The 57,401-nt window shown below is 67.0% G+C and carries 51 protein-coding genes and 3 tRNA genes (2 of these 54 only partly in view); 37 read left to right on the forward strand and 17 right to left on the reverse strand.

From position 1 onward, the window contains the following. The 3 genes in view from ACFVTH_RS09770 to ACFVTH_RS09780 are tightly spaced (each overlapping or abutting the next) and all read left to right on the forward strand, a layout consistent with a single transcriptional unit that may run on beyond the window. A protein-coding gene (locus ACFVTH_RS09770) for an ATPase, T2SS/T4P/T4SS family (RefSeq protein WP_387089824.1) crosses the window boundary here: on the forward strand, positions 1-1,064 show its 3' portion. The gene continues 457 nt to the left of window position 1, outside the view; 1,064 of the gene's 1,521 nt are visible here — the last part of the coding sequence; the start codon falls outside the window, past its left edge; it ends in the stop codon at positions 1,062-1,064. Then, positions 1,061-2,017: a type II secretion system F family protein gene (locus ACFVTH_RS09775; protein WP_387089826.1), complete on the forward strand. Its 957-nt coding sequence runs from the start codon at positions 1,061-1,063 to the stop codon at positions 2,015-2,017. The genes ACFVTH_RS09770 and ACFVTH_RS09775 overlap by 4 nt, the downstream gene beginning before the upstream one ends. After that, positions 2,017-2,889, forward strand: a complete 873-nt coding sequence (locus ACFVTH_RS09780; RefSeq protein WP_387089829.1) for a type II secretion system F family protein — start codon at positions 2,017-2,019, stop codon at positions 2,887-2,889. Before ACFVTH_RS09775 ends, ACFVTH_RS09780 begins: the two co-directional genes overlap by 1 nt. On the opposite strand, the gene ACFVTH_RS09785 is transcribed toward ACFVTH_RS09780, so the two are convergent. Both ACFVTH_RS09785 and ACFVTH_RS09790 read right to left on the reverse strand, forming a co-directional pair. Then, entirely contained in the window at positions 2,870-3,679 is an 810-nt protein-coding gene (locus ACFVTH_RS09785) for an HTTM domain-containing protein (RefSeq protein WP_387089830.1), read from the reverse strand. The two genes, ACFVTH_RS09780 and ACFVTH_RS09785, sit on opposite strands and share 20 nt — an antisense overlap. Continuing rightward, positions 3,670-4,062 carry a hypothetical protein gene (locus ACFVTH_RS09790; RefSeq protein ID WP_387089833.1) on the reverse strand — a complete coding sequence of 131 codons (393 nt, stop codon included), beginning with the start codon at positions 4,060-4,062 and terminating at the stop codon, positions 3,670-3,672. Before ACFVTH_RS09790 ends, ACFVTH_RS09785 begins: the two co-directional genes overlap by 10 nt. An 89-nt stretch (positions 4,063-4,151) precedes the next feature. On the opposite strand from ACFVTH_RS09790, the gene ACFVTH_RS09795 reads away from it, so the two are divergent. Then, a complete protein-coding gene (locus ACFVTH_RS09795; protein WP_387089836.1) occupies positions 4,152-5,186 on the forward strand; it encodes an alpha/beta hydrolase in 1,035 nt (344 codons plus the stop codon). Beyond that, positions 5,183-5,605: a hypothetical protein gene (locus tag ACFVTH_RS09800; RefSeq protein ID WP_387089839.1), complete on the forward strand. Its 423-nt coding sequence runs from the start codon at positions 5,183-5,185 to the stop codon at positions 5,603-5,605. Before ACFVTH_RS09795 ends, ACFVTH_RS09800 begins: the two co-directional genes overlap by 4 nt. Before the next feature lie 51 nt (positions 5,606-5,656). Here the strand turns inward: ACFVTH_RS09800 and ACFVTH_RS09805 are convergent, their stop codons facing one another. Continuing rightward, positions 5,657-6,145: a YajQ family cyclic di-GMP-binding protein gene (locus ACFVTH_RS09805; protein WP_386938770.1), complete on the reverse strand. Its 489-nt coding sequence runs from the start codon at positions 6,143-6,145 to the stop codon at positions 5,657-5,659. Between the two features lie 73 nt (positions 6,146-6,218). Continuing rightward, positions 6,219-7,238, reverse strand: coding sequence for a LacI family DNA-binding transcriptional regulator (locus ACFVTH_RS09810; protein WP_387089841.1), 1,020 nt, complete (start codon positions 7,236-7,238; stop codon positions 6,219-6,221). A gap of 163 nt (positions 7,239-7,401) precedes the next feature. Between ACFVTH_RS09810 and ACFVTH_RS09815 the strand changes: the two genes are divergently transcribed. From ACFVTH_RS09815 to ACFVTH_RS09845, 7 genes are all read left to right on the forward strand, one after another. Beyond that, on the forward strand, positions 7,402-7,566 hold the full coding sequence (locus ACFVTH_RS09815; protein ID WP_387089844.1) for a hypothetical protein: 165 nt from the start codon (positions 7,402-7,404) through the stop codon (positions 7,564-7,566). Positions 7,567-7,579: 13 nt separating this feature from the next. Further along, positions 7,580-8,440, forward strand: coding sequence for a PH domain-containing protein (locus ACFVTH_RS09820; protein WP_387089847.1), 861 nt, complete (start codon positions 7,580-7,582; stop codon positions 8,438-8,440). A gap of 50 nt (positions 8,441-8,490) precedes the next feature. Then, positions 8,491-9,843: a hypothetical protein gene (locus ACFVTH_RS09825; RefSeq protein ID WP_387089850.1), complete on the forward strand. Its 1,353-nt coding sequence runs from the start codon at positions 8,491-8,493 to the stop codon at positions 9,841-9,843. A gap of 78 nt (positions 9,844-9,921) precedes the next feature. Next, positions 9,922-10,006, forward strand: a tRNA-Tyr gene (locus ACFVTH_RS09830). A 99-nt stretch (positions 10,007-10,105) separates the two neighbouring features. Then, complete coding sequence (locus ACFVTH_RS09835) at positions 10,106-11,020, forward strand: inositol monophosphatase family protein (RefSeq protein ID WP_387089852.1); 915 nt, start codon at positions 10,106-10,108, stop codon at positions 11,018-11,020. Positions 11,021-11,209: 189 nt separating this feature from the next. Beyond that, the gene (locus ACFVTH_RS09840) at positions 11,210-13,375 is read left to right on the forward strand and encodes a M23 family metallopeptidase (protein ID WP_387089855.1); all 2,166 of its coding nucleotides are present in this window, start codon (positions 11,210-11,212) and stop codon (positions 13,373-13,375) included. Between the two features lie 11 nt (positions 13,376-13,386). Further along, a complete protein-coding gene (locus ACFVTH_RS09845; RefSeq protein ID WP_387089858.1) occupies positions 13,387-14,502 on the forward strand; it encodes a type IV toxin-antitoxin system AbiEi family antitoxin domain-containing protein in 1,116 nt (371 codons plus the stop codon). A 147-nt stretch (positions 14,503-14,649) separates the two neighbouring features. On the opposite strand, the gene ACFVTH_RS09850 is transcribed toward ACFVTH_RS09845, so the two are convergent. Then, complete coding sequence (locus ACFVTH_RS09850; protein WP_387089860.1) at positions 14,650-16,428, reverse strand: glycoside hydrolase family 13 protein; 1,779 nt, start codon at positions 16,426-16,428, stop codon at positions 14,650-14,652. A 242-nt stretch (positions 16,429-16,670) separates the two neighbouring features. Here ACFVTH_RS09850 and ACFVTH_RS09855 point away from each other — a divergent pair, with 242 nt between their 5' ends. From ACFVTH_RS09855 to ACFVTH_RS09865, 3 genes are all read left to right on the forward strand, one after another. Next, positions 16,671-17,906: an extracellular solute-binding protein gene (locus ACFVTH_RS09855; RefSeq protein ID WP_387089862.1), complete on the forward strand. Its 1,236-nt coding sequence runs from the start codon at positions 16,671-16,673 to the stop codon at positions 17,904-17,906. Positions 17,907-17,983: 77 nt separating this feature from the next. Then, positions 17,984-19,606, forward strand: a complete 1,623-nt coding sequence (locus tag ACFVTH_RS09860) for an ABC transporter permease subunit (RefSeq protein ID WP_387089865.1) — start codon at positions 17,984-17,986, stop codon at positions 19,604-19,606. A gap of 62 nt (positions 19,607-19,668) precedes the next feature. Continuing rightward, entirely contained in the window at positions 19,669-20,592 is a 924-nt protein-coding gene (locus ACFVTH_RS09865; RefSeq protein ID WP_386939316.1) for a sugar ABC transporter permease, read from the forward strand. Positions 20,593-20,845: 253 nt separating this feature from the next. On the opposite strand, the gene ACFVTH_RS09870 is transcribed toward ACFVTH_RS09865, so the two are convergent. After that, positions 20,846-21,784 (reverse strand): hypothetical protein, encoded by a 939-nt coding sequence (locus ACFVTH_RS09870; RefSeq protein WP_387089867.1) that lies wholly within the window; start codon positions 21,782-21,784, stop codon positions 20,846-20,848. A 104-nt stretch (positions 21,785-21,888) separates the two neighbouring features. Here ACFVTH_RS09870 and ACFVTH_RS09875 point away from each other — a divergent pair, with 104 nt between their 5' ends. The 4 genes from ACFVTH_RS09875 (at position 21,889) to ACFVTH_RS09890 (ending at position 24,464) form a co-directional block, all read left to right on the forward strand. Further along, positions 21,889-23,754 (forward strand): glycoside hydrolase family 13 protein, encoded by a 1,866-nt coding sequence (locus tag ACFVTH_RS09875; RefSeq protein WP_387089870.1) that lies wholly within the window; start codon positions 21,889-21,891, stop codon positions 23,752-23,754. Between the two features lie 80 nt (positions 23,755-23,834). After that, entirely contained in the window at positions 23,835-24,197 is a 363-nt protein-coding gene (locus ACFVTH_RS09880) for a DUF4190 domain-containing protein (RefSeq protein ID WP_387089873.1), read from the forward strand. Positions 24,198-24,282: 85 nt separating this feature from the next. Continuing rightward, a tRNA-Thr gene (locus ACFVTH_RS09885) sits at positions 24,283-24,354 on the forward strand. 36 nt (positions 24,355-24,390) lie between these two features. Then, positions 24,391-24,464, forward strand: a tRNA-Met gene (locus ACFVTH_RS09890). 138 nt (positions 24,465-24,602) lie between these two features. On the opposite strand, the gene ACFVTH_RS09895 is transcribed toward ACFVTH_RS09890, so the two are convergent. From ACFVTH_RS09895 to ACFVTH_RS09910, 4 genes are all read right to left on the reverse strand, one after another. Then, a complete protein-coding gene (locus ACFVTH_RS09895) occupies positions 24,603-25,715 on the reverse strand; it encodes a tyrosine-type recombinase/integrase (RefSeq protein WP_387089876.1) in 1,113 nt (370 codons plus the stop codon). Between the two features lie 97 nt (positions 25,716-25,812). After that, positions 25,813-27,057: a Fic family protein gene (locus tag ACFVTH_RS09900; protein ID WP_387089879.1), complete on the reverse strand. Its 1,245-nt coding sequence runs from the start codon at positions 27,055-27,057 to the stop codon at positions 25,813-25,815. Between the two features lie 322 nt (positions 27,058-27,379). Further along, positions 27,380-29,179, reverse strand: coding sequence for a hypothetical protein (locus ACFVTH_RS09905; protein WP_387089881.1), 1,800 nt, complete (start codon positions 29,177-29,179; stop codon positions 27,380-27,382). A gap of 48 nt (positions 29,180-29,227) precedes the next feature. Further along, positions 29,228-30,469 carry a hypothetical protein gene (locus tag ACFVTH_RS09910; RefSeq protein WP_387089884.1) on the reverse strand — a complete coding sequence of 414 codons (1,242 nt, stop codon included), beginning with the start codon at positions 30,467-30,469 and terminating at the stop codon, positions 29,228-29,230. Positions 30,470-30,562: 93 nt separating this feature from the next. Here ACFVTH_RS09910 and ACFVTH_RS09915 point away from each other — a divergent pair, with 93 nt between their 5' ends. The 8 genes from ACFVTH_RS09915 (at position 30,563) to ACFVTH_RS09950 (ending at position 37,440) form a co-directional block, all read left to right on the forward strand. Then, positions 30,563-30,763 (forward strand): helix-turn-helix transcriptional regulator, encoded by a 201-nt coding sequence (locus ACFVTH_RS09915; RefSeq protein WP_387089887.1) that lies wholly within the window; start codon positions 30,563-30,565, stop codon positions 30,761-30,763. Beyond that, positions 30,763-31,110, forward strand: coding sequence for a hypothetical protein (locus ACFVTH_RS09920; protein WP_387089890.1), 348 nt, complete (start codon positions 30,763-30,765; stop codon positions 31,108-31,110). The genes ACFVTH_RS09915 and ACFVTH_RS09920 overlap by 1 nt, the downstream gene beginning before the upstream one ends. After that, a complete protein-coding gene (locus ACFVTH_RS09925; RefSeq protein WP_387089893.1) occupies positions 31,110-32,255 on the forward strand; it encodes a DUF3631 domain-containing protein in 1,146 nt (381 codons plus the stop codon). The genes ACFVTH_RS09920 and ACFVTH_RS09925 overlap by 1 nt, the downstream gene beginning before the upstream one ends. Before the next feature lie 195 nt (positions 32,256-32,450). Further along, entirely contained in the window at positions 32,451-32,957 is a 507-nt protein-coding gene (locus ACFVTH_RS09930; RefSeq protein WP_387089896.1) for a hypothetical protein, read from the forward strand. Next, positions 32,954-33,655, forward strand: a complete 702-nt coding sequence (locus tag ACFVTH_RS09935; RefSeq protein ID WP_387089898.1) for a hypothetical protein — start codon at positions 32,954-32,956, stop codon at positions 33,653-33,655. Before ACFVTH_RS09930 ends, ACFVTH_RS09935 begins: the two co-directional genes overlap by 4 nt. After that, on the forward strand, positions 33,637-35,133 hold the full coding sequence (locus ACFVTH_RS09940) for a hypothetical protein (protein ID WP_387089901.1): 1,497 nt from the start codon (positions 33,637-33,639) through the stop codon (positions 35,131-35,133). The genes ACFVTH_RS09935 and ACFVTH_RS09940 overlap by 19 nt, the downstream gene beginning before the upstream one ends. Before the next feature lie 121 nt (positions 35,134-35,254). Beyond that, positions 35,255-35,848 carry a DUF2637 domain-containing protein gene (locus ACFVTH_RS09945; RefSeq protein WP_387089904.1) on the forward strand — a complete coding sequence of 198 codons (594 nt, stop codon included), beginning with the start codon at positions 35,255-35,257 and terminating at the stop codon, positions 35,846-35,848. A gap of 476 nt (positions 35,849-36,324) precedes the next feature. Further along, on the forward strand, positions 36,325-37,440 hold the full coding sequence (locus ACFVTH_RS09950) for a hypothetical protein (RefSeq protein ID WP_387089906.1): 1,116 nt from the start codon (positions 36,325-36,327) through the stop codon (positions 37,438-37,440). Positions 37,441-37,944: 504 nt separating this feature from the next. On the opposite strand, the gene ACFVTH_RS09955 is transcribed toward ACFVTH_RS09950, so the two are convergent. After that, a complete protein-coding gene (locus tag ACFVTH_RS09955; RefSeq protein WP_387089909.1) occupies positions 37,945-38,682 on the reverse strand; it encodes a nucleotide-binding protein in 738 nt (245 codons plus the stop codon). 420 nt (positions 38,683-39,102) lie between these two features. Between ACFVTH_RS09955 and ACFVTH_RS09960 the strand changes: the two genes are divergently transcribed. After that, complete coding sequence (locus tag ACFVTH_RS09960) at positions 39,103-40,299, forward strand: hypothetical protein (RefSeq protein ID WP_387089912.1); 1,197 nt, start codon at positions 39,103-39,105, stop codon at positions 40,297-40,299. Between the two features lie 491 nt (positions 40,300-40,790). On the opposite strand, the gene ACFVTH_RS09965 is transcribed toward ACFVTH_RS09960, so the two are convergent. After that, positions 40,791-41,132, reverse strand: a complete 342-nt coding sequence (locus ACFVTH_RS09965; RefSeq protein ID WP_387089915.1) for a hypothetical protein — start codon at positions 41,130-41,132, stop codon at positions 40,791-40,793. 626 nt (positions 41,133-41,758) lie between these two features. Here ACFVTH_RS09965 and ACFVTH_RS09970 point away from each other — a divergent pair. Next, positions 41,759-42,373 carry a hypothetical protein gene (locus ACFVTH_RS09970; protein ID WP_387089918.1) on the forward strand — a complete coding sequence of 205 codons (615 nt, stop codon included), beginning with the start codon at positions 41,759-41,761 and terminating at the stop codon, positions 42,371-42,373. Between the two features lie 157 nt (positions 42,374-42,530). Here ACFVTH_RS09970 and ACFVTH_RS09975 read toward each other — a convergent pair whose 3' ends face one another. Continuing rightward, positions 42,531-42,914 (reverse strand): hypothetical protein, encoded by a 384-nt coding sequence (locus ACFVTH_RS09975; RefSeq protein WP_387089921.1) that lies wholly within the window; start codon positions 42,912-42,914, stop codon positions 42,531-42,533. 205 nt (positions 42,915-43,119) lie between these two features. Here ACFVTH_RS09975 and ACFVTH_RS09980 point away from each other — a divergent pair, with 205 nt between their 5' ends. Both ACFVTH_RS09980 and ACFVTH_RS09985 read left to right on the forward strand, forming a co-directional pair. Next, on the forward strand, positions 43,120-43,563 hold the full coding sequence (locus ACFVTH_RS09980; RefSeq protein WP_387089924.1) for a hypothetical protein: 444 nt from the start codon (positions 43,120-43,122) through the stop codon (positions 43,561-43,563). Positions 43,564-43,670: 107 nt separating this feature from the next. Further along, positions 43,671-44,240 (forward strand): hypothetical protein, encoded by a 570-nt coding sequence (locus ACFVTH_RS09985; protein WP_387089927.1) that lies wholly within the window; start codon positions 43,671-43,673, stop codon positions 44,238-44,240. A gap of 411 nt (positions 44,241-44,651) precedes the next feature. On the opposite strand, the gene ACFVTH_RS09990 is transcribed toward ACFVTH_RS09985, so the two are convergent. The 3 genes from ACFVTH_RS09990 to ACFVTH_RS10000 form a co-directional block, all read right to left on the reverse strand. Further along, positions 44,652-44,918 (reverse strand): hypothetical protein, encoded by a 267-nt coding sequence (locus ACFVTH_RS09990; RefSeq protein WP_387089929.1) that lies wholly within the window; start codon positions 44,916-44,918, stop codon positions 44,652-44,654. A 362-nt stretch (positions 44,919-45,280) separates the two neighbouring features. Then, positions 45,281-46,069, reverse strand: a complete 789-nt coding sequence (locus tag ACFVTH_RS09995; protein ID WP_387089932.1) for a hypothetical protein — start codon at positions 46,067-46,069, stop codon at positions 45,281-45,283. Between the two features lie 192 nt (positions 46,070-46,261). Then, positions 46,262-46,474 (reverse strand): antitoxin VbhA family protein, encoded by a 213-nt coding sequence (locus ACFVTH_RS10000; protein WP_387089935.1) that lies wholly within the window; start codon positions 46,472-46,474, stop codon positions 46,262-46,264. Positions 46,475-46,893: 419 nt separating this feature from the next. On the opposite strand from ACFVTH_RS10000, the gene ACFVTH_RS10005 reads away from it, so the two are divergent. Further along, positions 46,894-47,481: a hypothetical protein gene (locus ACFVTH_RS10005; RefSeq protein ID WP_387089938.1), complete on the forward strand. Its 588-nt coding sequence runs from the start codon at positions 46,894-46,896 to the stop codon at positions 47,479-47,481. A gap of 54 nt (positions 47,482-47,535) precedes the next feature. Here the strand turns inward: ACFVTH_RS10005 and ACFVTH_RS10010 are convergent, their stop codons facing one another. Next, entirely contained in the window at positions 47,536-50,376 is a 2,841-nt protein-coding gene (locus ACFVTH_RS10010) for a glycoside hydrolase N-terminal domain-containing protein (protein WP_387089941.1), read from the reverse strand. Between the two features lie 348 nt (positions 50,377-50,724). On the opposite strand from ACFVTH_RS10010, the gene ACFVTH_RS10015 reads away from it, so the two are divergent. The 5 genes from ACFVTH_RS10015 to ACFVTH_RS10035 all read left to right on the forward strand — a co-directional run. Beyond that, complete coding sequence (locus ACFVTH_RS10015; RefSeq protein WP_387089944.1) at positions 50,725-51,771, forward strand: LacI family DNA-binding transcriptional regulator; 1,047 nt, start codon at positions 50,725-50,727, stop codon at positions 51,769-51,771. Between the two features lie 430 nt (positions 51,772-52,201). Then, positions 52,202-53,494 carry an ABC transporter substrate-binding protein gene (locus tag ACFVTH_RS10020; protein WP_387089947.1) on the forward strand — a complete coding sequence of 431 codons (1,293 nt, stop codon included), beginning with the start codon at positions 52,202-52,204 and terminating at the stop codon, positions 53,492-53,494. Positions 53,495-53,576: 82 nt separating this feature from the next. Further along, the gene (locus ACFVTH_RS10025) at positions 53,577-54,548 is read left to right on the forward strand and encodes a carbohydrate ABC transporter permease (RefSeq protein ID WP_387089950.1); all 972 of its coding nucleotides are present in this window, start codon (positions 53,577-53,579) and stop codon (positions 54,546-54,548) included. Beyond that, positions 54,541-55,350: a carbohydrate ABC transporter permease gene (locus ACFVTH_RS10030; RefSeq protein WP_387089953.1), complete on the forward strand. Its 810-nt coding sequence runs from the start codon at positions 54,541-54,543 to the stop codon at positions 55,348-55,350. Before ACFVTH_RS10025 ends, ACFVTH_RS10030 begins: the two co-directional genes overlap by 8 nt. Next, positions 55,347-57,401, forward strand: the 5' portion of a protein-coding gene (locus ACFVTH_RS10035) for a glycoside hydrolase family 2 TIM barrel-domain containing protein (RefSeq protein WP_387089956.1). The gene runs 1,065 nt beyond the window's last position; 2,055 of the gene's 3,120 nt are visible here — the first part of the coding sequence; the start codon lies at positions 55,347-55,349; its stop codon lies beyond the right edge, outside the window. The genes ACFVTH_RS10030 and ACFVTH_RS10035 overlap by 4 nt, the downstream gene beginning before the upstream one ends.

Raw genomic sequence — 57,401 nt, forward strand, 5'->3', positions numbered from 1 at the left:
TGGCCGACCCGAGCGTGAGCGAGATCATGGTCAACCGCTTCGACCGGCTGTACGTGGAGCGGAACGGCCGCCTGCAGGAGACCCCGCACCGATTCACCGGAGAGCCGCAGCTGCGTCGCGTCATCGAGCGCATCGTCGCACGGGTCGGCCGCCGCATCGACGAGTCGTCGCCGCTCGTCGATGCGCGCCTCGACGACGGATCCCGCGTGAACGCGATCATCCCGCCGCTCGCGGTCGACGGGGCGTCGCTGACAATCCGAAAGTTCGCAGGCACGCCGTACACCGTCAACGACCTGATCGGGTTCGGCAGCCTCACGCGAGAGGTCGCCACCGTGCTCGATGCCGCGGTGCGCGCGAAGCTCAACATCCTGGTGTCGGGCGGTACCGGCACCGGAAAGACGACGCTGCTCAACGTACTCTCCGCCTTCATCCCCGGTGACGAGCGCATCATCACCATCGAGGACGCGGTCGAGCTGCAGCTCCAGCAGGAGCACGTCGTGCGCCTCGAGTCCCGCCCGCCGAACATCGAGGGGCGCGGCGAGATCACGATCCGCGACCTCGTGCGCAACTCGCTGCGCATGCGCCCCGACCGCATCGTCGTCGGCGAGGTCCGCGGTGCCGAATCGCTCGACATGCTGCAGGCGATGAACACCGGTCACGAGGGGTCGATCTCGACGCTGCACGCCAACTCGCCGCGCGATGCGATCTCGCGCATGGAGACGCTCGTGCTGATGGCGGGCATGGAACTGCCGCTCCGCGCGATCCGCGAGCAGATCTCGTCGGCCATCGACATCATCGTGCAGATCTCGCGCCACAAGGACGGCGTGCGGCGCATCACGAGCGTCACCGAGGTGCACGGCATGGAGGGCGAGGTGATCACCCTGCAGGACGCGTTCAGCTTCGACTACTCGGCTGGCTTCGACGAGGACGGCCGACTGAAGGGGCGTATCGAGGCGACCGGTGTGCGGCCGCGCTTCGCCGAACGCATCGCCGATCATGGAATTTCGCTCCCGATGTCGCTCTTCCAGGTCGTGCCCCGCGAGATGCTCGGAGAGATCCGATGAGCCCGGTGCTCTTCGTGGTCGGGGTGGCGATCTGCCTCCTCGCGTTGGTCGTGCTGGTGCTCTTCGTCATCGCCCCGCAGGCACCGCGGGTGTCGCGCGACCGTCGACTCGCACCCGGCGAGCAACACGTGTCCACGCTGACGAAGCTCACCGACCGCACGACTGCGGCGATCGAGTCCGCGACGGCGAATCGATCGGGTGGCATGTTCAGCCCCGAGGCGCTCGAACTGGCCGGGGTGAAGACCGATCGTTCGGGATTCCTCGTCCTCGTCGTCTCGGCGACCAGCGTGATGACGCTCGTCGGGGTACTGCTCGGCATCGCCAACGGCACCTGGTTCATCCTCGCGATCCTGTTCGGGGCGGCGACGCCGTTCCTCGCGAAGCTCGTGCTTGTCATCAGGACCTCGCAGCGGCAGTCGAAGTTCGCCGACCAGGTCGACGACACCGTGCAGATGATGGCCGGTGGGCTTCGAGCCGGGCATGGGCTCAACCGGACGATCGGCGCCGTCGCGGCCGAGGCCGAGGAGCCGACGAGCGAGGAGCTCGCGCGGGTCGTCAACGAGACCCGCCTTGGTCGGAACTTGGCCGAAGCCCTCACCAACACCGCGCACCGCATGAAGAGTGCCGACTTCGAGTGGGTGGCGCAGGCGATTGCGATCAACCAGGAGACGGGCGGCAACCTCGCCGAGGTGCTCGACCAGGTGGGCCGCACCATCCGAGAGCGCAACCAGATCAGGCGCCATGTGAAGGCGCTCAGCGCTGAGGGCCGGCTCTCGGCCATCGTCCTCGTGGGCCTCCCCATCGGCGTGTTCCTGTTCCTGCTGATCACGCAGCCGAACTATCTGTCGGTGTTCTTCACGAGCGTCTACGGGATCATCGCGTTGATCATCGCCGGGATCCTCCTGATCGTCGGCACCATCTGGATCTCGTTCACGGTGAAGGTGAAGTTCTGATGCTGAGCTGGGTGATGCTGGGCGTCGCACTCCTCACCGCGATCGCGTTCGGGGTCTTCGTGTTCCTGCTCTTCCCGGCGCGCAAGCCCAAGGCGGAGGCGGCCGCCGACGGACCGGTCGAAGAGCCGGTGCAGCGCGGCACCATCGGAGCCTCGCTCGTCGCCGCGGCACCGCGCGGGTACATCGGTTGGATCGAGAAGCAGATCCTCTTCGCCGGCCGACCGACCGGCTGGACCCTCAGCGGCATCATCACGTGGAAGCTCGTGCTCGGCACCGTCGGAGCGGTGTTCGGCATCCTGTTCACGATCTCGGGCGGCGTCCAGCCGATCAAGATCCTGCTCGCGGTGTTCGCGACGATCCTGCTCTTCTTCCTCCCCGACGTGCTGATCAACAGCCGTGCGCACGATCGCCAGGAAGCGATCAGGAACACCCTGCCCGACACGCTCGACCAGATGACGATCGCGGTGGAGGCGGGCCTCGGGTTCGATGCCGCGATGGCGAAGGCGGCGCGGAATGGCCACGGCCCGCTCGCCGAGGAGCTGATCCGCGTGCTGCAGGACATGTCGATCGGCCGAACCCGTCGTGACGCGTTCCTCGAGCTCGAAGCCCGCACGAACTCGCCCGACCTCCGGAGATTCGTGCGCGCCGTCGTCCAGGCCGACGCGTACGGCATCGCGCTCGGCGACGTGCTGCGCGTGCAAGCCGGTGAGATGCGATTGAAGCGCCGTCAGCGCGCCGAGGAACAGGCCCAGAAGGTGACGGTCAAGATCCTGTTCCCGCTGGTGTTCTGCCTGCTCCCGGTGCTCATGATCGTCGTGATGACGCCCGGTGTGATCGGCATCATCAACGCGTTCACCGTGCAGTCGCCCTGACTCCGGAAACGCTGGGCCGACCTGACGCCGCGCTTCGGAAGCTCGGCCTGAAGAGGAACAGCGGATAGAGCGCGACGCACGTGATCGTGAAGGCGATGAGGGCGGCGGTCTCGCCGACCATCAGCACGACGATCGAGAAGTGCAGACCCAGCCCGAGGATCACGGCCAGCCGACGACTCGACCGGAACCACAGCCCGATCGCGAGGATGAGCTCGACGGCGATCGTGAGCACCGCGGCGATGAAGTAGGCCTGCCAAGGGAGGTCGATCCACACCCAGAGCGACAGCGGCGCACCCGAGATGAATGTGAAATTCATCTTGCTGATCGCCGAGAACAAGTAGAGCACCGACAGCTGACTCATCATCAGCAGTTGCGGCCACCAGGGGATCGATCCACGATCGGGCCGCGGGCGAACCGACCATGCCGTCTCCGACCGGGCGAACACGAGGTAAACCATGAGCAGCGTGGCGAACCAGCGATGACTGCTGTAGGCCTGCTGATCGGCGAGCAGGGTGGCGGCGCCGAGCAGTGCGGTGACCGTCGCAGCGGGTGCCGTCATCCAGCCGGCCGTTACGGCGAGCCCAGCGGCGATCCCGATGATCAGCCCGGCGATGAGCCAGGGCAACGGTACGACGGGGGCATCGGCGAAGACGGGCACAGCCAGGCGTCCGCTCGCGATGCGCTCGAGGATCCAGAAGGCCTCGATCGCATTCAGCACCGCAACGATGCCCAGCCCGATGCGTGTCACCGCGACGGGTCTCGGATCGCTGCGAATCTCGGTCAGTCGCATTCGACACCCCGTTCCCGCCCGGACTGCGCGACACGCACCTCGACCGCGGTCGGTTCATGCGCGCAGACCGCCTCGGGCAGCCCCCTCGTCCAATCGATGTCGGGGCGATGCTTCGCGACCACGTCGTCGAAATCGGTGAATGCGTGTTCGTCTCCCTGGGCGTCGAACCACGTCACCGTGGCGGCACCGAGACCCGAATACATCTGGAACCCGTACTGCCGGGGTGGCGGCTGCAAGGCGAGCACGAGCGGGACGGCAACCTGAAGCGCGATGACGATGACGACGGCGACCGCCCCGGCAAGGCTCGATCGCGCGTGCGCGGCGCTCGGCGCACCGGCCGTCGGCGTGGGCCGCGGATCGACCGACTCGGGCAGGGCATTCACGGAACCACGCTATTGGCCGATGGCGCACGAACCAATGCCCGCGTTGGAGGGTGCCTCGATAGGCTGGCCTCGCGACGAGGGGAGGCGGCGTGGGGGAGACCGAGGCGAGCGTGCGCCCCGCTGATCCCGCCCAGCCGCAGACCTGGCGCCCCGACCTCCTCGGCGATCGCTTCGAGCAGCTCACGCTCCCGCTCGGCGACGACGACGAGGGCGACGTCGTCGCGACCCTCGTGCGGTACCGCCCGGGGTGGCGGCCGCGGCTCACGCGCGGCGCGGCATCCGGAGCCGACGTGCTCTACGTGCACGGCTGGAGCGACTACTTCTTCAACCGCGAGCTCGCCGAGTACTGGGCGGGGCTCGGCGCCCGCTTCTACGCGCTCGACCTGCGCAAGTACGGCCGCAGCCTGCGCCCCGGCCAGACACCCGGCTTCGTTGCCGACCTCGCCACCTACGACGCCGACATCGCGGCCGCGCTCGCCGCGATGGGCCAGCCGGATGCCTCGGGCCCGCCCTCCGGCCGCCCGCTGATCCTGCTCGGGCACTCGACCGGAGGGCTCACGCTCTCGCTCTGGGCCGCGCGCCACAAGGGCCGGGCGGCGGCGTTGGTGCTGAACAGCCCGTGGCTCGAGTTCCAGCTGAGCAAGGTCGGCCGGCAGGCGCTCGCCCCGATGATGGAGCTCGGGGCGCGCGTGCACCCGCTCGCGCCGCTGCCGAACGTCGACCTCGGGTTCTACACGCGCGCCGTCTCGCGCGAGCAGGGCGGCGAATGGGAGTACGAGCACGCCTGGCGTCCCGACCGCGGCTTCGCGACCTCGCCGGCCTGGCTCATGGCGATCCTCGCGGGGCACGCGACCATCGAGTCGCGCGTCGACGTCGGTGCGCCCGTGCTGACCTTGCTCTCTGCGCGATCGACGATCCTCCCGCGATGGGACGACGCGATGCGTTCGAGCGACAGCGTGCTCGTCGTCGACGAGATCGCCGAACGCTCGCTGCGGATCGGGCCGTCGGTCACGGTGGCGCGCATCGACGGCGCCCTGCACGACGTGTTCCTGTCGCACCAGCCGGCGCGCTCGCAGGCCTACGCCGACATCACGCGCTGGCTGCGCGGGTACGGTCCGAGATGACGACCCGCCCGCGTCGTCGCCTCGTCTGGCCGACCGCCGTCGGACTCTTCGTCTGGGTGCCGGCCGCGCTGACGTCGATGGTCTTCCTCGGCATCTGGCTGTACGAGACGTTTTTCCGCTTCGTGTACTCCGACGCCGTCGCCGCCCGGGAGCGCGCGATGCCCTGGCTCGTCGCCGGGCTGGTGCTCTCGCTGGCGGTCTTCGTCGCCGGCTGGATCTTGAGCCGCCGCTGGTGGGGCGCCCTGCTCGCGGTGACGCCCGGAGTGCTCATCGCCGTCAGCGAACTCGCGCCCGACTACCGCGCGATACCGCAGCTGCTCTTCCCGATCGGCGTGATCGCCGCGGTCGTCGGAATCGTCTTCGTCGTGCGCCAGGCCGACGCCGTCATGCCGCCGCTCGACGTCGAGACCGACGGCTGAGCGCGGTCGGGCTGAGGCCCCGACCGCACTCGTCGACGCACGTCGCTCAGCTCAGCGGAAGTTCGTGAACTGCAGCGCGACGTCGAGGTCTTTGCCCTTGAGCAGCGCCATCGTCGCCTGCAGGTCGTCGCGGCTCTTCGACGAGACGCGCAGCTCGTCGCCCTGGATCTGGCTCTTGACGCTCTTCGGCGCCTCGTCGCGGATGATCTTCGAGATCTTCTTCGCGTTCTCGCTGTCGATGCCGTTCTTCATGGCGATCTCGATGCGGAACTCCTTGCCCGACGCGTAGGGCTCACCCGTGTCGAGCGCGCGCAGCGTGATGCCGCGCTTGATGAACTTCGACTCGACGACCTCGAGCACGGCCTTGACCCGCTCCTCGGTCTGCGCCTTGAGGAGCACCTTCTCGCCGCTCCACTCGACCGAGGCGCCCACGTTCTTGAAGTCGTAGCGCTGCTCGACCTCCTTGCGCGCCTGGTTGACGGCGTTCTCGGCCTCCATGTGGTCGACCTTGCTCACGATGTCGAACGTTGAATCTGCCATGCGAACCAGTCTACCGAGGCGCGAAATCAGACGACCGGATGCCACGGCGCGCGCGCCGGGGCATCCGTCGCCCCTACTCGGGCGGGCGGGCCGTGGAGGAGCGGACGCGGAGCTCGTAGGGGAGCTGGGTCGCGGCCGGCCTGGGCGTCTCGCCGACGGCGGGCTCGAGCGCGTCCATGAGGATGTCGACGGCCTGCTCGCCCTGGAGGCGGGGGAACTGGGCGACGGTCGTGAGGCCGAAGAAGTCGGAGAGGTCGTGGTCGTCGATGCCGACGATGGAGACGTCGCGCGGCACGACGAGACCGAGCTCACGGGCGGCGAGGATCGAGCCGATCGCCATCTCGTCGGAGGCGGCGAAGATCGCCGTCGGACGGTCGTGCGGGGCGCCGAGCAGTTGCTTCGTGGCGTGGAATCCGCCGCGGATGGTGAAGTCGGCCGGGGCGAACAGCCGCGAGTCGGGCTCGATGCCGGCGTCGCGCAGCGCCCCCTCGTAGCCGAGGCGGCGGTTCGTCGGCAGGTGGAAGTCGACGTCGAACTCGAGATCGCCGCCGATGTGGGCGATGCGCCGGTGGCCGAGGCCGATGAGGTGCTCGGTGGCGAGGCGCGCGACGGCCGCGTCGTCGATCGTGAGGGTGCGCACGCCGGGGATCGGGCCGCCGACGCCGACCAGCGGCTTGCCGAGCTCGTGCAGGCGGGCGACCTCGGGCTCGGTGAGCTCGAGCGAGACGGCGATGACCGCGTCGACGCGCTGGCGCAGCAGGAAGTGCTCGAACACGCTCGAGCGCTCCTGCCCGTCGCCCGAGAGGTTGTAGAGGGTGAGGTCGTACCCGCGGCGAAGCAGCGCCTGCTGGGCGCCCTCGAGCACCGAGGAGAAGAACCAGCGGTTGAGGAACGGCACGACGACGCCGATGTTGCGGGTGCGCCCGGACGCCAGGGAAGACGCATTCGAGGAGACGACGTAGCCGAGGCGAGCCGCGGCATCCTGCACCTTGGCCTTCGAACCCGGCGAGACGTGGCCGCGGCCGCTGAGCGCGCGCGAGACCGTCGCGGTCGAGACACCCGCGAGCTTCGCGACCTCTTCGATGCCGGCCATGGCCCTCATTCCCCGTAATCGGTTGGAATCCTATCGTTCGCACCCGCCCGAGTGCGGCGCGGCGCGTTGTCCCGAACGCCGGGTTCAGGCAAGAATGCCTTGGTCAGGGTCTGCCCAAGGGGTGGTTGGCATGCCCATCCGTCACTCGAAGGGAACCTCTACCGTGAAGTGGGTCAAGCGCATCGTCCTGGGCCTCGTCGTGGTCTTCGCCGCCTTCTACCTGATCACCCGGCCCGAAGACGCCGCCAACGCCGTGCAGGGCGCGGTCGACGCCGTCTTCAACGCCGCGGGATCGGTCGTCACGTTCTTCACCTCGCTCTCGTCATAGCCCGGAGCGCGTCGTGAGCCTGTTCGATCCGCACGTCGAGCGGCACCTCATCGCCGACGACGGCGAGGTGATCATCGACGAGGTGCGCAAGCACTGGGCGTCGAACGTGTTCGCCGCGCTCGAGATGGCGGCGGCCGTGCCCGTGCTGTTCCTGCTGGCGTGGCTGCCGTCGCCGCTGTACTGGCTGCCGTTCTTCCTCGCGCTCTTCCTCGTGATCCACGGCGGATGGCGCATCCTCGGCCGGCGCATGGACCGATTCGTCATCACCAACATGCGCGTGTTCCGCGTGCACGGCATCCTCTCGCAGCGCATCGCGACGATGCCGATCGCGCGAATCCTCGACATCTCGGTGCACGTGCCGATCCTCGGGCGCATCTTCAACTACGGCCACTTCATCTTCGAGTCGGCCGCGCAGGACCAGGGCCTGCGCGAGATCCGCTTCGTGGCGGCACCGAACCAGCGCGGGCTCACGATCCAGCGGGTCATCCAGCGCGCCGGCCTGCGCGGGGGCGGCGGGCGCCCGACGACCGAGGAGCGCCGCTCGGAGCCCGCCCGCATCTCGCGTGAGCGCGCCGAGCGGGCGCGCGCCGAGCAGGCGGCCCTCGACGAACGCGCCCGTGCCCGCGAGGAGTGGGACCGCGCACAGGTCGCCCGCGGCGGTGGCGACGCGGGCGGGGGTGGCAGGGGCGACACCCGCGAGCCGATCACCGAGCCCGTGCCGGTGCAGGTGACCGCGCCGCAGGGGCACCGCGGTTGGATCTCGACCCACGACGAGCGGCAGCAGGCCGCGCGCTCCGCGGCCCCGACCGACGGCGACGGCGGGAGCGACCGCAACGACACGGCCGAGATGCCGTGGTGGCGCTCGTCCAACTGAGTGCGGCGTCCGGGGTGTCGTTCGCCTGATCGGTGTGCGAGCATGACGGGATGTCGAATCGACGGAAGTCGCTCGCAGGGGGAATCGGGATCATCGGGCTCGTGCTCGTCGGCGCTGCCGCGCCCGCGAGCGCCGTGGATCCGGCGACCGAGATCGGCGCGTACGCCGACTGGACGGTGGCCGGTTCGGCGGGTGCGTTCACCGCGAGCGGGATGCTTCCGCCCTCGACCGGGTTCGCAGGGCCGATCAGCGTCACGAGCGACTCCATCACCCTGACCGAGGCGTCGGGCGCGAGCGCGTTCCTCAACGCGTCGACCGACTTCGGCGCCGAGTACGGATCGAGCAGACTTCAGCCGTACCTCACGATCAGGCCCAAGACCGGCGCCCTCGCGCCGACCCCGCCCGCCGTCGACGACCCGCCGCCGTCGCGCACCGTCGTCGACCTCGGGGCGACCCGCGGCGACGACTGGGGCTTCGCCCTCGGCGACGTCGACGCCGACTGGGTGTTCGTGACCGCGTTCGACGACGCCGGCGTGCAGCTGCCCGTCGAGGCGCTCGGCGCGATGACGCCCGCGAACTCCTGCGCCGCCGGCTCGCCGAAGCCGAGCAGCTGCGCCGGCCCTGGGCCGTTCACCGACATCCCGCGCTGGGTCGCGGTGGGCACGCTGCCCGACTACGGCATCACCTTCGCGCCCGGTACGGTCGTCGGCAACTTCGACGACACCTCGGGCGCCTACCTCGGGTTCCGGCCCGACCCCGCGGTGCGCCGCATCGAGCTGCTCTACGGGGCCGTCAACGGCTCGCCGTTGTACCAGCTGTGGCTCGCCGCCGCCGCGGCGAAGACCACGATCACGGGCACCGTCGTGCTCGACGGCGGCACGCCCCCGCCGCCCGGAACGGTCGTCGAGGTCGACGACGCCGCAGGCGAGCCCGTGCGTGACGTCAACGGTGAAGAGCTGCAGGTGCCGGTCGACGAGAACGGCGAATTCACCGTCGAGCTCCCGCAGGCCGAGGAGTACACGCTCGTCGTCGTGCCGCCGCCCGGGTACACGCCGCCCGAGCCCGTGACCGTCGACGGCTCGCAGGCCGGCGTCGAGGTGCCGCCGATCGCGGTCGCGCCCGTGGTGGTGCCGTCGTCCCCGCCGGCCTCGCCGCCCGCATCGCCGCCGGCTTCGTCGCCCGCACCGGCCTCGACCGGCGAGCTCGCCGAGTCGGGCGCGAACATCGCGCCGTTCATCGCGCTCGCCGCGGGCGTGCTGCTCGTGGGGGCCGCCGCCGTGGTGTTCGCGGCGGTACGGCGGCGCCGTGCCGCGCCCGGCACGCCGCCCGTCGACGGGCCCCCGGCGGGCCCGCAGGGCGAGCCTCGGAGCCGTCCGCCGAGCGACCCGACGAGCGGCTCCTGAGCTCGATTTCCGCCACGCGGCATCGGCGGGTATCCTTGACAGGCCCCCGGTTGTGTGCAGAACGTGGTCGGGTGCGACGGCGAGTTACCCAAGCGGCCAAAGGGATCTGACTGTAAATCAGACTGCTCAGCATTCGGGGGTTCGAATCCCTCACTCGCCACCAGAGAAAGCCCCGGTTCGCCGGGGTTTTCGTGTTTCTCCGGGGTGGTGGTCGGCCTGCGGCACGGGTGCGCCCGGCCACGCGCCGCGCTAGCTTGAGGGCATGACCGGGCACGTGGCATCCGTCGATCTCGATCAGCTGCTCGCGCTCGCTCGCGACATCGCCGTGGAGGCCGCGGAGTTCGCGGCCGCAGCCCGCCGCGCGGGCGTCGAGGTCGCGGCGACGAAGTCCACGCCGACCGATGTCGTCACCGCGACCGATCGCGACACCGAGGCGCTCATCCGCGAGCGCATCCTCGCCGCGCGGCCCGACGACGGCATCCTCGGCGAGGAGGACACCGCGCGGATCGGCGCGAGCGGGCTCACCTGGGTCGTCGATCCGATCGACGGCACCGTGAACTTCCTCTACGGGCTGCCCAGCTGGGCGGTCAGCATCGCCGTCGTCGAGGGCCCGGCCGAGCCGACCAGCTGGCACGCGCTCGTCGGGGTCGTCGTGAACGCGTCGACGGGCGAGGTCTTCGAGGCGAGCGCCGGCGGGGGAGCGCGAGTGAGCGGTCGCGGCGTCGCGGGTGCCGGTGCCGGTGCCGGTGCGGGTGCCGGTGCGGGTGCCGGTGCGGGTGCCGGCGCCGGGATCGACGCGCCGCAGGCGCTGCGGGTCAATACCGGGGTGCCGCTCGGGCGCGCGCTCGTCGGCACCGGCTTCGGCTACGCCGCCGAGCGTCGTCGCGAGCAGGCCGAGGTGCTGCTCGCGGTGCTGCCGCGGGTGCGCGACGTGAGGCGCAACGGCTCGGCGGCGCTCGAGATGTGCGCGCTCGCGGCCGGCCGGCTCGACGCCTTCTACGAGCGCGGGCTCGCCCCGTGGGATCACGCGGCGGGTGCGCTCATCCTCAGCGAGGCCGGTGCGCGGGTCGGGGGCCCCCGCGGCGGACGCGCCGACGAGGAACTCGTGGTCGCCGCCGCGCCGGGCCTCTACGAGGAGCTCGTCGCCGCCCTCGCCGACGCCGGTGAGGGAGTCTGACGGCGCGTCGCCCGGGATCACGCGGCACACCGGCATCCATCGACCGTTCACCCGACTGATCCCGTCGTTTCGCGTGGCGTTCATCGCTGATTCCGGGTACTCTTTATCAACCTGTTATCTCGGCGCGAGCGTCGTGATGAGTACCTCCCTGACAGAACTCTCGCCCCCGACGCCGAAAGCCCCCTACACGTGCTCGAGTCCCCCCTCGTGCCCGACGGATCAACGCCTGGCACCCGCCCTGAAGCGCGGCCCGAGCGACCCCTGACCCGTCGCGAGCTGCGCGAGCTCGAGACCGAGGCGGCACGGCGGGCCGAGCTCGCGAACGGCGGACCTCAGGCGCACGCGCAGTTCTCCACGGCGGATGCCTCGGCGCCCGCCTCGTGGGTGCAGCAGGCGCAGGCGCCGGGCTACTCGGCTCCGATGCCGCAGCCGCAGTCGCAGGCGCAGGGGCAGGCGCAGGGGCAGTGGCAGTCGCAGGCGTCCGCCCAGACCGCGTGGCCGAGCTCTCCGGTCGCCGCTCATCATCCGGTCGCGCAGCAGGCGGCGGCACAGCCCGTGGCTTCGGCCCAGCCCGTTGCTTCGGCTCAGCCTGCGGCTTCGGCTCAGCCGTTCGCCGCGGCCCAGCCGGTTGCCACAGCCCAGCCGTTCGCCGCAGCCCAGCCGGTCCCGACGCCTCGGCCGTCGCATCCCAGCTTCGACGAGTTGTTCTCGGGCTCGAATGCCCCGACCTCGTCCGTCGCCGAAGCCCAGCAGACGCGCCGCCGCTCCACCCCCGCAACGCCCCTCGAGGCCGAGCCGATCGACCACCCGGTCGACCGCCGCTCGGCCTCCGCCATGTCTGCGCGGGGTCAGGCGGCCGAGCGTCCCGGCGTCGCGCCGGCTGCTCCCGCCGCTCGTGCTGCTGCTCCCGTCGCGAACGAGACCAGTGGGTTCGACGACCTGTTCGCCGGACTCGGCGACGACGACGAGATCGATGCCGCCGACTCCGGCCGCCGGTCGGGGCGTTCCGACCGCTCGGCCCGCAACGACCGCAAGGCCGAGAAGCAGGCGGCGAAGGCCGCCAAGGGCCGTTTCGGTGCGAAGGCGCAGCCCGAGGCCAGCGGGGTGCGGCGAGGTGCGTCCGCCGCGGGTGGCGCTGCCGCCGTCGCGGGCACCGCTGCCGCGGGCTTTGCAGCTGCCGGCACCGCTGCCGCCGCTTCGGGGTCGGCTGTCCCTTCGGGGTCGGCCGCCGCCGCACCGCTGACCGGCGGAGCCGCCACCGCGTCCGCCGCAGCCTCGGCATCGGCCGACTTCGCGTCGCTCATCGCCGGAGCCGCCACGGGGCCGCGCACCGAGCCGATCGTCGTCCCGATGCCCGGGCCCGAGCTGCTCGCCGGCTCGAGCGAGATCCCCCTGGCCCCGCGCGGCGCCGCCGCACAGAGCGACGACCTCGCCGCGATGATCGCCGCCGCAGGCGCCGAGGCCGAGGAGTTCGCCGCAGCGCCCTCGGGTCGTCGCCAGCGCGGAACCGAGGGCCACGAGGCGCACCCCGCGGCATCCGCCCGTCGTGCCGCAGGCGCGTCGCGCGCCACAGGTCGCCAGGTCGCGGTCGACGCCCGCCCCGCGGCATCCGCCCCGCAGCCGGCGCGGCCGGCCCAGCGTCGCACCCGCAAGAGCACGCGCAGCATCGCCAGCGTCATCGCGATGGGCTTCGCGGCGATGCTCGCCGTCGCCACCTCGGTGCCGTCGCTGTCGCTGCTCACGCCCGCCGAGGTGCAGGCGATGGCGCTCGAGGAGATGTCGACGACCACGATCGACGGCCAGCGCGTGCAGATCAACGACGGCGTCCTCGCCCAGGGCGTGCAGAGCGAGGGCTACAAGACGCAGACCATCGAGGAGTACGCCGAGGCGGCCGGCATCCGCCCTGAGGCGACCTTCACGAACAACCCCTCCGGCACCGTGCAGTGGCCCTTCGCCGTCGGCGTGCACATCGGCGACCGCTTCGGCTACCGCGACTGCGCGGGCTGCTCGAGCGACCACCACGGCCAGGACTTCAACCCGGGTTACGGCGCCGACATCCAGTCGATCGCCGACGGCGTCGTCGTCGAGTCGACCGACTCGGGCGGCTCGCTCGGCGTGGTCATGATGATCCAGCACGAGATCGACGGGCAGACCATCACGAGCGTCTACGCCCACATGGTCGAGGGATCGCGACTCTTCGAGATCGGCGACACCGTCGAGGTCGGCGACGTCATCGGCGAGACCGGCAACACCGGCATGTCGACCGGCCCGCACCTGCACTTCGAGATCCGCATCGGCGGCATGGACGGCGAGTGGGTCGACCCGCTCGAGTGGCTCTACGCCAACACGAACTGACGCGTTGGGCCTTGCGGCCTCTGCAGGAGAATTGCACTGACTCGGGCTGTGGGCAGGGGATAGCGCCCAATTTCCTGCACCAGCAGCACGGCGCGCGGCGCGCGGCGCGGCGAATCCGTCCTCCACAGGCGCGCGGGCTCTTCGGCCGGCACATCCTGAGTTCACCGTCGGCGCACCGCGGCGCGCTCCGGAATGGTGTTCGCATGATGATGCCTGCCGCCACGATGCCACCGTCGGTCGCGCGTATTCTGCGTGGGGGCGGCGTGATCCGCTCGTCGGGCCTCGTCTCCGCTGGGCTCGATCACCGTCGGATCGCGGAGGGCGTACGTCGGGGCGAGCTCACGATGATCCGCCGGGGCTGGTACGCCGTACCTCCGGTCGACCACGACGTCGTGCGCGCCGTCAGGGTCGGCGGGGCGCTCACCGCGGGGTCGGTGGCGAAGCTGCACGGCCTGTGGACGCTCGACGACGAGCGCCTTCACGTGCGCGTGCCCTCGACCGCGAGCAGGCTCCGCTCGCCCGACGACAGCCGGAGCGGGCTCGATGCCGACGTGCACGGCGTCTGCGTGCACTATCGTCCCGCGGGCGGGCCCAAGTCCTCCAGCGATCGACTTGGGCGTGACGGGCTCGCCCGCAGTCTCGCCGAGATGTTCCGGTGCGCAGGAACGGTACCTGCGATGGTCGCGCTCGAATCAGCGCTCAACCGCGGGGTGCTGCACTCGCAGGCGCTCGCGGCGATCCGCACGCTCGCGCCCGCCTGGGCCGACCGGCCGATTGGTCTGGCATCGCCGTTGAGCGACTCTGGTCTGGAGACGATCGCGCGACTGCTGTTCCACCGGGTGCGCGTGCCGGTCAGAACGCAGGTGCGCATCGAGGGCGTTCGCCGCGTCGACGTGCTCGTCGGCGATCGGCTGGTGATCGAGCTCGATGGTCGTGGCTTCCACTCGGGGGACGATTTCGACCGCGATCGGCGGCAGGATCTCGAGTTGAGTCTGCGGGGGTATCTCGTGGTCCGGCTGTCGTACCGAATGGTCATCGAGGAGTGGGACGAGACGCACCGACGTGTGCTCGAACTCGTGGGCCGCGGGCTGCACCGGTGGGGGCGGGCAGCGCGAGAGCAGCACTGACGCGCTGCTTCTGCAGGAAAATGGGCCCTATCCCTGCCTGTCAGGCCAGCTCAGGGCAATTTTCCTGCAGAAGCAGCAGGCGCTGCAGCAGCAGGCGCTGCAGCAGCAGGCGCTGCAGCAGCAGGCGCTGCAGCAGCAGCGCAGCGGCTACGCGGCGCGCAGCCAGACGGTGGTGTCGCCGGGCAGGGTGGATGCCTCGTCGAGCGGCCCGCTCGCGAGGAGCACCTCGCCCGCGGGCAGCGCCACGGGCGCCGAGCCGGTGTTCGCCACGACGAGCACGTCGCCGTTGCGGAACGTCAGCACGTCGGCGCCCGCATCGGAGGCGAGCCACTCGAGCGAGCCCGAGGCGAGCCCGTGCGTGCGGCGCCCGGCGAGCAGCGCCTGGTAGAGCGAGAGCGTCGAACCCTCGACCCCGCGCTGCGCGTCGCGCGCGAACGACGCCCACGATGCGGGCTGGGGGAGCCACGCGGCATCCGTGGGGCCGAAGCCGTACGACGGCCCGGCGGCCGTCCAGGGCAGCGGCACGCGGCATCCGTCGCGGCCGTAGCGCTCGCCGTTCGTACGGAACCACGTCGGGTCCTGGCGGGCGTCGTCGGGCAGGTCGATGACCTCGGGCAGGCCGAGCTCCTCGCCCTGGTAGAGGTAGGCCGAGCCGGGCAGCGCGAGCATGAGCGCGGTCGCGGCGCGGGCGCGGCGGAGTCCGGTCGCGGGGTCGCCGAGGCCGGGGGTGCGGGGGCCGACGCCGTGGCCCTGCGGATTGGGCTCGGTGAGCGCGAGCCGGGTTGCGTGGCGCACGACGTCGTGGTTCGAGAGCACCCAGGTCGAGGGGGCGCCGACGGCCGCGAAGGCGTCGATCGAGTCGTCGATGACCCGGCGGAGGGCGTCGGCCTTCCAGGGCGTCTCGAGGTACGCGAAGTTGAAGGCCTGGTGCATCTCGTCGGGCCGCACCCACTTCGCGACGCGGGGCAGCGGGTCGACCCACGCCTCGGCGGCGAGGATGCGCTCGCCCGGGTACGTGTCGAGCAGCGCGCGCCAGTCGCGGTAGATCTCGTGCACGCCGTCCTGGCCCCAGTAGGGTGCGCCGTCGCCGGGCTCGGTCGAGATCGCCGGCTCGAGGGGCACGCCGGCCGTGCCGGCACCGCCGAGCACGCTCTCGCCGAGCACGCTCTCGCCGAGCGCGCTCTCGCCGAGCACGCTCTCGCCGAGCACGCTCTCGCCGACGCCCCCGGCGCCGCCCATGCTGCCGCCCGCGGCGGGCGGGGTCCAGTCGGGCAGGCCCTCCGCCTTGATCATGCCGTGCGCGACATCCACCCGGAACCCGTCGACGCCGCGGTCGAGCCAGAAGCGCAGGATGCGGCGGAACTCCTCGCGGACCTCCTCGTTCGTCCAGTCGAAGTCGGGCTGCGACGAGTCGAAGAGGTGCAGGTACCACTGGCCCGGCGTGCCGTCGGGCTCGGTGACGCGGGTCCAGGCGGGGCCGCCGAAGACCGACTCCCAGTTGTTCGGGGGCAATTCGCCATCGACGCCGCGGCCGTCGCGGAACAGGTAGCGGGCGCGTTCGCCGCTGCCGGCGGGCGCCGCGAGGGCGGCCTCGAACCAGGCGTGGCGGTCGCTCGAGTGGTTCGGCACGAGGTCGACGATGACGCGGATGCCTCTGGCATGCGCCGCGGCGACCATGCCGTCGAAGTCGTCGAGGGTGCCGAAGAGCGGGTCGATGTCGCAGTAGTCGGCCACGTCGTAGCCGGCGTCGCGCTGCGGCGAGGTGTAGAAGGGCGAGAGCCAGATGGCGTCGATGCCGAGCTCGGCGAGGTCGTCGAGTCGGGCAGTGATGCCGGCCAGGTCGCCCATGCCGTCACCGTTCGCGTCGGCGAAGGAGCGGGGGTAGATCTGGTAGATCGCGGCAGTGCGCCACCATTCGGAAGTCATGACGGAAACTGTACGACATCTTGATACACCGTGGAAACGCTTGCAGGAATCGCAGAACGTGCGATGGTCACGAACCGGTATCGATCAAGTTGGGCTGGTTTGGCGATGAGGGGAAAGCAGGGTATACCTGTAATCGCTTGCAATCGCGAGCGACACAGGGAAGAACGGCCTTTCGGGCGGGTGCGCGTTTCGAGCCACCGGGCGAAGGCGCCGATCTCACGCACACTGAGAAGGACACACCAATGAGGGTGAACAGGAAGAGCCTCCTTGCGGCCGGTGCGGTCGCGGTCGTCGCGACGCTCGGTCTCGCCGGTTGCGCCGGTGCCGATGGCAGCTCCGACACGGAGTCGAGCGCGAGCAGCACGCTGACCGTCTGGGTCGACGCCGAGCGCGTCGACGCGCTGAAGGGCGCGGCCAAGGCCTACTCCGACGAGACCGGCGTCGAGGTCAAGCTCGTCGGCAAGGACAACGCCGACATCAAGGACGACTTCATCCAGCAGGTGCCGACCGGCAAGGGCCCCGACATCACCATGGGCGCCCACGACTGGCTCGGCGAGCTCTCGACGAACGGCGTCGTCGCCCCGATCGAGCTCGGCGACTCGGCAGCCGACTACCTCCAGGTGGCCGTCGACGCGTCGACCTACGACGGCACGACCTACATGCTCCCCTACGCGGTCGAGAACATCGCGGTCCTCCGCAACGCCGACCTCATCCCCGAGGCCGCGACGAGCTTCGACGACATGCTCGCCAAGGGCAAGGCGGCCGGCCTCACCCAGCCGTTCGTCGTCGAGCAGGGCGCCGAGGGCAACCCCTACCACCTGTACCCCTTCCAGACCGCGTTCGGCGCCCCTGTCTTCGGCAGCGACGAGAACGGCTACAACGCCGACGACCTCCAGCTCGGCAACGCCGGCGGCGAGGCCTTCGCCACCTGGCTCGGCACGCAGGGCAAGAACGGCACGAAGGCGTTCAACACCGACATCGACGGCGACATCGCGAAGGACAGCTTCCTCACCGGCAAGTCGGCCTTCTGGCTGACCGGCCCGTGGAACGTCGGCGCGGCCGTCGACGCCGGCATCAACGTCGCGATCGACCCGGCGCCGAGCCCCACCGGTGAGGCCACCCAGCCGTTCGCCGGCGTCAAGGGCTTCTTCGTCTCGGCCGAGTCGAAGAACAAGGTCGCCGCGAACGACTTCCTCGTGAACTACCTCGGCAGCGAGGAGACGCAGCTCGAGCTGTTCGAGGCCGGCAACATCCTCCCCGCGAACTCGGCCGCCGCCGAGACCGCGTCGAGCGACCCCATCATCGAGGGCTTCGCCGCCGTCGGCGCCGACGCCGTGCCGATGCCCGCCATCCCCGCCATGGGCAAGGTGTGGCAGTACTGGGGCATCGCCGAGGCCGACATCATCAACGGTGCCGACCCGGTCGCCACGTGGCAGAAGCTCGCCGCCGACGTCCAGGCTGCGATCGACGCAGGTTGATCGGATGGCTCGGGGCGGGCGCCGCACGGCGCCCGCCCCGAGTCGTACCGCCCGACGACGATGAGGGAGACAGGCAGATGGGCACCGTGATCGAGGAGGACGTCCGCGAGGACGCGCCGCCGAAGCAGACGAAGCAGCAGCGTCGCGCTGCGGGCATCGCCGAGCAGGCCTCGGGCGGCATCAAGGTGCTGCTCGTCAAGCTGCTGGCGCTCGGCCTGGTCGACGCGCTCGCGCTCTACGCCGTGTTCGTGCTCGCGCTGCACGAGCAGTGGGTGGTGCTCGTCATCGTCGCCGCCGTCACGGCGCTCGTGAACTGGATCTACTTCTCGCGCCGCAAGCTCCCGGCGAAGTACCTCACGCCCGGGGTCATCTTCCTCGTCGTGTTCCAGGTGTTCGTGCTCCTCTACACCGGGTACATCGCCTTCACGAACTACGGCACGGGCCACAACGGCTCGAAGGAGCAGGCCGTCTCCTCGCTCATGGCCTCGTCGCTCGAGCGCGTCGAGGACTCGCCCGCCTACCCCGTCACCGTCGTCGAGCGCGGCGGCGAGCTGGGCCTGCTCGTGACCGACCCCGAGGGCGACGCCCTCGTCGGCACCAACGAAGAACCGCTCGCCGAGGCATCCGGCGTGGAGTTCGACGGCGACGTCGCCGTGTCGGCCGACGGCTGGAACACGCTGCAGTTCGCCGACGTGCTCGAGCGCACCGACGAGGTCACCGCGCTCGCGGTGCCCGCGTCCGACGACCCGAACGACGGCGCGATCCGCACGCCCGACGGCTCGACCGGCTACCTCTACGTCTCGACGCTCGAGTACGACGAGGCCGCCGGCACCATGACCGACCTCTCGAGCGGCACCGTGTACTCCGACACCGGCGTCGGGGCGTTCACCGCCGAGGACGGCGAGCAGCTGCTGCCCGGCTGGCAGATCACGGTCGGGTTCGACAACTTCGTGCGCGCCGTCACCGACACCCGCCTCGCGGGCCCACTGCTCTACGTGACCGCCTGGACCTTCGCGTTCGCGCTCATCTCGGTCGCCTCGACCTTCTTCCTCGGCCTCTTCCTCGCGATCGTCTTCAACGACATGCGCATGCGGGGCCGCAAGATCTACCGCGTGCTGATGATCCTGCCGTACGCGATCCCGTCGTTCCTCTCGGCGCTCGTCTGGGCGGGCATGATGAACGAGAGCTTCGGGTTCATCAACCAGGTGCTGCTCGGCGGGGCTTCCATACCGTGGCTCACCGACCCCTTGCTCGCGAAGGTCTCGATCCTCATCGTGAACCTGTGGCTCGGCTTCCCGTACATGTTCCTCGTGTGCATGGGCGCGCTGCAGTCGATCCCCGACGACATCCAGGAGGCCGCGAAGGTCGACGGCGCGAAGCCGTGGGCGATCTTCCGGCTGATCAAGCTTCCGCTGCTGCTCGTGACCGTGGCGCCGCTGCTCATCGCCTCGTTCGCGTTCAACTTCAACAACTTCAACACGATCTACATGCTCACCGACGGCGGGCCGCGCGACTCGAACGCGCCGATCCCGGTCGGGTTCACCGACATCCTGATCACGATGGTCTACAAGGTCGCGTTCACCGGCCAGACCCGCGACTACGGTCTCGCGAGCGCGTACTCGATCATCATCTTCATCGTGGTCGCGGTGATCTCGATCATCGCGTTCCGCCGGACCAAGAGCCTCGAGGAGCTGAACTGATGGCCGCTCGCAAGGTGGTGCCCGGCACGGGCGTGGGTCTCGCCGCGGGCGAGATCGAAGAGATGACGGATGCCTCGACGCGGGCGCATTCCTCGCTGGGCGACGCGCCGCTCGTGCTGCCGAAGCGCCCGTTCAACTTCGGCCGCTGGTTCGCGGCGACCGGCTGGCGTCACATCGTCGGCGTCGTCATGGTCGTGTTCTCGCTCTTCCCGATCGTGTTCGTGGTCTCGTCGTCGCTGAACCCCAACGGCACGCTGACCGGTTCGAACGCGCTGTTCTCGAAGATCGGCCTCGACAGCTACGTGCGGATCCTCTCCGACCCGCAGGTGCCGTTCGGCACGTGGTTCGCCAACACGATGATCATCGCCGGCACGACCGCGGTGTGCACGGTGTTCCTCGGGGCGCTCGCGGCGTATTCCTTCTCGCGCATGCGCTTCACGGGCCGCCGTTTCGGCCTGATCTCGATCGTCGTGGTGCAGATGTTCCCGCAGCTGCTCGCCGTGGTCGCGATCTTCCTGCTCATGTCGACGATCGGCGACCTGTTCCCCGCGATCGGCCTCAACACGCACCTCGGCCTGATCATGGTCTACCTCGGCGGCGCGCTCGGCGTGAACACGTACCTGATGTACGGCTTCTTCAACACGGTGCCCGCGTCGATCGACGAGGCCGCGAAGATCGACGGGGCCGGCCACGCGCGCATCTTCTTCACGATCATCCTGCGGCTGGTCGCCCCGATCCTCGCGGTCGTCGCACTGCTGTCGTTCATCGCCTCGGTGAACGAGTTCGTCGTGGCATCCGTGCTGCTCATCGACACCGAGAAGCAGACGCTCGCCGTCGGCCTCACGAAGCTCGTGTCGAACCCGCGCTACGCCGACTGGAGCGCGTTCTCGGCGGGCGCCGTGATGTCGGCGCTGCCGGTCGTCGCGCTGTTCCTCTTCCTGCAGAAGTACATCGTGGGCGGGCTCACCGCGGGCGCGGTCAAGTAGGGCACGCGGTGCGATTCGGGCCGTACGGATTCCGTTCCACGACGGGGCGGGACCGGCATGGCCCGGGGGTGTCCGATTCGGGGACTGCCAGTTGCGCCTCACGGAGCCGGGGTGGCCCGGGGGTTTCCGTTTCGGGGTATGCCAGTTGCGCCTCAGCGTGAGGCGGAACTGGCAGAGCTCGGAGGGCGAAGCCGCTGCCGCCGGAGCGAGTCATGCGCGCGACCGGCGGACGGGCGGCCGGCCGGCGTTCGGATCAGAACGAGACGGACTCGCCGGGCTGCATGCCCGACGCCGCCATGATGATCATCGGCACCACGACCGCCGCGATCGCGATGATCACGCCGCCGATGCCGAAGCCGATGCCGATCGCGGTGGCGCGATCCATCTTGCGGCGCAGCCGCCGACCGGCGGGCGCGACGGTGTTCACGGAGGATGCGGCAGCGCCCGGCGCACCCGAGGCGACGCCCGAACCCGCGACCGCCGCCAGGCGCGAGGCGGGCGTCTCGGCGCCCGGCACCCGCTCGTCGACGTACATGTCGGTGCGGTCGTGGAACTTCGCGCCGACGATCGCGCGGATGCGGTCGAAGCGCTGCCAGGTCGCGGGGTCGGCCCACGCGAAGCCCCCGGGCCTCATGACGATGAGCAGGTCGTCGCGCACCTCGACGTCGAGGTCGCCGGTCTCGTCGATGAGCAGCGCCATCAGGTCGGGCGTGAACACGTAGAGCGCGTCGCGCTCATAGCCCTTCGGCACGTAGAGCCGGAAGTGCCGGTCGAAGTCGCCCTCGAGCGAGAGCCGCTGGTTCTCCTTCGGCGGGCGCGCGAGGCTCGAGCCGATGAGCCCGTCGTTGCGGCCGGCGTCGAGGATCATGTTCGGCAGGAACCGCGGCAGCCGGATCGCGAGGTAGCCGACGTCGATGCTCGACACCGGCGATCCCGAGCGGACGCGCGTCGTGACCCTGATGCCCGACTTCGTGGTCCGCACCGACTCGGCGCTGCGCGTGCCGCCGCGCAGGTGCCCGGTCTGCCAGCCGTCGGCGATGACCTGGTCGTGCGCCGTGCCGTTCGAGACCTGCTCCCACAGGCCGTCGCCGAGCGCGGGCGGATCGCCGACGGCGCGGTACGCCCAGCCGTTGGCTCGGGCGAAGGCGGCGAGCCCGCCGTCGCGCTCGATCAGCTCGAATCCGGTGGCCACCGTCGCTCCCTTCGCGTCGCGGTCGCTGGCGACGCTCCATTCTGCAATAGCATCGCGCCGCGCTCGCGCGCCGCGATGTCACCGCCCCACGAGAGGATGACCCCATGCTGACCCCCCACCACGACGGATCGCCCCTGCACGTCTCGACGCAGAGTCCCGTGCTCGGCGAGACCGTGCGCGTGCGGCTGCGGGTGCCCGAGAGCTTCGGGCCGCTCGCGTGGGTCGGCACCCGTTCGAACCCGAACCGCGAGCCGCGCTTCGATGAGGCCGTGCGCGTCGAGCCGGGCAGCGACTCGGCCGCCGGCGACGGCTGGACGTGGTGGGAGGCGGGCGTCGAGGTCGAGAACCCCGTGCACGGCTACCGCTGGCTGCTCGTCGGCGCCGACGGGCGCCAGCACTGGCTGAACCAGCTCGGGCTGAGCGACCTCGAGACGCGCGATCGCGACGACTTCAAGCTCGTCGCGCACGAGCCGGTGCCCGGGTGGGTGGCCGACACCGTGCTCTACCAGGTGTTCCCCGACCGCTTCGCCCGCTCCGCCGCCGCCGACGAGCGCGAGACGCCCGAATGGGCGATGCTCGCCCAGTGGGGCGACGCGCTCGACCCCGTGCCGCCGGGGCGGTCGGCGCAGTTCTTCGGCGGCGACCTCGACGGGGTGCGCGAGAAGCTCGACCACCTCTCGGGGCTCGGCGTGAACCTGCTCTACCTGACGCCCGTGTTCCCTGCGCGCTCGAACCACCGCTACGACGCCTCGACCTTCGACCACGTCGACGAGCTCCTCGGCGGCGACGAGGCACTCGTGCGGCTCGTCGAGGCGGCGCACGCCCGTGGCATCCGCGTCATCGGCGACCTGACCTCGAACCACTCGGGCGACGCGCACGAGTGGTTCCGCACCGCGCAGGCCGACCCGGCGTCGGCCGAGCGCGACTTCTACTACTTCGACGACGACGCGCCCAACGGCTACGAGTCGTGGCTCGGCGTGCCGAGCCTGCCGAAGTTCGACTGGTCGTCGGTCGAGCTGCGGCGCCGCTTCGTCGACGGCCCCGACTCGATCGTCGCGAAGTACCTGCGTGCGCCCTTCGGGCTCGACGGCTGGCGCATCGACGTCGCGAACATGACCGGCCGGCTCGGCGGCGTCGACCTCAACGCCGAGGTGCGTCGCGCCATCCGGCGCACGATGCTGGCCGTGAACCCCGACACGATCCTGCTCGGCGAGTCGACGAACGACGGCGCGGGCGACTTCCAGGGCGACGCGTGGCACGGCGCGATGAGCTACACGCCCTTCACCCGGCCGCTCTGGAGCTGGCTGCAGGCGCCCGGCAGCCCCGCGGGCGGCGGCATCGGCTTCGCACTCGCGCAGGTGCCGGAATTCACCGGTCGCCAGTTCGTCGACGCGCACCTGCGCTTCGCCGCTGGCTACCCGTGGCGCACCCGCCTCGGCGGCATGAACGCCCTCGACACGCACGACACTCCGCGCTTCGCGACGAACGCCCGCCCCGGCACGGTGCCCGTCGGCTTCGGCCTCGCGGTGACGATGCCCGGCATCCCCGTGGTGTGGGCCGGCGACGAGTTCGGCCTGGTCGGTGAAGACGGTGAGGCCTCGCGCACGCCCATGCCCTGGGGCAGCGAAGGGGATGCCTCGGTCGCGCCCGTGCTCGACGCGTACCGCCGGCTCGTCGCGCTGCGGCGCGCGCACCCCGTGCTCGCGACCGGAGGTATCCGCTGGCTCGCGGTCGCCGACGAGCTCGTCGCGTTCGTGCGCGAGTCGGCCGAGGAGTCGGTGCTCGTCGTGGCCGCGCGCTCGGCCGCGTCCGTCGAGCTGCCCGCAGGGGTCGGCGAGCCGCTCGTCGCGTTCGGAGAGGTGCGGCTCGAGGCATCCGACGACCCCGCGACCGACGCCGTGATCGCGCGGGCCGACGGGCCCGCGTTCGGTGCGTGGCGCCTGCCCGGCGTCGTCGCCCCGGCGTGGTGATCGCTGCCTGCCGCTGCCGATAGCCTGAGCGCAGATCGACGCCGACCCGACGCCGTCGAGCCGACCGTCACAGGAGCCTCGTGGACTCGCACCGCACCGACCTCGCTTCGCCGCAGCCGCCGACGGCGGTGATGTACGACGGGTACGGCAACGTCGTCTCGCCCGCGGTTCCGCGCTACGTCTCCGCGCCTCACAACGCGCTCGCCTGGGTGAGCCTCGGGCTCGCGATCGGGTGGGTGTTCTTCGGGCTCCTGACCTCGGTCGCGGCGATCGTGTGCGGGCACATCGCGCGCGCCCAGATCCGTCGCACCGGCGAGCAGGGGGCGGTCACGGCGATGACGGGGCTCGTGCTCGGCTACGTGTTCACGGCGTTCACCGTCGTCGGGATCACCGCGTTCCTGCTGTTCGTCTTCGGCATGTCGGCGCTCGCGACGAGCCCGTGACGGCCCGGGGCGCTGCGGCGGCGGCGGTGGTACGAAGCACCCTCTGAGAGGTGATATCCTCGTACGGTTGCCGAATGCGGCACACGCCCCGATAGCTCAGTGGTAGAGCACTTCCATGGTAAGGAAGGGGTCGTCAGTTCAATCCTGACTCGGGGCTCTGGTTCTCGGTCCGACATGTCGGCCGAAGCCTTGCGGCGGGGTAGCTCAGGTGGTTAGAGCACACGGCTCATAATCGTGGTGTCGCGGGTTCGAGTCCCGCCCTCGCTACAACAGCGAATTTCCGCGGATCGCGGGTTCATCTCCCTCAGGTCGGTCGGGTTCTTTCCGGCCGACCTGACCACATCTTGACCACATTCGTTGTGCGTCGGTGATGATCGCGCGGATATCTCGCGGCGTTGTGGTGATTCAAACGTCGAGAACTACGCCCGCTCGAAGTGCGGCTTCGTCCAGTCGTGCGGCCACGGAGTCGAGATCATCGTCGAAGAGATCTGAGTACGTATCGAGCGTCATCGCTGCGGAGGCGTGACCAAGCATCCGCTGTACTGCCTTGACGTTCGCACCCGCCGAGACGGCGAGGCTCGCGGCCGTGTGGCGTAGGTCATGCACTGTCATCGGTTCGAGGCCGGCCTCGCTCAACGCCTTGTCGAACCAGGAGTTCTCCCGGACTGTCGGTGTCGTGAGGTGCCTTCCGGCCTCATCTGCGAAGAGCAGTGAACTGGGCGGTCGACCGGCTGACCGCTCAAGGAGTGCTGCGCTCAGAAACGCCGGGAACGGTACCGCTCGGCGTTTGTGCGTCTTGGGTGTACCGACCACGACTTTGCCGCCCACTAAGACTGCGTTGACGTTGACCGTGATTCGGCGTCTGCTGAGGTCAACGTCACTGACGCGAAGCCCGCTCACCTCGCCCCAACGAAGCCCGGTGTAGGCCAGCACCCGGAGGAGCGTACCGTGCTCGCTCGCAGCGCGCGCGAGCTGGTCGACTTGCTGATGGCTGAGGTACACATGCTCGCGGCTCACCTTACGGGGGAGCCCCACGCCCCGCGCAGGGTTTGAAGGAATGCGGCGGTCCCTTACCGCGGTGTCGAGAATGCCTGCGAGCACACCGAAGCAGCGATGGACGAGAGCGGGAGACTTTGGCTTTGTCTTGCCCCCGTCGCCCGCGGTTAGGAGAGCGATCCATTCCTGGACGTCGCTATGGCGGACGTCACCGACCGGTACGCGACCCCACGCGGGCTCGACATGGAGCCGCCATGCCGACTCGACGACCGCGACCGAAGATGGCTTGAGATGGGATTGCGAAGCGAGCCATGCAGCGCCAGCCGTGCCGACTGTCATTCGCGCTTGCGAAGGGTCAATGTAGGTGCCGGCTGCCTTGCCGACTTCTACGGTCGCGAGGAACAGCTCCGCTTCCTTCTTCGTCTTGAACCCTCGCTTGGTTGTCTGTGAGCGGTCAGGCTTCCGATAGCGCACCCGGTAGCGGCGTCCCGCGGCGCTGGCATATGGCTCGACTGTTCCCACCGTTACCCCCATCTCGCCGATCGATCGCCGTACGAACCTCGAGTATTCAGCCAGCGCCCGACATGACAACAGACCTGCAAAATGAATTTGCGCGTGCCTAGATTGTTCCTGGCGGTGTCGCCAGTTCACGCTGGAGGGGTTCGTCGGGCTGGGGGACCCGGCCTGGTGGGGCCGTAACGGCAAGGAAAATGTCGTCGGCGATGTACTGGCGCCCGTACGTGCCGTAAGGCCCTGACAGAATTCCGAGCTCTACGAGCTTAAGGATCGCTGGTGAGACGGCCTGCGGAGTCCGGCCAAACCGCTCGCTCATCATTGAGACGTTGATCACCTGGTCTGCGATGAGCGCATCGACGATGTCGCGAATTACACCTCGAGCACCCGCGTCCTGCAGGACCTGAACGTATCTTGCTTGGACGGCTAGCATCCGGTCGACGCGCTGGGCAATGTCATCGGCAGATGAAGCGACCCCTTCAGCGAAGAAGCAAACCCAAGGATCCCAGTTACCCGTGGCGGACACTTCTGCCAGATGGTTCTGGTATTCGGTACGCCGAGCTTCGAACCACGGAGAGACGCTGAGAAGCGGCTCGGTAACTAGGTGATCCGTCATGAATTGAAGCACGACCATCAGCCGCCCGATGCGCCCGTTGCCGTCGTTGAACGGGTGAAGCGTCTCAAATTGGTAGTGCGCCATGGCTGCTGCCACGATCGGGTCGCGGGCGGCTCCCGTGCTATTGACCCACCTCGTCAGGTCCTGGACTGCAACGTTTAATGCGACGCCTGCTGGCATGGGTACGAATCGGGCATCTTCAACTGCGCCCGTGGGGCTGCCGATTGCGACCTGTGTTGTGCGAACTCGACCTGCTTGATCGGTGTCCGCCTCTGTGCCTCGAACCAGGATCGCGTGAACAGTTTCGAGAAGACCGACGTTCAGTGGTCGGCCGTTTTCTATCGCGTCGTACGCAAGGGTCGCAGCTTCGACATAATTCAGGACCTCTTGAAGCTCCTTGCTTCGGCCAGTTATCTCTGTCGCGTCTGAAGCAAGGACCTGCTCAAGAGGGGCGAATGTTCCCTCCAGCGCCGAGGTGCTCTGGGCCTCGCGGCGAAGCGTAGGACGTAGGAAAAGGCGTGGGTTGGGTACCTGACGAGAGGCCTGATCCAGTCGTGCGAGTGCTCGACTTGCCCTAGTGACAGCGTGCCAAGTGGTTCCATTTAGCGTGGGCTCAGTGTCTAGGGGGGCCGCTACATAGGCGGAATGATTGAAGGGCCGGTTGAATCGCCCATCTATGCCCGAGATTGGCACGAGGGAGCCCAAAGGACTGTTGCTGAAGCGACCAAGATCCACAATGTAAGCCTATTCGACTTTACCTACATTTTGTTAGGGCATTTGTAAGTGTATTTGAGGCGGTCCGTGGCAATGAAAGCAAAGTCCATAACGCCGACATTTTGACCACGCAAATGTAAGTCGCAGTGATAGATCAATTGTTGTCGCTGAAATGGGCGCAGATGCGTTGGATGGCGTCTGGCATGGCGTTATTGAAAGCGACTGGCCCGTCGTCAATAAATTGAAGCTGCTGATCGATTCGCCCATGGAAGCGAGGTCCTTGTAGTGAGTGCTCAGCCGGTCCTTCGAGTTCCTGGGGCACATGCATCGGCTGTCTTATCCGCTACTCGAGCCCCTCGAGGGCCGCTCTCGCGTGAAGCGTCCATATTGGCCATCGTCGCAACTGTTCGCGTTCGTCGGCCGAGAGTCCTCGCAGACAGTTGTCTATGTCCTCTGCATCGCCCAAGAGGATGGCGCAAGCGACCTCCATTTGCGGTGCTCGTTCCAGGCCATCGACGAGTGCCTTTCGCCTCAGATCTCGGATCTCGTCCTTCGCATCGCTACTCAGCTCACCGGTTCGGGAGCGAATTTGCCATCGGTTGATCAAGTGGGTGGGAAGCTCGCCTTCCCGGGCGAGAATCCACTCGTTCAGCGCATTCGCTGCGGCAAGGAACTCATCGCGCCTTTGCCTGGATTGGTCGGCCGCGATAATTAGGGAGAGCACCTGGCCGTTCGCAAGCGTGGTGACCTCGGGATCGCCCGCAATAGCGTCGTAGGCGCGAGTCAGCTCATCAAGTCGAAGATTCAGAATTGTGGGTACGTCGTTTGTTGGCACACCGTCGTAGACCGTCGCCTGCCATTCGCTGACACCGTCGTCCGTCTCGCGGTAGAGCTTGAAGTTGTGTCTCTGGGCGGGGTCGAACGGATCCAACAGGCGCCATCGATCAGGCGTCGATCCCTGGACAGCGAGAAGCATCAGCTTCGCAGTTCCGACGGGCACATCGGTACGCCCGACCCTCGCATCGTTCGCGCGCAACTCTTCGCCCTGCAAGAAGGCGCCGTGGATGAGCCGAAGCTGATTGTGTTGCTTGTCATCCATCTCGTCAACGCGCACGAGCGAAGTTTCGACATGAAGCGTGACGAACAGCTCGTGGAGCAGCCGAAGGTGTTCCCTGTAATCGCGGAGATCATCCACATCTGGGCTTGAGGTGAGGTCGAAAGGGTAGACGGTCGTGCCGTACGTGACCGATTGGAGATCCACGAGGTTCAGGAAGAACTCGATGTCCTTGAGACGGGTAGCGAGGTCGGGGGCGAGAGTGAGATTGACTGAGCTTGACCGCGAACCTTTCGCGAGCTGCAGCTGGATCTGGAGTCCCGGCGACAGTGTCAGGCGATGGGTATCCTCGCTTACTTGCTGGACGCGGAGGTGCAGATACTCGATTCCACCGCATTCGACACGCAGATCAGCTTCGCGCGCAACGTAGGCCGCGGGGTAGATCGTCACCTCGCCAATGAGAGGTAATGAGTATCCGTCAGCGGTCTCGACATCGATGGCGTAGCTCCATTCCTCAGCCGACACGCGAAGCGGGGTCGTGAACTCGAATGGTTCGATTGAATGCAAGGTCATGCTGGTGACGCTCTCGAAGTCTTCGCCTGAGAACGCGGCGTATTGCTGTTTCCTTGTTTCCAGCGCCATAGCGACTATCCGCTCGAGCCTGGCAGGCTCACTGGGCAAGGCCTTCAAGTCGACTATCACCTGGTTCGCATCTGCGGGTGCCTTCTGGAGCAGGCTGTCGATGTAGAACGGCGACATGATCACGTAGTACGGCACTGTGCGCTGGCGTGCGTCAACGAAGACGACGAAATACAGGACGCTGCCGTGCCGCCGCAGAGCGACGACGTCGGCGCGAGGAATCGGGAACTTGGTCGACGCGCGCCGCTTCGAGCCGATTGTTCGGCCCTTGACCTGAACTGGCATGCGCCCGGTGATCTCAGTCTTCTTCCGGCCAAGCCCCTCATACAAATCGACATGCCCGTCGGTGATCGGGGTCTTGTCGTTGTCAGAGATATCCGGCACGAGTCGACCGCATTTCGCCAGCAACAGCTTGATACTCGAGACCGCGACCAATTCGACTTCTGCCACAAGTCCGATTCTGCCGTCATCATCGACCGTCCATTCGCCGACACGAGTTCAAGTGGGGGACGCCCTGTTTCTCGCTGATTTCCGTTTGAACCGGTCGCGAAGCGGAGTGCGCCCCGTTGGGCGCGATTGTGACGACGGAACCACGATGCCGAGATTTGCGGCATCCCGGAGCATCCATCCAAGAGTCTCGTCTGCGAATAGCTGCGCAGCTCGGTGCTGGCGTCGCAACTCTTCGGAGGCTGACTCGCCCAGCGGCGGCGGTTCGTCGCGCAGCCTGATCCATGGCTCGAGTCCGCGAGCAAAGTGCATCTGCTGCACCTCGAGCGGCGGCTTTCGGTAGTCGTCCGTGGCGAATCGCACTGGGTTGCTGGGGGCCGACAGCCAGAGGTCCAGCTCCTGGGCGGGCCTGTTATCGAAGAGCGGGCCTAGCCCGGGTGCGCGGGATGGCAAGAATGGCGTCGAGAAGTCGAAGAGTAGGGCGACTGGAGAGAGGCCCATCGCCATCGAGATCTCAAGTACCTGCGCAAGCGAGGCATCCGTCTTGCGACCACTTTCGAGGTTTCGAATGACGCTTTCGGAGACGTGCGGATTGCCGATCTCGGCGGTGAGTTCTGCGGCCGAGCGAAAGCCGGCTTCCTTTCGCAGGCGACGAATGCGAGCACCGAGGTAGGTCGGAAAGGTCACCTCGTCCGTAGTGTGCTCATTTGAGGTCGCGATTCGAAGATTCATCGTGAGGTCTGCTGCCGCGGCTAGGAGCGAATCGAAGGCGTCGTCGACTTCATAGTTCGCAGCGCGGAGATGATCGAAGTGCTGGGGGGCGTCGTACTTACCCTTGTCATCCACAGCCTTCTGGATCGACTCTCTGCGCACCGACTGCAACCACGACGACTCCGCCAGCTGCCGGCTGACCATGAGCCGGCTCATCTCAAGTGGGCGCGCGTTGGGCTCTCGGTCGGCCTCGACACCGGACGCCGCGAACCACCGATCGAACTCGAGCGCGGTCATTCGGCTGAATACGGGTCCGAGACCCTGGATGTCGATCGGTTCGAACGGACGCGAGAAGTCGACGATCAGCGCGAGAGGTGTCACCTCCAGTGCCATCGCGATCTCGAGAACCTGCACGATCGAAAGTTCAGCCTTGCGGCCACTCTCGATGTTCCGGAGGACGTTGTGGGAAACGGCGCCGTTTCCGATGGCTTTCGCGAGGTCGAGAGATGACCGGAATCCGCGCGCAGCTCGGGCGTCTTTGACGCGCCGACCGAACGCAGCGACCCACGCCTCTTGTGTCAAATTGACCCCTCAGGTGATTCTACGGTGTCGAACTGACCTCCGAGATCGAGAACGTGGAGCGACGCACTGATCACACAACTTGGAGGCGATCACATGGACACTCACGCCCTTCTCCTTACCCCGCAGGAGGTCAGCGAATGGACTGGACTCTCAATGGGCGCACTTGCGCAGCTGCGCTACAAGGGCATGGGGCCCAGTTTCATCAAATTGACACCGAAGACGGTCCGTTACCTCCGGGAGCAGGTCGAAGAGTGGATCGAAGCAAGCGTTCAGTCCCAGACGGGGCAGTTCTGATGACGGCCAATATCGGGTACTTCGGTGGTGGCATCCCGCCGCTGACCGAGGGCGAGCTCTGGGACTACATCTCGACCAGCAAGCACGGCTGGCAGACGTGGCTGGACGGGTATGGCTCCGGAATCGCCATGGCGCATGGTGAGCTCATCGATCGGATCCTCGATTCAGAGGCGGACGCCGACCGTTACTACATGCTGGCGTTCAATCCGCGCGAGACCATCCGGAACTGCGAGAGCTACGCCGAGCGCTGCATTCGTCGCGGTGAGCTTGAGCGGGCCCGGCGAGCTCAGGAGCAGATCGACCGGCTGTTCCCAGCGAGCGGGCTTCGAATCGTGGGTGTGCGCTGATGTCCATTGGTGCCGACATCCTCGACAAGGCCAAGGCGGCACTCGCCGACTACTGCATTCTCCCGTCGACCGAGGCGGTCGACGCGATCACGCTTTGGATTGCGATGACTCACGCATCGGCCGCCTTCGACTTCGCTCCACGACTGGTCGTGAAGTCGGTAGAGAAGCGCAGCGGCAAGACTAGGGTTCTCGAAGTCGTCGATGGGATGAGCCATGATCCGATCCGCTTGGTGAACGCCTCCATCTCCTACCTGTTCAGGCGAGTCGAACTCGCGGGCGATCAGCCGCCGACGTTGCTGCTCGACGAGGCCGACACTCTGTTCGGGTCACCAAGGCAGGCAGAGCGGAACGAAGACCTCCGCGGGCTTCTCAACTCGGGCTTCCAACGAGGAACGCTCTACGGGCGCGTGGAAGGGCCAAGCCTCAAGCCGCGTGAGTACCGCACATTCGCGATGGCCGCGCTGGCCGGCATCGGCGACCTGCCCGACACGATCGAGGATCGAGCGATCGTTGTGCGGATCAAGCGTCGCGGGCCTGGGGAGCACGCGATGCCGTTTCGGAGCCGAAACGATGGAGGCCGGCTTCAACAGATCCGTTCCGAGCTCGCGGCCTGGCTGGAAGGCTCGATCGATGACTTGGCCGCGCTTCGGCCGGACCTACCCGTGGTCGACCGGGCGGCGGATGTTTGGGAGCCGCTCTGCGCGATCGCCGCCTACGCGGGCGGCCAATGGCCGCGGCAAGCTTGGCAGGCCTCGAAGTTCCTGACGTCGGCTCAGTACGATTCCGCCGTCGATTCATCGTTCTCGGCACAGCTCTTGAACGACGTGCGGATCGTGTTCCGTCAGCTCGGTGAGCCCAAAGCGCTTCCCACCGCCATCATCATCGAGCGGCTGGGAGCGCTTGATGAAGCGCCGTGGAGAACACTCAATGGCACTGGTCTCGATCCACGGATCCTGTCTCGCCGACTCACCCCGTACGGTGTCCGACCGGTCAGCGTTCGGATCGGAACAGAGGTGGTCCGTGGCTATCGCCACGCCGATCTGAAGGACGCCTGGGATCGCTACCTCGAGCCCGCATCGCAGGGCGATACGGCCGCGACATCTGCTACTCATCAGCCGCTGCCTGTAGCGCTTGTGACGGCGTAGCGGACGCCGCCGCTACACAGAACAGCCTGGAACCAGTCGAACGGGAGTCGACATGAACCGAGACCAACGCGGGCAGAGTCCACAAGCAGGAAACCGAGCAAGCTATAGCGTTAGGTGCCCTAACGCCGCCACCACCGATGCGGATGCCTCGGACGCCACCGTTGCGGGTGGTCGCTGCGCTGGGCTGGAACGGCGATGAGCGCCCAGACCGACGGCGGAGTCCGTCGACAGATGCATGCCGGAGAAGCGCGGTCGAAGCGCTACGTCGTCAAGGTCACTCCGTCCGATGAGACTCAGCTCGAGGCATCCGCGGCTGAACGCCAGATCACTGTCGCGAGGCTCCTCGTGGAGTCAGCGCTCGCTCCAACGGCCAACGACGAAGGCAGCTCGCCGCTGACGGAGACCGATCGGCGTGCACTCCTCACGGCGCTGCACTCTCTGCGGCAGCTGGCCTCGAGCACCGCCAACAACGTGAATCAGATCGCGAGGTACTCGCACGAGAACCGGCTGTTCCCGGCTGATGCATCCGAAGCCCTGATGGTAACGCGCGAGTTGCTGCTTCGGATCGACGAGTTTCTAGACCGCTTCAATCCGCAGTCGGAACTCGGCATCCGCCGTCGCAGACGTGGCATCGCCGTCGACCGCGTCGATCGGCAGTGGTCCGATCTGCTCGGTCACCACGAACGAGAGGAAGAGAAATGAGTAAGAAGGATGAATCGCGGCCGAACCCGTTTGCCTCGCCATCATGGGTCGCATCCTCGATCTTCGTAGGTGGTCTAGTGGTTTTGGGCGTAGTGGTCTCGATCGGGGTTGCGCAGAAGGACTCGTCGCATAGCGATGCGGTTGGTAACGCCGGCTCGGTCGTCGTTGCCTGTTCTCAAGGGTCGCCGGGCATGGAGATCTCGAACCTGCGTGAGGCCGAGTGGGAGGCGATCGGTACTGTCTACGCGCCGTCGCTCGCCGGTGCAGGGCCGGCTCTGGTAGAGCCAGACGGGTTTCGGCGGTGCTTCGCAAGGTCCGAGGCCGGCGCAGTGGTCGCCGCGGCCACCTACGTTGCCATCGGAAGCGGCCGCCCAGACTTGAGCCGCCGGCTAGCGTCGGACGCCACCTTCGCAGGACCCGGGCGGGATGCGGCGATGGCGCAGGCGGATGCCTCGACAAACGGATCGAACGCCGCACTGCAGATAGTCGCCTACCAGGTCGCCCGGTACTCGACGAACGACGCCGAGGTAAGGATCGCCGTGCGCTCGGCCGACGGTCGACTCGTGGTTGGGTCAGTTCCGCTGCGGTGGGCAGACGGCGATTGGAAGTTGGTTGTTGACCCAAGCACGGGACGTTACGTTGATCTCGCCGACATACCCAACGTTGCGGGGATGACGCCATGGGGCGTGAATCAGTGAACTGCGAGTTTGGCAACTGGGGCTGCGAGCTCGGCGAGGCCGTCAGCGACTGGGTCGGGGGAGCGACGGGTCAGGCACTCGTGGCGATCGCGGAAGCACTCGCTGAGGGATTGGGCCAGCTGGTCCGCGCGCTCGGGACGATGTGGGTCACAGTTCCGACGCCCGAGATCGTCACGAACGAGGGAAGGCTGGGCGTCGGAGGTTCGGCGGATGGCATCGTCACGCTGCTGGGTTGGGCAAGCTGGCTGGCCCTCGTCGTCTGCGTGCTCTCCCTCATCGGCTTCGGCGCAACCCTTGGAATTCGTCGCGGCAACGAGCGAATTCGACGCCTCGGCAGCATCCTCCTCGCGGTCGTGATCGTGAGCGCCGCAGGCGCAATCGTCGGCCATCTTGTGGGCTCCAAGAGCGGCGAAGCATCGCCCGCAATCGGCTTCATCCATGAATCGCTGCGACCGCTGGTCATCGGGCTCGCGATACTGAGCCTCTTGATTGCCGCCATCCGCACGGCTTGGGAACAACGAGCCGATGGAGCGCGTCAGGCACTCTCGTCGTTGCTCACCTTGACGGTCGTCACCGGGGGAGGGCTCACGGCCGTGGCTGTCCTCGTAGCAGCATCCGATGCGCTCGCAAGCGAGATCCTCAAGGCGTCGAGCATCGGCGGATCATTCGAGGAGAACTTGTTCCTCATGCTCGGAGTTGCGAATGTCGCAACGGGCGGGTCCGGCGTGCTCCTTGTCATCGTGCTCGGGACGATCGCGCTCTGTGGCTCGATCGTGCAGATCGGGCTCATGGTGTTGAGGAGCGGGATGCTCGTGCTGTTGACCGGAATCCTGCCTCTGTCGGCCAGCTTCACGAACACCGCGGTCGGCTCGAATTGGTTCCGCAAGTGCGTCGGATGGCTACTCGCGTTCATCCTCTACAAGCCCGCCGCTGCGCTCATCTACGCGACCGCGTTCCAACTCGTCGGCACGGATCTCTTTGCGAGCGATGAGACCGGAATTTGGTCAGGCGTTGCAGGCGTCGCCATGATGCTCATGGCACTTCTCGCGCTCCCCGCCCTCATGCGATTCGTTGCCCCAGTCATGGCGATGCAAGGCGGTGGCGCTGGCTTAGGTGCTTCCATGGCCCGTGCTGGGGCAGAGGTTCCCACGGGTGCGGTCCGGGCGTTCCAAGGGGCCCGTCCCGGTGGGACGCTTGGACCGGGCGGATCCGTATCGACAGCGAGCGGCGGGACGACGAGAGGCTCGGCCGCAAGCGGAGCGGCCCTTGGCGGCTCCGTCGCCGCAGGCGCAGGCGCAGTCGCGTTGCCGGTCGCCGCTGCAGTCGGTACGGCGGTAGCAGCGGGACGGAAGGCTGCCGACGGGCTCAAGGCTGGTACCGAACAAGCAGCAGCCGCCCCGTCCGACGGCACCGCCGGCCCAAAGCCACGGGCCACGCCGCCCACCGGTGCGTCCGAGCAGCAGCGACCTCGAAGCTGAGGTGCTCCGTGAACCACCGTGGACCGTGGGATCGGCCGCGGCCAACCAAGGAACAGCACGGCCAGAACTAAGGAGAGAAGTGGCTCAGCCGCCCCGTCGGATCAATCCAGACACCCGCCCTGTGCTCATCGTCGCTGCAAGTCTGACTGCGGTACTCGGCGCCGTCTCGTTCCTCCTGTCGTACAACGGGCTGACGGCGACCGCTCCGTGGGCCGGCATTCCGGCGGGCCAATCTTGGACTATCCCGGTCGTCATCGACGGGGCAATCCTTGTCTATACGTTGGCCGTGCTCATCAAGCGCCGACGAGGTGAACGCGCCGTGCTCTATTGGTCCCTGCTCGCTGCGTTTACCGCAGCATCGGTCGCGGGCAATGCCTTCCATGCGTGGGATGCTTCGGCCCATGACGCCACTGGAATGGCCGGCGCCGCGATAGCGGGCCTGGCGCCTCTCGCCGTCTTGGCGGCGACGCACACGCTTGCTGATCTCATCGTCGAGCCGGTACCCCCTCGAGGGGTGCGCCCACAGACACATTCGGAGACCGAGACGATCGAACCGGATTATTCGTCGACTGCCGTCAGGGAAACTGAATCGTCGTCACGTCAGCGCGCCATTGTCGCGAAGGCGAGGGCGGGGCTCAGCCAAAGGCAGATTGCTGCGGAGATCGGGGTGAGTAAGTCGACAGTCGGCCGTATTCTGGCGAGCGCGTCTGAGTAACCGGCCGAAAGGCTGCGACGTGCACTACGAGGTCGAACGCTGACTCCTTGTGCGGACTCGGTCGAAAGACGGCCAGCACGACGGGCCTTGACCGCTCTCGACTGTCCGATGCGGTGGAAAGCGGCGCAAGAATCGCAATGATCGCGGTCAAGATCGCCGCAAGCGCCACAACGGTCGCTTGCTGATCGCCGACCCATTCCCAGGCGCTTGCCGCTGCGCTCCAGATCCAGTCCCCGAGACCGGCAGGCTCCTGCGAAGGCCACGACGGTGGAGAAGGGCCGGGGCCGGTGCACGCATCACGACAGAGTAGTTCAGGGACAGGCGTTGTTGCCGACGCCCTGCTGACTGGACGGCTGCTCGGACACCGACGTGTCGCACCAGTCCACGAGGATAGATGCATGAGCGCATGCGACCGGGTCTTTGGTGACCTTAGGAGGACCAATTCGGCGCCAGCGTCGCATACTGAGAGTTCTGCGGTGTTCCTCAATCGGGTCGCCGGGGATTACTGGGACCAAGTCCGTGAACTCGTCGAGGATTGGGCGGCCCGCGTTCCGAGCGTTGCACGGAGAGACGTAGTCGCGAGGCTTCGTTCACCGCACGACCGTCAGTTCTCCGCAGCGTTCTGGGAGCTCTATCTTCACGAGACCTTCCTACGAGCGGGTTTCGAAGTGGAGTCACACCCGTCAGTCTCTGGCCCCAGGCCGCCCGACTTCCGGGTCACGCGCGGCAAGGAGCGCTTCTACGTTGAAGCCACCTGCGTATTCGGCACAGCGACGGGTTCGGGCGCCACCGCTCGCCGGCAAGCCCTCTATGAGGCCGTGGATCGTATCCACAGTCCCAACTTCTTCCTCTCCATAGATGTCGAATCGATCGGCGAAGCCGCGCCACGAACACGCCGCCTCAGGGCTGATCTCGAACGATGGCTATCCTCCTTAGATCCCGACAACATCGAACTCGTACTCGGTCGCGATCCAAGAGGACAGCGATTCGTCTGGGAAGAGCAAGGTTGGCGAGTTTGGTTTCGCCCAATTCCCGTTCGCATCGAGGCCCGCGGTGCTACCGACCATCGCGTGCTGGGAGTATTTGGCCCCGGGGAAGCACAGTGGCTTGACGACGCATCGGAGCTGCGCCGGACGATTCGGTCCAAAGGAAAGGCTTACGGAGTGCTGGATGCTCCGCTAGTCATTGCGGTGATGGTTGGCACTCCGTTCCACGACGAGGTTGACACCATCAGCGCTCTATATGGAACGTGGAAGGTCCAATTCGACATCAACAGTCCGGATGACGCGCGCTCGGTTCGAGGTCGGGACGGCTACTGGGGTTCACCCGATGAATGGAGACATACTCATGTGAGTGGAGTGCTCCTTGCCCACGCCGTCGCTCCTTGGCGCGTCGCGGACGAAGTGCCTGAACTTTGGGCACATCCGCGCGCGACGCAGCAGGTCAGTTCCCTACCCGTATGGCGATCTGCCGTGCTGGCTGATAATCGCATTGAACGCATCGAGCCAAGTCAACCAGCGAGCAGCTTCTACGGACTACCAGCAGGATGGCCTGAGGGAGAGCCGTTTTCTCGCGAGCACCTCGCCGACTAAACCAAGTGCTGGTCGACTTGTGAAACGCCTTTGACGGCTTCAGAGGCAGCGTAGATGTACCGGCAAACTGCCGACCGCGCCTCGCCCCGCGAGAAGTGCGCAGGCCGTACACCCAGGTTGCCAACTAGTCCTCGTTCGGGTCTGGACACAGTCCGCTTCGAGGGAGGTAGCGTGGGATGATCGGGCGGCGGGTGTCGCAATCGACCGCTAGATCCTGGGCTTCCTAGAAGTAACGTCCGATGCGATTTCCCGTAAAGAGTGTGGACCGGGCGGCAGCACTCGGCACTTAGAATTACTGCATCGTCGTACCGTAGGGCGGGTCTCACCGCCAGGAGCGGGTTGCAGGGCGCGATGCCTTGGTTTCACGACCTACGGGAAAGCGGTCGAGGCGCGGCGTTACCCGTCACGCTAGGCGGGTGCTCTCGGTCGAGCCCGAGTTGGAGCGCCGTCCCCCTGCAGGCCAGGACCGACATGGAACAGCCACCGCAGGGGGACATGCCTCGATTAAAACGGCGACTCTCCCACCGGTCTCCGGAGGCTGCTGTTCACGCGAAGACCCGCTGCCCTGAGTCGGGAGGCAAAGCGCCGGAGCTCTACGCGCGACGCCTCGGGTCGACCCTTCGCGAAGGTGAAGGGCTTGCGGCTCGGTGAGAGTAGCCGCAGGGTGGTCGGGCTGTTTGTCTTCACCGTCCATCCCTGTGCCACTGCGTTGGCGCATAAGAGGTCGAGTTCCCGATCGAGCGCCGTCAGCGGGGCACGGACGTCCCCCAGCCCTCTTTCCTGTAGGAGGGGTCCGAGGCTGCGCACTCGCTCCTCGACTTGGAGAGCGGCCGCGGTGACGGCAGCGCGCTGGCTTGCCTGGGCGTGGTAAGGCAGTCGGGTCAGGCCAAGGACGTCGGTGGGCAGCTTCAAGTCGCCAGTCGCTAGGAGGTACGTGCGCTCACGGCCGAGCGCGCCGGCGAACAATCCGAACTCCAGAACGATGTTGTCGCGGGCGGAAGGCTTCGTCTCACCGCGGCTAACCGTCGTGTCATCGGGCGTCGCGACCAGCACAGCAAAGTCCACGCTTTTCGCCGTGGAGATGAGGGAGTCGAGCGTGTACCCGCCCGGCTCGAACACGCTCTGGTCCCAGCGCACCACCTCACATACGTCGCCCAGCTCCGCCTGCAGATGACGGGCCACGTCGCGCCCCTCCGACGACGAACCAAGGAACAGGCGGACAAGCGGGGACGAAGCGGACACGACCTAACCATACGAGACACCGCAGCCGGGTGGCCTGCGCCGACGCGGGTCGTAACCTGCCGCACAGTAGTCGACCTCAGGAAGTCGGGCGGAACAAAGGCCTCTTCTGGGCTTTCTACGCAGACGTTCTTTAACCCGCGCTTTCCCCGTTCCCGCCCTGCAGCGCAGGAGAGTCGCCGGAACGATGTCCGTATAGGAGAGTGCTGCCATAGGCCACTCTTAGGCAACCGGCTGCCCTCTTTCTCGAAGTGATTCGTTGTTGGACTCGGAACGTTCGGAGGGTGAGGTCAGGTTTTGGGAACGAGCTGAGTAGGAACCCGAAGAGCGCGACCGGACATATCCATGTGTGGCGCGTGAAATCGTGCCCAGATCAGAGGAGATCGAATGAGATCGCGATATCTAGATACTGATGGGCCCAGTATGACCCGCAAGACCTCAGGGGCAATTCTCTGTGCTGCCCTACTCCTCCTCGCGGGAGTCCTTCAAACTGGTGTTCAACCTGCCGCCGCGGCCGAGAGCGAGGGCGGTGCTCCTTCGCCTGAGCTGTACGTGACTGTGCCCTTCGCCCATCCGGTCGCGCTCGACCAAGCGATCAAGACAACCCGGGTCGATGGGTCGGACGTCCTGTCGTACAGGTTCGAAAACCCCGAGGTGGTTGGCGAATACTCCCCAGCGAGTCAGACTCCGGCTGAGTTTCTCGCATTGTTTCGGGAGCAGTTCGGGACCGATCCGCAGATTGCTGCGGTCGTCATCCAGCGACCAAACATCGGCGATATTGCACAGTCGACCGCACGGGCCCATCGACCGATCCCGACCGATGCGCCGGAGTTCCGTGCGGCACCCGTGGCGATCGACAGCATTGCCAACATCGAGTCACGGAACCGTTCGTGGCACGATGCGGGGAAGGCACCTGCACCGAGGAAGGCTGAGGCCACGCTCGCTTCCACACGCTGGGATCCGGATCAGGCAGACATCCAAATCTTCCGACCGAATCAGGGAAGCGTGCTCTTCCAGCAGTACTACGCCTGGGTCAGCCTTGCCACCTCTCCAAACCGCGTGCCCGCTCACTGGGGGCTCGAGTTTGAAGTGAACATTTACACCAACCAGCAGACCGGTGCCACCCGGCCGTGGTGTTCGGGCGCATACCGTGAAGATCCGTTTGCGAAGAACTACCAGTGGACCTGGTGGGTCAGCGTCGCCGGCCCCAATGGGAATCTCGCGCCTGGCGCCGCGGACCTCGGGGCCTACGCCGATTACAACGATTCGCTTGACCCGTGCAATAGGAACTCGATGGCGATCGGGCTCGCAAATCCCCGGGCGATTCCAATTTGGTCAGGTCAGACCGTCTATCAGCTCAACGCCGTGATCGTTGCGCCACGGGGTGAGGACGAGACGGGTCGCATTGGCGGCAACGTCCAAGCGGTAACCACGACTCGGTGCGAAGACTTGCCATCAATGTCGCTTACCGACTGCATGGGTGTGGTCACGGGCGTCTGGCCCGGGCCGGGCGATCGGAACCGCGCGACTCTGTCGGAATCGCGAAATTGGATCGCACCCTCGAAGTGCTGGCTTTCGCTGAACTATGGCAGCACTGCACCCCAGCCCTACCAGTGCTGATTTAGCGGTGGGCCGATTCTTGGACGTGCACCTGACGGTTCAGGCGCACGTCCAAGAACACCCCGACTAGCACCACCGCAACAGAAACGCAGACAAAAACTGTCGGCGCAGGGAAGTACGCGTTGAAGGCCAACTCGCCGCCGCTTGGAAGACTCCAGCTGCAGTTCACACCAACTGGAAAGGCGATCGGGGTCTGTTGTGGGCTTGTCTCGTTGACGACGGCCAGCACGTCCGCAGGTATCTCAGTGTGGAGGCACGTTGACGGAGAGTAGACCAGTATCGCCGTCGAGACGTAGGTGATCAAGAGAAGTAGCAGGCCAGCGAGCGCTACGACCAACCCACGAACTGATCTCGGCTGCATCTATGCCCCCAAATTCAGGTTCTCGTTGGACCGGCAAGGTTCAGTCAACTCTAACTACCGACCCCCCGCTTGAGCGGGCTTCGAAAGGAGGCGACTCACCTGGGCCGCTGCCTTGCCCCTGCGGAAGGAGTCATGCGGAAGTGAGCGCGGTGCTGATGATGTCGCGAACGTCGGCGTCGTCTACGGCGCCATCAGCCACGTACGGATCCCACCGGTCCACCTGGGACAGCACCCATTCCCAGTGCGCGAGGCGCAGCGTGATCGCCAACGGATGCTCCCGAGGCGGCCAACCGAACCCGTCACAATCACCCTCATACGAGGCTGACGCCCTCCATCCTGCGTCTCGGACGCAGGAGCCAGCGATCACCGCCTCCATAACTCCCTCGACCACATCGACCGCCATCGAATTGTCGACGCACCCGTCGATGCGTTGCCACAACCGCACGATGATCTCGATCGTCAGATAGCGCACGCGGCAATCCTCGCAGACAGCTGCGCGCGTGTTGAGGATTATCAGACGCGCTTCCGAGCTGCGTAGAGGCGTCCTCGGACTTCGATGTTGATGAGATCCGCCAGCAGCGCCGCTCTATCCACGTACTCGAGCTGAGAGCGACTCATGAGAACGTCTGTGGCGTGATAGACCCGGAAGCTACGGCCTTCGCAGTGAATCTGAGTTGGTCGGCTACCTCGGCCGAGGTCCGATGGAGGCCAAGTCCAAACATCGTGCGAGTGCTCTGTCCACCCTTCGTCACGTCGAGACCGCAGGCCCCGACGTTTCAGTAGCTCATCCATGACGGGATCGTATGGAGCGACAAATGATGCGATGACCAAGTGGCTTCCTTTCTTTCGGTGCCGAATCGATCCTTCCCATTGCCCGCGCAAAAACGCGCCGAAATGTAGCGCCGGGAGCCGCTACGACACAACACCGCCAACACGCAACCAGGCCGATGTCGCACCCGTTGCATCTGTAGCAGGGTTCACGGGTTCCTGTTCCAATCCTGGTGTCGGGGGCCAAGGCATTCGGGCGGGAAACGTGGCGGGGCCTCACGTCGTCAGTGGTCGACGTCATCCTGGAAGGAACCGAGGATGGGGGAAGGCATGGATGCAGGCTGGTGGCAGGTCATCGTCGCGGCGGTGAGCGTCGCGGTCACTTTGCTGCTGGCCTGGGGCTCGAGCTCTAGCGCACGAGTGAAGCGCAGGGGCGAGCAGGCGCAGATCAGCTTCGACCTCGCACGCGAGCTCCGCATGATGCAGGCGGCCGAGGCCGACCGACGCCCCACGACGACGCCCGACCCAGCGACGGCCGCGCTCGTCGAACGTATGGACGATGCCGCCCGATTCCTCGCCTCCGAGTACTCGAAGGCAGTCGTGCGAGTGTGGCGAGCCGAGTTCACCGTCTTTTCGCTCGTCTACAGCGTTATCTTGGCGGTTTACAGCACGTGGGCGACTTACCAGGCGCTCGAGTACAGCAACGGCAGCGTATGGGCCGCCGTCGTAATGATGGTCCTGAGCGGGATCCTCCTCGTCCTTGGGATCGTCGGCTGGGTTTCAGCAGTGAACAAGCGGTCGCGGCTGCGGGCGGCCGGCATCGAGGTCAAGACACTCTGGGCCGAGTTCGAGGGCACCTACCGGTTCTTCCATGTCGAATTCGCTAAGAGCCGCCAGCGGCGCGAGTTGCGCGCGGCGGCAGCTGCCGCGAGAGTCGGCGAGTAGGCGCTTTCAGACACACTGCCGATGTACGAACTCTGTTCGTTGGCGAGGGAGCTGTCGAAGTCTACCGACGACATGCTCAGGGCACGTCGGCCCGCACCGGCCGCTTAGTCAGGCACTGAGGTCGGTCCCAGGGCTCTGCAGCGCGGCCCAATAGTGGCTAGGTAGGGAAGTCGAACGTTGCACTGTCACCGTCGAGCGATGCGACCTGGATCGTGAACGCACCGCCTTCCTTGCAGTACACGACGAAAGCATCCGACGCGGTCTCGCCGGGCTCGAGCACCTCCGGGAACTCGCCGATCACATAACCCCGGTACTTTGTCGTCTCTGAGTCGCTACTGAATGGAAGATCCCACTCGATTGGATGGGCGCCAATGAAAACCGACAGATCGTTCGGGGTGAACTGGACGGGCGTCGTGCTGACGTTCTCGATGCGCACCCCAATTCCGCAATAGCCATCGAAGTGCCTGATCTCTTCCGCCGAGATGCGAAGGTGCTCGGTCGTCCTTACCTCCGCATACGACAGCAGCCGCAGCTCGAACATGCTGCACCCTGACAGCAGCCCTACGGAAACAAGCCCGACGACTAACCCAACCGAGCTTCGCGCCACCGGGTATCCTCGCACCATCTCCCGAATGTATCGATCCGGGTTTTTGCAGCTTGGACTTGTCAGGATGCCTGGTGCCGTCGTGAGTGCCGCTGTCTTCAGCTTTGGCCTGCGAGCGGGCCGAAGGCGATAGATTCGCCACATGATCACGACCCGAACCGCACGGGACACACGGTTCAGCGGCAGCCTCCGCAGTTCGCCCCATCGCACGTGGCAATCGCGCCCCGCTACTGGGATCACGTCGTTCATCGTTCTGGCGCTCTTCGCGATGGTGGCGGCATGCATCCCCACGGGGCTGCTCGCCGTGAGTCTCGACGCGTACTGGGGTTATGTTGCTGCAACGCCCGAACACGGCGACCAGGCCACAGCAAACGCAGACCAAGAGCTTTTCGGTGTCGGGCTCAGCTCATTCCTGCTCGTCCTGTTCTGGCTACTCATGACGGGCTTTGCGGCATCGATCGCTGCCGCTACCGGCGCGCCGGTTCTCCGGACATCGGTGATCGTCGGAGTGGGTCTCGCGTTGTTCATGGGCATCATGCTGTTTCTCTGGCTGACCATCGGAACAGTCCCGGTGGGAGCTTGGTGAAGCAACCACAGAAGCCGCATGGGGACCTTCGACGGGCTCCTCGCCGTGGCTTGATCACGGGAGAGCCGGGGGTTTGCAGAGTTGACCTCGCGCGATAAATTCGCCCCATGATGAAGAACCCGACTGGCCGCGTCGCCCTTACCGCGCTGCTGATCTTGCCCTTGCTCACTGGCTGTACCGCTGTGGACACCTCGTCCCTACTCAACACTGACACGACCTCGAACGCTGACGCCCCCGTTCCAATCGAAGGGGACACGGACGGCAACGGCGAACTCTCCGAGTTCGAGAAGCAGGTACTCGAGCGGAATGCACCCCGGGACATCACCCTGCACGATGGCACCGCCGTCGTCGTGACTCCCGGACAACCTCTCCCGCAGCAGGTCATCGACCAGATCGTCGCCGACGCGGCGCCCGGCGCTGCGAAGGCACAGACCGATGACGAGTTTGCGCCCATGGCGGGTATAAGAAGTATCCGCGAGGTGGCGAGCACGTATGCGGACCAGATTGGTCGCACCGTCGTCATCGTCTACTGGGGCTCCGGAGCCTGGAGCACGATCTCATCGGTCGACGCATCCGGCGGGACGGAGCTAGCTGGCACCAGCGACCAAGACGCGATGGTCGCGGCAGCTACCGACTGGGCGGAAACCCACGACGCCTACGTCGTCGTCGTCGACTAGCTACACATATGGGCGATTCGGTCGACCAGCCACGTGAGCTACCGCGACACCGGAACGGGGAGCCGTCAACGAATCTCGCCGCAGACGAGCTCTCATCCCTCACGTGATCGACTGTCCGATCGGGCCAGACCTACGATGACGGATATGCGACGTTCACGGCGCTTGGCCACAGTCAGTCTTTCCTTCCTGGTTGGGGCCTGCTTGACAGGGTGTGCTACTGCGACGACAGCTCCAGCGTCGGCCGCAACTTCAACGTCTTCACAAACCTCGCGGCCAACTGTCGATTTGTCCGACCTCACGATCGCATTCACGTCGGATGACGAGGCAAAGTGCGATGACCCGTCGGTCGTGGCAGCTGTTGAAGCCGCACGCGGAACATCGGCCGACACCACCCCGAGCGGGCTGCTCGCACTACCTCAGACCCTCGCCAGGCTTGGGATGCCGGCCGAGGACGTTCAAGCGCAGTTCGACGGATGGGAATCGTTGTCCTCCGAGGAGCGACAGTTTCAACTCTGCTTGAACGCCGCCGAAGGCGAGTTCGAGAAGTGAATCGCCGGCCGCGGGTTGTGCATAATCCGTGCTCGGTAGTGTCATGAACGTGACCGATATGGATCCACGATTCGACCGTGCGTTCCAGCGCAGGTCATCGACCCGAGTCGTCTGGGTCATGCTGGCCATCGCAGGGATCCTTCCCGCCTCTATCCTCACGGGTCTGCGAGTGCGAGAACACTTCTGTTCACCATCATTTCGACCGCTTGGACGTAGGAGCACTTGGCCTTCTCAACATCGTGTTGAACCAACTCTCCGTCAGCGGCAGCAATCTCGGCTTCCGCTTCCCAACCGCGGCCCTGAATAGGATCTGATTCCCATCTTGATCTGGATCGCCTCTGCGGCGATCGCCGCCGAGTCACGAGTCTCGCGCTCATCATGCTCAGAACACGTCGGTCCGCACCAGCCGCCGAGTCAGGTGCTGAGGTCGATCCCAGAGCTCTGCGGGCCCAATAGCAGCGAGCTCGTCAAGAGAGGCTACGCGCCAGCTACTATGCGGCGCTAATCAGCCCGTCCCGTGCCCATTGGACGATGGTGACCGCGAGTCCGACGACAGCTGCGGCTTCGGTGAGCGTTGGGGTTCGACGTACACCGGCGCCGTGTCGGTCTGGGTTGGGCCACATGAGACGGATCATGCCTTCGAGGGTCTGAACCGACTGCTCAGGTCCTTCTGGGGATTCCAAGGCGACGACGAATTTGTGGGGCGTGGCCCGTAGAGTGCCGGCGACAGCGCCGAGGTTCGCTTTGGCCTTGCCGGGCACGATCAAAGGGATGAGGATTTCCTCTACGGCCTTGATTGCATGGTCCCAAGCGTCGGAGGCATCGGGATGGAGGCCATAGGTCTTTGACCACGCTTCAGCGAGTTCTGCACTTGCAAGCTCCTCGACGCTGAGGATCCGATCCAACGCCTTCCCCGCAGTTGCGTCCACTCTGCGCTCGAGGCCCCGATCGTCCTGACGCACCGTCCAAGCGGAGTGCCCTTCAGCCAGCGTCTCCCGAAGTGACCCCGGGGACATCAAGCCGGGGCCCTTGTGGAGGACCGCATCAAGCACATCGAACATCACGGCGTCGTCCCTAGATGCCGCGTTGACCAGACGGGACATCATGTCCTGTCGGGCGCCCCGGGGCACGTCCAACTCGCACATCAACGCGATCGACATCACATAATCAGCGCGGATTCCATCGCGATGACGGTACCCAAAGACACCTTCAAGCCAGTACGCCAAAGACCGAGTGAGCTGCGGAGAAACATCTTCGCGAAGTGACGCCGGTGCGATCATCCCTCGCCTCACGGATAGTCGTTGCCAATCTGTCACACATGAAGTATCTCCAAATCGTCCTCAGCATGCTCAGTACGCGCTCAGCGGAGTGTTGACGCGCAGCCGGGGTGCTCGAGATCAGTTACCCGGTGCGCCTGAGAGCGTGAGGCCGGATCTCGGGATATGCGGTCCCAAGTGCAACTGGCGACGGTGTCACCTCGGCGTGAAGGTCGACGGGTAAAGGCGACCGATCGCTTCGCGCATCTCGACAAGAGTAATCTCGCCATTTGCCCATTGCTGGTGGACCGCTTCAGCATCTGCCGGGACGCTGCCGCCATCCAACTCAATCGAGTGCCGGGTGTCGGCCAGGATCTCAAGCCGACGCGCGAATTCGTCGGGACTGATCGATGCTGGCTTCACGTTCATGAAAGCAGTTTGCCTCAAAGGGGCGCAGCTGAATTGAAAGCCAGTGACCGGTAGCGCGGCAATCGGCTTCAGTCGGCTGATTAGTGCGGGCATTCCTGACCACATTCTGACCACAATCCAGCGTCATTGTCGGCGTCACAGAATGAGTCAAGTGATCAGGAATGCCCGCGATCCTGCCCATCTGCCGATGCTCGCCTACGGATGCGCGGGATCGATACGAGCACACGGCTCATAATCGTGGTGTCGCGGGTTCGAGTCCCGCCCTCGCTACCAGAAGCCCGGAATTCCAGTGGAGTTCCGGGCTTTTCGTGTTTCTCGGGCCGTTGCGGTCGAGGCCGAGCCGGCGGTGCCGCCGGCGGTGCGGCGTCGTGCGTCGGAGCCGGTCGTCGAGCGCCGTTCGGTGCGCTTAGGATGCGTCCATGACCTTCTGGCAGGAGTATCAGGGCTTCGTCATCGTCGGCGCGATCATCGTGCTCGGCATCATCCTGGTCGCCGTGCGCGGGTGGGTGCGCCGCACGTCGGCGTCGGCCGCCGACGCCGCCCGGACGGGCAAGACGTGGCAGGACTCGAGCGGCTCGGGCGTCGATGCCAAGCTGGCGTCGCTCGCGACCGTCGTGCGGTTCGACGTCGACCTCGACACCGCGGCCGCCGCGCTCGACGGCGCGAAGCTGCCTCGTTTCTGGGAGCACCCGTCCCGCCTCGAGTGGCACCAGAAGGCCTCGAAGATCGAGGCGGTCGCCTCGACGGTCGCGCGGCTCGAATCCGGCCCGGCCGGCACCCGGCTGGTGCTCGTGCGCGGTGCCGACATGAGCGGAGTCCCGGTCAGCGAGCCCGACTGGCGCAAGCTGCGCGCGAGCGCGCTCACGGCGGCGCAGGCGGCCGGCGTCCCGGCGAGCGAGGAGGTCTCGGGCCAACTCGTCCGCACGCCGACCACCGACGTGTCGGGGCTCGAGCCCGGTGCCGCCTCCCGGAGCCCGCACCTCTGGCTGCGAGCGGCGGGCAGCTGACGCGCGTCGCAAGGTGCGCCCGGTGACGGAGATCACCGGGCGCACCGTGCGGACTCAGCGGTAGGAATCCGCGAGCGCCTTCAACGCGTCGACCAGTCCTGCACTCGCCTTGCCCTTACGGGCGGCGTTCTCGAGCTGCGCGATGATCGCGCGGCTCGACGCGGACGTCGACTCGAGGTGCTGTGCCTGGGCGAGGTGCCCCCGAACCTGCTCGGCGGCCGCGGCGGTGATCTCGCCGAGGCTCTCGGCGCGGTCGACGTGCCACCCGGCATTGTCGAAGCCCGGGCCGTCGGGCTCGAAGGCGATCGTGTAGGTCTCGCCCACGGTCGTCTCGAACGAGATCTCATCGGAGCCGTCGGCCGCCACCGCGACGAGCCTGCCCTCGGAGTCCTTAACGGTCGTCTCGGCGACGCCCGGGTAGTCACCCACGAAGGTGCCGCCGTTGCGTGCGGTCACCTCGAACTGCGTCGCTTCGCCGTCGCTCCAGTCCATGCCGATCACGAAGTTGCCGCGAGCCACGAGACCGTCGACACTGCCGTCCTTCCACGCGTTCGGCAGGGCCGGGAGGAACTGCGTGTAGCCGAGCTGGCTCTGTACGAGCATCTCGGTCATCCCCGCGGTGAGGCCGAAGTTGCCATCGATCTGGAACGGCGGGTGGGAGTCCAGCAGGTTGTCCATCAGCCCGTTGCGGTTGCCGGCGAGCATTGCGCGCACCATCGAGTACGTGTCCTCAGCGAGGCCGGTCCGGGCGTACATGTTGATCTTCATCGCCTTGGACCAGCCGGTGCCGTTCAGGCTTCGTTGCTCGAGTGACGTGATGGCGGCATCCATCCACTCGGGAGTGTCTTTGCTGATCAGCGTGCCCGGGAACAGGCCGACGAGCTGAGACGTATGGCGGTGGACCGAACCCTGGTTGGCGGAACCTCCCGCTCCGAAGTTCCAGATGTTCTCCTCCGGCAGGTCGCCGGCTTGCGCCTTGCCGAGCGAGGTCTCCTCGTACCACTCCTTCACCTGGCCCTGCTGCCCGATCGCGATGGGATCGAGCTGCGACTGCTTGTCGTGCCACACGGTGCGCAGCTCGGCGTCGACGCCGAGCTTCTCGGAGGCCTCGATCGCCATTCGATAGAGCTCCCACACCAGCGACTGATCGTAGGCGGTCCCCACGGCGGTCGGGCCGTGTTCGGCCGAGACTCCCGGGGCGACGGTCAGCCGCTGCTGGTACGGGCTGTACCAGAGGTACTCGTTCCAGAACTCGGCCATCTCCTTGAGCATGGGATACGCGGTGTCGCGCAGGTAGGCCTCGTCGCCCGTGAAGAGGTAGTAGTCGTAGAGGTTCTGCATGGCCCACGACGATCCGCCGATGTTCCAGCCGTACTCCTGGGAGCCGATGGGGGCGGTGTGCCCGAACGGGTTCACCTGCGTGTTGATGAGGAAGCCGTTGCCGTCTCCGATTGGCGTGTTCACGAAGTCCTCGGTCTTCACCGCTGCTGATCGTTCGGCCGTCAGACGGCCCGGGATCACGAGCGACTCGACGTACTCGTTGAAGGGCACTTGCGTCTCGGCGAGGTTGGTGATCATCGCTGGCCAGTAGTTCATCTGCACATTGACGTTGAAGTGGTAGTCGGCGCCCCAGAAAGCGTTCGCACTGCCGATCATCCAGAGGCCGCAGAGGTTCGTGGGAAGGTCCCCGATCCGTGAGCCGGCGATGCTGAGGTATCGGCCGAACTGGTACGCCAACTGGTCGACCGCGAGATCGTGCTCGCCGGCGCGGTAGTCGCGCATCAGCTGATCGGTCGGGATGTCGGGCACCGTCGCGCCCACGTCGAAGTTCACCCGGGAGAACAGCTCCTGGTAGTCGGCGAGGTGACGTTCGAGTACCACGTCGTACCCGTCGGCCACGGCGGAGTCCACACGCTGGGTGAGCTCGGCGTGAGGATCCTCGCCCCGGTACGTCGGGTACTCGTTCTCGTAGTCCGTCCCGGTCGAGTAGACGAGCGTCACCTCGTCGGCGGCGGTGACCGTCAGCGTGCGGCCATCGCTGCTCGAGACCGTTCCGCCCCGGTTCGCGAGCTTGAGCTGCATCTCGGCGTGCATCTGGTTGTCAGCGACCTGCCCCGCGAGGGTGACCCGCTTCTCGTCCGCGTCGGCCGTGGTCGTCGTGCTCAGCCCGCTCGCCGCCGCGGTCGATGTCGTGAAGCTGAGCTTCCCCGGTTCAGACGCGGTCAGGCGAACCACCGCGACCTGGTCGGGGTAGCTCACGAAGTACTCGCGCTCGTAGTGCACGCCGTCGTGGTCGAAGTTCACGCTCGAGACCGCAGTGGTGAGGTCGAGGTCCCTGACGTAGTTCGACGCGGAGTCGTCGGTGATTCCAGCGGCGCCGAAGTCGAGGTAGAGATCGCCGAAGTCCTGGTACATGCCCATGCCGCCGGTGTTGCCGAACATGAGGTTCGTGAGTTGGCGGTTGGCGCCCGTCGTGCCGGTGGCGGGGAGGCCGAAGACGTTCGTCGCCTTGTTGTCGAGTGCCTGTCGGTAGGTCTCGAGCTGCTCGGGCGTGAGGGCCGTGGCCTTGTTGCCGCCGAGGTAGGTTCGGCCGGCGGCGGGGCCGCCTCGCCACAGCGTCTTCTCGTTGAAGTGCAGCCGCTCGCGCCCCGGGTTGCCGAACGCCATGAGGCCGGTGGTGCCGTTGCCCTGCACGAGCGCCTGGTTCTCCCAGTCGGAGACGGGTGCGGTGTACCACATGCGCAGCGCGTCGCCGTTGGACTCCGCGGCCTGCGCAGGCGCCGAGGACTCGTTCATCGGCGAGCCGAACGCACTCGGAGCGGTGATGGCGGAACCCAGCAGCGGCAGTGCGATGAGCGCCGCCAGCGCCGGGAGGACTCTACTTCGAAGGAACATGCCGACCTCTTCACGGTATCGATCGGCGAGCTCCGACGGACCCGCTCGCCTCGCGAGGGGCGCGCACGACAGGGCTCGCGCGATCAGCTGATGACGGCCGATGGAACTGCGCGAGAGATCTGATGATTCATCGTGGTTTCGCGAACCCCATTGGCCTCGAAACGTGCAACTTCTCAGGCGAGTATGCCGGATTTCGCGGCCGGGCGTCAATGGAGCGAGCCGGTTCCGGCCATTAAAGATCCGATGTGTCGGATGCGTGTGGACCTCTCGGTGAGAATCCCGCAACGACTTCGGCGGATCGCCTCCGGCGCGCCGGTACAGTCGGACGGTGACCTTGATGAGGATGCCATGGCGACGCGTCGCAGGTCGGTGACGCTCGAGGCCGTCGCCGAGCGCGCCGGCGTCTCGTTGAAGACGGCGTCGAACGCCGTCAACGGCACGGGTCGCATGGCCGACGCCACGCGCGAGCGCGTGCTCGCCGTGGTCGCCGAGATGGAGTACAAGGTCAACGTCGCGGCCCGCAACCTGACCCTCGGCCGCACGGGCGCGGTGACCCTCGCGCTGCCGACGCTCAAGGCGGCCTACCTCGCCGAGCTCGCCGAGGGGGTCATGGTCGCGGCGCGCGAGCTCGATCTCGTGGTCTACGTGACGACCGTGCCCGACGACGCCACCCACGGCTCGCGCGACTACCTGCGGCGATTCAACGTGCACCAGAGCGACGGGCTGCTGTTCTCGATGGCCGAGCAGGAGCAGCTCGGGCCCGAGGACTTCGAGGTGGACTACCCGCTGGTCTGCCTCGGCTCGCGCAGCGTCTTCGGGGTCGTCGACCGTGTGTCGACCGACGACGTCGCCGACGCCCGCGCCGCGGCGGCGTACCTCTACGACCGCGGCAGCACCTCGATCGGCATCGTCGGCGCGCGCGTGCCGTTCGACGCGGCGACGATCGCGACCGAGACGCAGGGCAACGCCGAGCAGCGCATGCGTGGTGTGCTCGAGGCATCCCTCGCGGTGGGACGGTCGATCGACCCGCGCCTCGTCGGCGTGACCGGCTACGACTGGGGCATCGGCAAGGGCTTCCGCGCGACCCGCGAGATCATCGCCTCGGGCGTCCCGTTCGACGGCCTGGTCTGCCTCAACGACGGACTGGCGGTCGGGGCGATCTCGGCGCTCCTCGAGCACGGCCTGCGGGTGCCCGACGACGTCCAGGTGATCGGCTTCGACAACATCGAGGAGTCGGCATTTCTCACGCCCTCGCTCACGACGATGGACTCCCGCATCGAATGGATCGCCCGCACCGCGCTCGAGCGGCTCGTCGCCCGGATCGACGGCGAGCAGGGGAGGCCGACCGACCTGGTGGCCCGCTCCCGCCTGCTCACGCGCGGCACGACCCGCTGAGGCCGACGGTCGCGACTCCGCGCTTGCATGACGTCCGGTGCGGAGTTATATTGCTCTGGTGCACCGCTGGTACAGCGCTGTACCAAGTACCTGCAATGACGGAGGGAAACACTCGATGACGCCGCTGGACCACGCCGCACCGCGACGGGCCGCCGTCGCGTCCGGCGCGGCGACGCGACGCACCGTCGTCGCAGGCGAGGCCTCGGCCCCGGCACGACCGGGGCGCGAGCGACTGCAACACCCCCACCACCGAAGTCCCACCTGAGTCCGCCCGTCGGGCGATCGCCGAGCCGCACCGCGGCGGCCCGGTATCACCGACGGACGGCCTCGACCGGATGCCGCGGGTCGCCCCCCGACCGCGCGCGCATCATCGGCGGCGCGAACGTACCGCCACCAACACAGCACAGCATTCACGAAAGGACCTCCCCACATGAATCGACTCACCAAGAGCGCGGCGATCGCGACGGCCGTCGCGGTCGCGCTCGGACTCGGCGCCTGCTCGAGCGGCTCCGGCGGCGGCGACGGCGACGGCGACGAGACCCTCACCGTCTGGGCCTGGGACCCGACGTTCAACATCTACGCGCTCGAAGAGGCCGAGAAGATCTACCAGGAGGATCACCCCGACTTCAAGCTCGAGATCGTCGAGACCGCCTGGGAGGACCTCCAGCCGAAGCTGACGACCCTCGCCCAGTCGCGCCAGTACGACGAGTTGCCCGACATCTTCCTCATGCAGAACAACGCCTTCCAGAAGAACCTGCTGAACTACCCCGAACTCTTCAGCGAGGTCTCTGGCGACGCGGTCGACTTCGGTGAGTTCCCCGAGTCGGTCACCGCGTACTCGACGGTCGACGGCGCCGGCTACGGCGTGCCGTTCGACTCGGGCACCGCGATCTCCGCCCTCCGCACCGACGTGCTCGAGCAGGCCGGCTACACCGTCGACGACTTCACCGACATCACGTGGGACGAGTTCATCGCCAAGGGCGAGGACGTGCTCGCGAAGACCGGCCAGCCGCTGCTCTCGGGCCAGGCGGGGTCCTCCGACATGATCATGATGATCCTGCAGAGTGCCGGCGCGAGCCTCTTCGACGCCGACGGCAACCCGACGATCACCGACAACGACGCCCTGCTCGCCGCGATCGACGTGTACCAGCGCCTCGTCGAGTCGGGCGTGTTCCTCGAGGTCAACTCGTGGGACGAGTACATCGGTACCTTCGTGAACGGCTCGGTCGCGGGCACCATCAACGGCGTGTGGATCGTCGGCTCGATCCAGACCGCCGAGGACCAGTCGGGCAAGTGGGCCGTGACCAACCTGCCGAAGCTCGAGGGCGTCGACGGGGCGACCAACTACTCCGCCAACGGCGGCTCCTCGTGGGCGGTGAGCGCGAACGCCGACGTCGACCTCGCCACCGACTTCCTCGCGTCGACGTTCGCCGGCTCGACCGAGCTCTACGACACGATCCTCCCGTCGTCGGGCGCCGTCGCCAACTGGATCCCCGCGGGTGACAGCGACGTCTACGCCGAGCCCTCGGAGTTCTTCGGCGGCCAGGCGATCTTCGCCGACGTCGTCGCCTTCGGCGCCGAGGTGCCGAGCAACAACACGGGTGCGTACTACTACGAGGGTCGCGACGCGGTCAGCGCGGCCGTCACGCTCATCCTCGGCGGCGCCGACCCGGCGGAAGCCCTCGCCGAGGCACAGGCCGACGTCGAGTTCGCGATGGAGTAGGCCGCAGCATCCGGTCGGGGCGGTCTCGTGCCTCCCCGACCGGATTCCGCGACCCCGCACCCCGAAGAAAGAGAGATCCGTCGTGTCGATCGCCACAGCACGGCCGCGGACGAGCGAACGCTCCACACGCAAGCCGCCACCGCCCGACCCGTACCTCAACCGCGGCAAGCCCTGGCTCAACGAGGCGCGTCGCCGCAACCTGACCGGCTGGGCCTTCCTCCTCCCGGCGTCGCTGCTCATCGCGGTGATGAGCTTCATCCCGATGATCCAGGCGTTCGTCCTGTCGCTGCAGACCGGGCGCGGGGCGAACCTCGATTTCGCCGATCCCCTCTGGTACAACTACGAGCGGCTCATGGGCGACGAGACGTTCAAGCTCACCGTCCAGAACACGTTCACCTACCTGATCATCCAGGTGCCGATCATGCTGGTGATCGCCCTCGTCCTGGCGAACCTGCTGAACAGCCCCCGGCTGCGCTTCAAGGGCTTCTGGCGCACCGCGATCTTCCTGCCGTGCGCGGTGTCGCTCGTGTCGTACTCGATGGTCTTCCGCACGATGTTCGCGACCGACGGCTTCGTCAACGACACCCTCGAGTTCATCGGCCTCATCGACAGCCCGATCAACTGGCTCGGTGAGGCCGAGACGGCGCGCTTCGTCATCATCCTCGGCCTGCTCTGGCGCTGGACCGGCTACAACATGGTGTTCTACCTGGCGGCCCTCCAGAACATCGACCACTCGAGCATCGAGGCCGCCCGCATGGACGGCGCGAACGCGTTCCAGACCTTCTGGCACGTCACCGTGCCGCAGCTGCGCCCGATGATCGTGCTCACCGCGATCATGTCGACGAACGGCACGCTGCAGCTCTTCGACGAGTCGTGGGCCCTCACCCGCGGCGGCCCGGGCTACTCGACGATGTCGATGTCGCACTACCTCTACGAGGTCTCGTTCCTCAAGAACCCCAACTTCGGCTATGCCGCGGCGATCTCCTTCGTGATCCTCGTGCTCGTCGCCGTGCTCGCGTTCATCCAGATGAAGGTCGGTGACAAGCGTGATTAGGCGACTCCGCGAGGTGCCCGGATACCTCTTCCTCTCGATCTTCGCGATCTTCTCGCTCTTCCCGCTCTACTTCATGGTCGTCTCGGCGACGAACTCGAGCGCCGACGTGCTCGACTCGCGCCTGCTGCCGGGCGGCGAGCTCTTCGAGAACGTCGCCAAGCTCTTCGCCGCGCAGGACGTCGGCTCGGCGATGTGGAACTCCTTCGCCATCGCGGTCGGCACGACCGTGCTCGCGCTCATCGTCTGCTCGATCGCGGGCTACGGCTTCGAGGTGTTCCACTCGAAGGGCAAGGACCTCGTGCTCGCGATCCTGCTGCTCGCCATGATGATCCCGTTCGCGGCGACCATGATCCCGCTGTTCGAGCTCTTCGCCGAGGCCGGCATGGTCAACTCGATCGGCGCCGTCATCATCCCGGCGATCTCGACCCCGTTCCTCATCCTGCTGTTCCGGCAGGCGTCGCGCTCGTTCCCGCACGAGATCATCGAGGCCGCCCGCATCGACGGGGTGAGCGAGATCGGCATCTTCGCCCGCATCTACATGCCGACCATGAAGTCGACGTACGCCGCCGCGGCCGTCATCACCTTCATGACCGCGTGGAACAACTTCCTCTGGCCGCGGGTCATCCTCGTGAACAACGAGGTGCAGACCATGCCGATGCTCATCTCGAACCTGAGCGCCGGCTACGTGACCGACTACGGGGTGCTCATGCTCGCCGTGCTGCTCGCCTCCCTGCCCACCATGATCATCTTCCTCGTCCTCCAGCGGTCGTTCGCCGCAGGTATCACCGGAGCCATCAAATGACGTTCGACCCCACCCGCCTCTCCGACCCCCGCTACTTCGCCGAGCACCGGCGCCCCGCGCACTCCGACCACCGGTGGTTCCGCGACGAGGCCGAGCTCGCGAGCGGCGTGAGCGGGTACGAGCAGTCGCTCAACGGGCTCTGGAAGTTCCACTACGCGCGCAACCCCGAGTCGGTCGTGTCCGGCTTCGAACACCCCGAGTTCGACGCGAGCAGCTGGGACGACATCCCGGTGCCGGCGCACATCCAGCTGCAGGGCTACGACCGGCCGCAGTACGCGAACGTGCAGTACCCGTGGGACGGCCACGAGCAGCTCGAGCCGGGCGAGGTGCCGCAACGCTTCAACCCCGTCGCCTCCTACGTGACGCGCTTCACCCTCGACCGAGCCGTCGAGCCGGGCGAACGCGTCGCCCTCGACGTGCAGGGCGCCGAGAGCGCGATCGCGCTCTGGCTGAACGGCACGTTCATCGGCTACTCGGCCGACAGCTTCACGCCCGCCGAGTTCGACCTCACCGCGACGCTCGTGCCCGGCGAGAACACGCTCGCCGCGCAGGTGTTCAAGTGGACGAGCGCATCGTGGCTCGAGGACCAGGACTTCTACCGCTTCTCGGGCATCTTCCGCGACGTCGTGCTGCGCCGTCGCCCCGCGGTGCACGTCGAGGACCTCCGCGTGCGCACCGCGCTCGCCGAGGACGGCTCGGCCGAGATCGCCGTCGACTTCTCGCTCGACCCCGACGGCGCCGCGGGTGACGTCGAGGTCGAGCTCGACGGCGTCGGCGTGCTCGACGTCCGTGACGACGGCAGCCGAGGCATCCGGCTCGATGCACCGCGACTGTGGAGCCCCGAGGACCCGTACCTCTCCCGTCTCGTCGTGCGCGTGCGCGACGAGCACGGTGCCGTCACCGAGGTGATCGAGCAGCGCGTCGGCGTGCGCCGGTTCGCGATCGACGACGGTGTGCTCAACCTCAACGGCCGCAGGATCGTCTTCTTCGGCGTCAACCGGCACGAGTTCGGGCTGCAGGGGCGCGTGATGACGCGCGAGCAGACCGAGGCCGACCTGCGGCTGCTGAAGCAGGCGGGCGTCAACGCGATCCGCACGAGCCACTACCCGAACAACTCCTTCTTCTACGAGCTCGCCGACGAGTTCGGCTTCTTCGTCATCGATGAGATGAATCTCGAGACGCACGGGCTCTGGGATCGCATCCGCTACCTCGACTCGCCGAACGACCACGCCGTGCCCGGCGACCGCCCCGAGTGGCGCGACGCCCTGCACGACCGGGCGCGGAGCCTGTTCGAGCGCGACAAGAACCACGCGAGCGTCGTGATCTGGTCGTGCGGCAACGAGTCGTTCGGCGGCACGATCATCCGCGACGTCGCCGATTACTTCCGCAGCGTCGACGAGCGCCCGGTGCACTACGAGGGCGTGCACTGGGACCCGCGCTACCCCGAGACGACCGACATCGTGAGCCAGATGTACACGCCGGCGAGCGACATCGAGGCGTACCTGCGCGAGCACCGCGAGAAGCCGTTCATCCTCTGCGAGTACGCCCACTCGATGGGCAACTCCTTCGGGGCGGTCGACCGCTACCTCGATCTCGCCTTCCGCGAGCCGCTGTTCCAGGGCGGGTTCATCTGGGACTTCGCCGACCAGGCCATCCCGATGACCGACCGCTACGGCGTGCGCTACTTCGGCTACGGCGGCGACCACGGCGAGGCGCCCCACGACGCCGACTTCAGCGGCAACGGCATCGTGTTCGCCGACCGCACGCCGAAGCCCGCGCTGCAGGAGGTCGCCTTCCTCTACCAGCCGCTGCGCCTCGCCTTCTCTCCCGACGGGCGCGAGCTCGACGTCGAGAGCCGCCTGCTCGCCACCTCGACCTCGGCCTACGCGGCGACGGTGACGGTGCGGCGCGAGGGGCGCATCCTGCAGGTGGCCCCGATCGAGACGGATGTCGCGCCGGGGGCGAGCGAGCGGTTCGCGCTGCCGATCTCGATTCCGGACGCGCCCGGCGAGGTCACGGTCGACGTCGAGTTCAGCCTGCGCGGGGCGACA

The organism is Agromyces sp. NPDC058104 (assembly GCF_042884835.1).
In the GTDB taxonomy this organism is placed as follows: Bacteria; Actinomycetota; Actinomycetes; order Actinomycetales; family Microbacteriaceae; genus Agromyces.

What these genes read in the sequence shown, in the direction of transcription:
- ACFVTH_RS09775 (WP_387089826.1), top strand. Translation starts at nt 1,061, where the DNA reads ATGAGCCCGGTGCTCTTCGTGGTCGGGGTGGCGATCTGCCTCCTCGCG.
- ACFVTH_RS09780 (WP_387089829.1), top strand. Translation starts at nt 2,017, where the DNA reads ATGCTGAGCTGGGTGATGCTGGGCGTCGCACTCCTCACCGCGATCGCG.
- ACFVTH_RS09785 (WP_387089830.1), bottom strand. Translation starts at nt 3,679, where the DNA reads ATGCGACTGACCGAGATTCGCAGCGATCCGAGACCCGTCGCGGTGACA.
- ACFVTH_RS09800 (WP_387089839.1), top strand. Translation starts at nt 5,183, where the DNA reads ATGACGACCCGCCCGCGTCGTCGCCTCGTCTGGCCGACCGCCGTCGGA.
- ACFVTH_RS09805 (WP_386938770.1), bottom strand. Translation starts at nt 6,145, where the DNA reads ATGGCAGATTCAACGTTCGACATCGTGAGCAAGGTCGACCACATGGAG.
- ACFVTH_RS09810 (WP_387089841.1), bottom strand. Translation starts at nt 7,238, where the DNA reads ATGGCCGGCATCGAAGAGGTCGCGAAGCTCGCGGGTGTCTCGACCGCG.
- ACFVTH_RS09825 (WP_387089850.1), top strand. Translation starts at nt 8,491, where the DNA reads ATGTCGAATCGACGGAAGTCGCTCGCAGGGGGAATCGGGATCATCGGG.
- ACFVTH_RS09835 (WP_387089852.1), top strand. Translation starts at nt 10,106, where the DNA reads ATGACCGGGCACGTGGCATCCGTCGATCTCGATCAGCTGCTCGCGCTC.
- ACFVTH_RS09850 (WP_387089860.1), bottom strand. Translation starts at nt 16,428, where the DNA reads ATGACTTCCGAATGGTGGCGCACTGCCGCGATCTACCAGATCTACCCC.
- ACFVTH_RS09855 (WP_387089862.1), top strand. Translation starts at nt 16,671, where the DNA reads ATGAGGGTGAACAGGAAGAGCCTCCTTGCGGCCGGTGCGGTCGCGGTC.
- ACFVTH_RS09860 (WP_387089865.1), top strand. Translation starts at nt 17,984, where the DNA reads ATGGGCACCGTGATCGAGGAGGACGTCCGCGAGGACGCGCCGCCGAAG.
- ACFVTH_RS09865 (WP_386939316.1), top strand. Translation starts at nt 19,669, where the DNA reads ATGACGGATGCCTCGACGCGGGCGCATTCCTCGCTGGGCGACGCGCCG.
- ACFVTH_RS09875 (WP_387089870.1), top strand. Translation starts at nt 21,889, where the DNA reads ATGCTGACCCCCCACCACGACGGATCGCCCCTGCACGTCTCGACGCAG.
- ACFVTH_RS09915 (WP_387089887.1), top strand. Translation starts at nt 30,563, where the DNA reads ATGGACACTCACGCCCTTCTCCTTACCCCGCAGGAGGTCAGCGAATGG.
- ACFVTH_RS09920 (WP_387089890.1), top strand. Translation starts at nt 30,763, where the DNA reads ATGACGGCCAATATCGGGTACTTCGGTGGTGGCATCCCGCCGCTGACC.
- ACFVTH_RS09925 (WP_387089893.1), top strand. Translation starts at nt 31,110, where the DNA reads ATGTCCATTGGTGCCGACATCCTCGACAAGGCCAAGGCGGCACTCGCC.
- ACFVTH_RS09930 (WP_387089896.1), top strand. Translation starts at nt 32,451, where the DNA reads ATGAGCGCCCAGACCGACGGCGGAGTCCGTCGACAGATGCATGCCGGA.
- ACFVTH_RS09935 (WP_387089898.1), top strand. Translation starts at nt 32,954, where the DNA reads ATGAGTAAGAAGGATGAATCGCGGCCGAACCCGTTTGCCTCGCCATCA.
- ACFVTH_RS09940 (WP_387089901.1), top strand. Translation starts at nt 33,637, where the DNA reads ATGGGGCGTGAATCAGTGAACTGCGAGTTTGGCAACTGGGGCTGCGAG.
- ACFVTH_RS09960 (WP_387089912.1), top strand. Translation starts at nt 39,103, where the DNA reads ATGACCCGCAAGACCTCAGGGGCAATTCTCTGTGCTGCCCTACTCCTC.
- ACFVTH_RS09970 (WP_387089918.1), top strand. Translation starts at nt 41,759, where the DNA reads ATGGATGCAGGCTGGTGGCAGGTCATCGTCGCGGCGGTGAGCGTCGCG.
- ACFVTH_RS09975 (WP_387089921.1), bottom strand. Translation starts at nt 42,914, where the DNA reads ATGTTCGAGCTGCGGCTGCTGTCGTATGCGGAGGTAAGGACGACCGAG.
- ACFVTH_RS09980 (WP_387089924.1), top strand. Translation starts at nt 43,120, where the DNA reads ATGATCACGACCCGAACCGCACGGGACACACGGTTCAGCGGCAGCCTC.
- ACFVTH_RS09985 (WP_387089927.1), top strand. Translation starts at nt 43,671, where the DNA reads ATGATGAAGAACCCGACTGGCCGCGTCGCCCTTACCGCGCTGCTGATC.
- ACFVTH_RS09990 (WP_387089929.1), bottom strand. Translation starts at nt 44,918, where the DNA reads ATGGCCAGCATGACCCAGACGACTCGGGTCGATGACCTGCGCTGGAAC.
- ACFVTH_RS09995 (WP_387089932.1), bottom strand. Translation starts at nt 46,069, where the DNA reads ATGATCGCACCGGCGTCACTTCGCGAAGATGTTTCTCCGCAGCTCACT.
- ACFVTH_RS10000 (WP_387089935.1), bottom strand. Translation starts at nt 46,474, where the DNA reads ATGAACGTGAAGCCAGCATCGATCAGTCCCGACGAATTCGCGCGTCGG.
- ACFVTH_RS10005 (WP_387089938.1), top strand. Translation starts at nt 46,894, where the DNA reads ATGACCTTCTGGCAGGAGTATCAGGGCTTCGTCATCGTCGGCGCGATC.
- ACFVTH_RS10010 (WP_387089941.1), bottom strand. Translation starts at nt 50,376, where the DNA reads ATGTTCCTTCGAAGTAGAGTCCTCCCGGCGCTGGCGGCGCTCATCGCA.
- ACFVTH_RS10015 (WP_387089944.1), top strand. Translation starts at nt 50,725, where the DNA reads ATGGCGACGCGTCGCAGGTCGGTGACGCTCGAGGCCGTCGCCGAGCGC.
- ACFVTH_RS10020 (WP_387089947.1), top strand. Translation starts at nt 52,202, where the DNA reads ATGAATCGACTCACCAAGAGCGCGGCGATCGCGACGGCCGTCGCGGTC.